This is a genomic window from Solihabitans fulvus, assembly GCF_008386585.1.
GTDB lineage: Bacteria > Actinomycetota > Actinomycetes > Mycobacteriales > Pseudonocardiaceae > Solihabitans > Solihabitans fulvus.
This window is the reverse complement of sequence record NZ_VUOB01000001.1, coordinates 112,944-170,614: the sequence shown is the minus strand read 5'-3', so window position 1 is coordinate 170,614 and position 57,671 is coordinate 112,944. Positions and strand designations below refer to the sequence as shown.

General features: G+C 71.8%; 49 protein-coding genes and 1 pseudogene (2 of these 50 cut by a window edge). 28 read left to right on the top strand and 22 right to left on the bottom strand.

Features of this window, described 5'->3' with window-relative positions; all coding sequences use genetic code 11:
- A protein-coding gene (locus F0L68_RS00785; protein WP_149847409.1) for an epoxide hydrolase family protein crosses the window boundary here: on the bottom strand, nt 1-1,087 show its 5' portion. Its footprint begins 59 nt before the window's first position; 1,087 of the gene's 1,146 nt are visible here — the first part of the coding sequence; its start codon is at nt 1,085-1,087; its stop codon lies off the left edge, out of view.
- Between the two features lie 263 nt (nt 1,088-1,350).
- Here F0L68_RS00785 and F0L68_RS00780 point away from each other — a divergent pair, with 263 nt between their 5' ends.
- The 4 genes from F0L68_RS00780 (at nt 1,351) to F0L68_RS00765 (ending at nt 4,426) form a co-directional block, all read left to right on the top strand.
- Entirely contained in the window at nt 1,351-2,358 is a 1,008-nt protein-coding gene (locus F0L68_RS00780) for a sensor histidine kinase (protein ID WP_149847408.1), read from the top strand.
- The gene (locus F0L68_RS00775; protein ID WP_149847407.1) at nt 2,355-3,515 is read left to right on the top strand and encodes a sensor histidine kinase; all 1,161 of its coding nucleotides are present in this window, start codon (nt 2,355-2,357) and stop codon (nt 3,513-3,515) included. The genes F0L68_RS00780 and F0L68_RS00775 overlap by 4 nt, the downstream gene beginning before the upstream one ends.
- Entirely contained in the window at nt 3,512-4,117 is a 606-nt protein-coding gene (locus F0L68_RS00770) for a response regulator transcription factor (RefSeq protein WP_149847406.1), read from the top strand. Before F0L68_RS00775 ends, F0L68_RS00770 begins: the two co-directional genes overlap by 4 nt.
- Before the next feature lie 90 nt (nt 4,118-4,207).
- Nucleotides 4,208-4,426, top strand: coding sequence for a hypothetical protein (locus F0L68_RS00765; protein WP_149847405.1), 219 nt, complete (start codon nt 4,208-4,210; stop codon nt 4,424-4,426).
- Nucleotides 4,427-4,451: 25 nt separating this feature from the next.
- Here F0L68_RS00765 and F0L68_RS00760 read toward each other — a convergent pair whose 3' ends face one another.
- Together F0L68_RS00760 and pdxR are read right to left on the bottom strand one after the other, a co-directional pair.
- Nucleotides 4,452-5,546: a calcium:cation antiporter gene (locus tag F0L68_RS00760; RefSeq protein ID WP_149847404.1), complete on the bottom strand. Its 1,095-nt coding sequence runs from the start codon at nt 5,544-5,546 to the stop codon at nt 4,452-4,454.
- Nucleotides 5,547-5,768: 222 nt separating this feature from the next.
- Entirely contained in the window at nt 5,769-7,190 is a 1,422-nt protein-coding gene (gene pdxR / locus F0L68_RS00755; RefSeq protein ID WP_149847403.1) for a MocR-like pyridoxine biosynthesis transcription factor PdxR, read from the bottom strand.
- A gap of 47 nt (nt 7,191-7,237) precedes the next feature.
- Between pdxR and F0L68_RS00750 the strand changes: the two genes are divergently transcribed.
- The 3 genes from F0L68_RS00750 to F0L68_RS00740 all read left to right on the top strand — a co-directional run bounded on the left by F0L68_RS00750 (nt 7,238) and on the right by F0L68_RS00740 (nt 9,718).
- The gene (locus tag F0L68_RS00750) at nt 7,238-7,723 is read left to right on the top strand and encodes a carboxymuconolactone decarboxylase family protein (protein ID WP_149847402.1); all 486 of its coding nucleotides are present in this window, start codon (nt 7,238-7,240) and stop codon (nt 7,721-7,723) included.
- Nucleotides 7,724-7,789: 66 nt separating this feature from the next.
- On the top strand, nt 7,790-9,112 hold the full coding sequence (locus tag F0L68_RS00745) for an FAD-binding oxidoreductase (protein ID WP_149847401.1): 1,323 nt from the start codon (nt 7,790-7,792) through the stop codon (nt 9,110-9,112).
- Nucleotides 9,113-9,151: 39 nt separating this feature from the next.
- Nucleotides 9,152-9,718 carry an isochorismatase family protein gene (locus F0L68_RS00740; protein WP_149847400.1) on the top strand — a complete coding sequence of 189 codons (567 nt, stop codon included), beginning with the start codon at nt 9,152-9,154 and terminating at the stop codon, nt 9,716-9,718.
- Between the two features lie 15 nt (nt 9,719-9,733).
- On the opposite strand, the gene F0L68_RS00735 is transcribed toward F0L68_RS00740, so the two are convergent.
- Together F0L68_RS00735 and F0L68_RS00730 are read right to left on the bottom strand one after the other, a co-directional pair.
- The gene (locus F0L68_RS00735) at nt 9,734-10,990 is read right to left on the bottom strand and encodes an RNA polymerase sigma factor (RefSeq protein ID WP_149847399.1); all 1,257 of its coding nucleotides are present in this window, start codon (nt 10,988-10,990) and stop codon (nt 9,734-9,736) included.
- Nucleotides 10,987-11,349 carry a YciI family protein gene (locus F0L68_RS00730; protein ID WP_149847398.1) on the bottom strand — a complete coding sequence of 121 codons (363 nt, stop codon included), beginning with the start codon at nt 11,347-11,349 and terminating at the stop codon, nt 10,987-10,989. Before F0L68_RS00730 ends, F0L68_RS00735 begins: the two co-directional genes overlap by 4 nt.
- Before the next feature lie 210 nt (nt 11,350-11,559).
- Between F0L68_RS00730 and F0L68_RS00725 the strand changes: the two genes are divergently transcribed.
- A complete protein-coding gene (locus F0L68_RS00725) occupies nt 11,560-12,021 on the top strand; it encodes a DUF6069 family protein (protein WP_149847397.1) in 462 nt (153 codons plus the stop codon).
- A gap of 35 nt (nt 12,022-12,056) precedes the next feature.
- Here the strand turns inward: F0L68_RS00725 and F0L68_RS00720 are convergent, their stop codons facing one another.
- On the bottom strand, nt 12,057-12,851 hold the full coding sequence (locus tag F0L68_RS00720) for a GNAT family N-acetyltransferase (RefSeq protein WP_149847396.1): 795 nt from the start codon (nt 12,849-12,851) through the stop codon (nt 12,057-12,059).
- Nucleotides 12,852-12,937: 86 nt separating this feature from the next.
- The gene (locus F0L68_RS00715) at nt 12,938-13,603 is read right to left on the bottom strand and encodes a TetR/AcrR family transcriptional regulator (protein WP_149847395.1); all 666 of its coding nucleotides are present in this window, start codon (nt 13,601-13,603) and stop codon (nt 12,938-12,940) included.
- Nucleotides 13,604-13,830: 227 nt separating this feature from the next.
- Between F0L68_RS00715 and F0L68_RS00710 the strand changes: the two genes are divergently transcribed.
- The 8 genes and pseudogenes from F0L68_RS00710 (at nt 13,831) to ligD (ending at nt 20,843) form a co-directional block, all read left to right on the top strand.
- Nucleotides 13,831-14,817 (top strand): hypothetical protein, encoded by a 987-nt coding sequence (locus tag F0L68_RS00710; RefSeq protein ID WP_149847394.1) that lies wholly within the window; start codon nt 13,831-13,833, stop codon nt 14,815-14,817.
- A gap of 138 nt (nt 14,818-14,955) precedes the next feature.
- Nucleotides 14,956-15,798, top strand: coding sequence for a DegV family protein (locus F0L68_RS00705; RefSeq protein ID WP_149847393.1), 843 nt, complete (start codon nt 14,956-14,958; stop codon nt 15,796-15,798).
- 64 nt (nt 15,799-15,862) lie between these two features.
- Nucleotides 15,863-16,930: a GNAT family N-acetyltransferase gene (locus F0L68_RS00700; RefSeq protein WP_149847392.1), complete on the top strand. Its 1,068-nt coding sequence runs from the start codon at nt 15,863-15,865 to the stop codon at nt 16,928-16,930.
- A gap of 114 nt (nt 16,931-17,044) precedes the next feature.
- Nucleotides 17,045-18,166: an LLM class flavin-dependent oxidoreductase gene (locus tag F0L68_RS00695; RefSeq protein WP_149847391.1), complete on the top strand. Its 1,122-nt coding sequence runs from the start codon at nt 17,045-17,047 to the stop codon at nt 18,164-18,166.
- Between the two features lie 85 nt (nt 18,167-18,251).
- Nucleotides 18,252-18,899 (top strand): FMN reductase, encoded by a 648-nt coding sequence (locus tag F0L68_RS00690; protein ID WP_149847390.1) that lies wholly within the window; start codon nt 18,252-18,254, stop codon nt 18,897-18,899.
- Between the two features lie 83 nt (nt 18,900-18,982).
- Entirely contained in the window at nt 18,983-19,369 is a 387-nt protein-coding gene (locus F0L68_RS00685) for a RidA family protein (RefSeq protein ID WP_149847389.1), read from the top strand.
- Nucleotides 19,370-19,421: 52 nt separating this feature from the next.
- Nucleotides 19,422-19,856 (top strand): annotated as a pseudogene (locus F0L68_RS43205) (DNA polymerase ligase N-terminal domain-containing protein); the annotation flags it as partial.
- Between the two features lie 45 nt (nt 19,857-19,901).
- Nucleotides 19,902-20,843: a non-homologous end-joining DNA ligase gene (gene ligD / locus F0L68_RS00680; RefSeq protein ID WP_223198397.1), complete on the top strand. Its 942-nt coding sequence runs from the start codon at nt 19,902-19,904 to the stop codon at nt 20,841-20,843.
- An 85-nt stretch (nt 20,844-20,928) separates the two neighbouring features.
- Here the strand turns inward: ligD and F0L68_RS00675 are convergent, their stop codons facing one another.
- Nucleotides 20,929-21,273: a histone-like nucleoid-structuring protein Lsr2 gene (locus F0L68_RS00675; protein WP_149847387.1), complete on the bottom strand. Its 345-nt coding sequence runs from the start codon at nt 21,271-21,273 to the stop codon at nt 20,929-20,931.
- Between the two features lie 274 nt (nt 21,274-21,547).
- Nucleotides 21,548-22,555 (bottom strand): NADP-dependent oxidoreductase, encoded by a 1,008-nt coding sequence (locus F0L68_RS00670; protein ID WP_149847386.1) that lies wholly within the window; start codon nt 22,553-22,555, stop codon nt 21,548-21,550.
- Nucleotides 22,556-22,683: 128 nt separating this feature from the next.
- On the opposite strand from F0L68_RS00670, the gene F0L68_RS00665 reads away from it, so the two are divergent.
- Both F0L68_RS00665 and F0L68_RS00660 read left to right on the top strand, forming a co-directional pair.
- The gene (locus F0L68_RS00665; RefSeq protein ID WP_223198378.1) at nt 22,684-23,613 is read left to right on the top strand and encodes a LysR family transcriptional regulator; all 930 of its coding nucleotides are present in this window, start codon (nt 22,684-22,686) and stop codon (nt 23,611-23,613) included.
- A 76-nt stretch (nt 23,614-23,689) separates the two neighbouring features.
- Complete coding sequence (locus F0L68_RS00660) at nt 23,690-24,370, top strand: hypothetical protein (protein WP_149847385.1); 681 nt, start codon at nt 23,690-23,692, stop codon at nt 24,368-24,370.
- A 38-nt stretch (nt 24,371-24,408) separates the two neighbouring features.
- Here the strand turns inward: F0L68_RS00660 and F0L68_RS00655 are convergent, their stop codons facing one another.
- Nucleotides 24,409-24,963, bottom strand: a complete 555-nt coding sequence (locus F0L68_RS00655; RefSeq protein WP_188316314.1) for an RBBP9/YdeN family alpha/beta hydrolase — start codon at nt 24,961-24,963, stop codon at nt 24,409-24,411.
- 181 nt (nt 24,964-25,144) lie between these two features.
- On the bottom strand, nt 25,145-25,864 hold the full coding sequence (locus tag F0L68_RS00650; protein ID WP_149847383.1) for an SDR family oxidoreductase: 720 nt from the start codon (nt 25,862-25,864) through the stop codon (nt 25,145-25,147).
- Between the two features lie 141 nt (nt 25,865-26,005).
- Here F0L68_RS00650 and F0L68_RS00645 point away from each other — a divergent pair, with 141 nt between their 5' ends.
- From F0L68_RS00645 to F0L68_RS00635, 3 genes are read left to right on the top strand one after another with little or no spacing between them, the layout of a single operon-like run.
- Nucleotides 26,006-26,905, top strand: coding sequence for a LysR family transcriptional regulator (locus F0L68_RS00645; RefSeq protein WP_149847515.1), 900 nt, complete (start codon nt 26,006-26,008; stop codon nt 26,903-26,905).
- The gene (locus F0L68_RS00640) at nt 26,902-27,465 is read left to right on the top strand and encodes a hypothetical protein (protein WP_149847382.1); all 564 of its coding nucleotides are present in this window, start codon (nt 26,902-26,904) and stop codon (nt 27,463-27,465) included. Before F0L68_RS00645 ends, F0L68_RS00640 begins: the two co-directional genes overlap by 4 nt.
- Entirely contained in the window at nt 27,462-27,812 is a 351-nt protein-coding gene (locus F0L68_RS00635) for a hypothetical protein (RefSeq protein ID WP_149847381.1), read from the top strand. The genes F0L68_RS00640 and F0L68_RS00635 overlap by 4 nt, the downstream gene beginning before the upstream one ends.
- Nucleotides 27,813-27,817: 5 nt before the next feature.
- On the opposite strand, the gene F0L68_RS45495 is transcribed toward F0L68_RS00635, so the two are convergent.
- Nucleotides 27,818-31,987 (bottom strand): AfsR/SARP family transcriptional regulator, encoded by a 4,170-nt coding sequence (locus tag F0L68_RS45495; RefSeq protein ID WP_438672236.1) that lies wholly within the window; start codon nt 31,985-31,987, stop codon nt 27,818-27,820.
- 235 nt (nt 31,988-32,222) lie between these two features.
- Here F0L68_RS45495 and F0L68_RS45595 point away from each other — a divergent pair, with 235 nt between their 5' ends.
- The 3 genes from F0L68_RS45595 (at nt 32,223) to F0L68_RS00615 (ending at nt 39,133) form a co-directional block, all read left to right on the top strand.
- On the top strand, nt 32,223-35,735 hold the full coding sequence (locus F0L68_RS45595; RefSeq protein WP_149847380.1) for an ATP-binding protein: 3,513 nt from the start codon (nt 32,223-32,225) through the stop codon (nt 35,733-35,735).
- A gap of 62 nt (nt 35,736-35,797) precedes the next feature.
- Nucleotides 35,798-38,284: a DNA gyrase/topoisomerase IV subunit A gene (locus F0L68_RS00620; RefSeq protein WP_149847379.1), complete on the top strand. Its 2,487-nt coding sequence runs from the start codon at nt 35,798-35,800 to the stop codon at nt 38,282-38,284.
- Nucleotides 38,285-38,437: 153 nt separating this feature from the next.
- On the top strand, nt 38,438-39,133 hold the full coding sequence (locus F0L68_RS00615; RefSeq protein WP_149847378.1) for a hypothetical protein: 696 nt from the start codon (nt 38,438-38,440) through the stop codon (nt 39,131-39,133).
- A 13-nt stretch (nt 39,134-39,146) separates the two neighbouring features.
- Here the strand turns inward: F0L68_RS00615 and F0L68_RS00610 are convergent, their stop codons facing one another.
- Nucleotides 39,147-40,055 carry an RluA family pseudouridine synthase gene (locus F0L68_RS00610; protein ID WP_149847377.1) on the bottom strand — a complete coding sequence of 303 codons (909 nt, stop codon included), beginning with the start codon at nt 40,053-40,055 and terminating at the stop codon, nt 39,147-39,149.
- A gap of 469 nt (nt 40,056-40,524) precedes the next feature.
- Here F0L68_RS00610 and F0L68_RS00605 point away from each other — a divergent pair, with 469 nt between their 5' ends.
- Complete coding sequence (locus F0L68_RS00605; RefSeq protein ID WP_149847376.1) at nt 40,525-41,781, top strand: cytochrome P450 family protein; 1,257 nt, start codon at nt 40,525-40,527, stop codon at nt 41,779-41,781.
- A 12-nt stretch (nt 41,782-41,793) separates the two neighbouring features.
- Here the strand turns inward: F0L68_RS00605 and F0L68_RS00600 are convergent, their stop codons facing one another.
- The 3 genes from F0L68_RS00600 to F0L68_RS00590 form a co-directional block, all read right to left on the bottom strand.
- A complete protein-coding gene (locus F0L68_RS00600) occupies nt 41,794-44,169 on the bottom strand; it encodes an ATP-binding protein (protein ID WP_149847375.1) in 2,376 nt (791 codons plus the stop codon).
- A gap of 175 nt (nt 44,170-44,344) precedes the next feature.
- Nucleotides 44,345-45,409: an MsnO8 family LLM class oxidoreductase gene (locus F0L68_RS00595; protein WP_149847374.1), complete on the bottom strand. Its 1,065-nt coding sequence runs from the start codon at nt 45,407-45,409 to the stop codon at nt 44,345-44,347.
- 104 nt (nt 45,410-45,513) lie between these two features.
- On the bottom strand, nt 45,514-46,056 hold the full coding sequence (locus F0L68_RS00590) for a TetR/AcrR family transcriptional regulator C-terminal domain-containing protein (protein ID WP_149847373.1): 543 nt from the start codon (nt 46,054-46,056) through the stop codon (nt 45,514-45,516).
- A 101-nt stretch (nt 46,057-46,157) separates the two neighbouring features.
- Here F0L68_RS00590 and F0L68_RS00585 point away from each other — a divergent pair, with 101 nt between their 5' ends.
- Nucleotides 46,158-47,279, top strand: a complete 1,122-nt coding sequence (locus tag F0L68_RS00585; RefSeq protein ID WP_188316313.1) for an FAD-dependent oxidoreductase — start codon at nt 46,158-46,160, stop codon at nt 47,277-47,279.
- Nucleotides 47,280-47,374: 95 nt separating this feature from the next.
- Nucleotides 47,375-48,142 (top strand): alpha/beta fold hydrolase, encoded by a 768-nt coding sequence (locus F0L68_RS00580; protein ID WP_149847372.1) that lies wholly within the window; start codon nt 47,375-47,377, stop codon nt 48,140-48,142.
- 90 nt (nt 48,143-48,232) lie between these two features.
- Here the strand turns inward: F0L68_RS00580 and F0L68_RS00575 are convergent, their stop codons facing one another.
- The 4 genes from F0L68_RS00575 to F0L68_RS00560 form a co-directional block, all read right to left on the bottom strand.
- Nucleotides 48,233-51,670, bottom strand: coding sequence for a S8 family peptidase (locus F0L68_RS00575; protein WP_149847371.1), 3,438 nt, complete (start codon nt 51,668-51,670; stop codon nt 48,233-48,235).
- Nucleotides 51,671-51,856: 186 nt separating this feature from the next.
- Nucleotides 51,857-52,903: a DUF3558 family protein gene (locus F0L68_RS00570; RefSeq protein ID WP_149847370.1), complete on the bottom strand. Its 1,047-nt coding sequence runs from the start codon at nt 52,901-52,903 to the stop codon at nt 51,857-51,859.
- 123 nt (nt 52,904-53,026) lie between these two features.
- Nucleotides 53,027-54,151, bottom strand: coding sequence for a lysylphosphatidylglycerol synthase transmembrane domain-containing protein (locus tag F0L68_RS00565; RefSeq protein WP_149847369.1), 1,125 nt, complete (start codon nt 54,149-54,151; stop codon nt 53,027-53,029).
- Nucleotides 54,152-54,322: 171 nt separating this feature from the next.
- Nucleotides 54,323-54,685, bottom strand: coding sequence for a hypothetical protein (locus tag F0L68_RS00560; RefSeq protein ID WP_149847368.1), 363 nt, complete (start codon nt 54,683-54,685; stop codon nt 54,323-54,325).
- Nucleotides 54,686-54,695: 10 nt separating this feature from the next.
- On the opposite strand from F0L68_RS00560, the gene F0L68_RS00555 reads away from it, so the two are divergent.
- Entirely contained in the window at nt 54,696-55,088 is a 393-nt protein-coding gene (locus tag F0L68_RS00555) for a hypothetical protein (protein ID WP_149847367.1), read from the top strand.
- Nucleotides 55,089-55,308: 220 nt separating this feature from the next.
- On the opposite strand, the gene F0L68_RS00550 is transcribed toward F0L68_RS00555, so the two are convergent.
- Together F0L68_RS00550 and F0L68_RS00545 are read right to left on the bottom strand one after the other, a co-directional pair.
- A complete protein-coding gene (locus tag F0L68_RS00550; protein WP_149847366.1) occupies nt 55,309-56,919 on the bottom strand; it encodes a S53 family peptidase in 1,611 nt (536 codons plus the stop codon).
- A 161-nt stretch (nt 56,920-57,080) separates the two neighbouring features.
- On the bottom strand, nt 57,081-57,671 hold the final stretch of the coding sequence (locus tag F0L68_RS00545; protein WP_149847365.1) for an AbeC-like domain-containing protein. It continues 1,143 nt past the right edge of the window; the window shows 591 of its 1,734 coding nt (coding positions 1,144-1,734); the start codon falls outside the window, past its right edge; it ends in the stop codon at nt 57,081-57,083.

The following is a 57,671-nucleotide window of genomic DNA, read 5'->3' as shown; positions in this document are numbered from 1 at the left end:
TGGACAGGAACGCGCCGCCGCGCTCCAGTTCGGTCCAGTGCGTGATGTTGTGGTCGCGGTCGGCGAAGCGCCGGACGGTGATGTCGGTCGGCGTGGCCACCGCGACGCCGGTGGGGACGGTGCCGGGATCCTTGGGACCCCAGCCGTTCACGTCGTGGGCGTTCTCGTAGTAGAGGTGGGCGGCGGAGCCCGCGGTGCCGGTGAACCAGTAGAGGCTCACGGTGGTGAGGATGTGGTCGCGGTCCACGGCGTCCTCGGGCAGCTCGGCGCCGGTGTCGGTCCACTCCTTGAACTTCTCCACGATCCAGGCCAGCTGCCCGACGGGGGAGTCGTGCAGGCCGTACGCCACGGTCTGCGGCCGGGTCGACTGGATCTGGGCGAAGCCCATCATGTCGTCGCGGAAGTTCTGGAGCCTGGCCAGGCGCTCCTGCTCGACCTCGGTGAGGCCGGCGAACTCGGCCGGGTCGCCGGAGGGGAAGGCGAGCAGCGCGTTCACGTGGATGCCGAGGACGTGCGCGGTGTCCTGGCGGCCGAGGTCGGCGGCGATGAACGCGCCGCCGCCCGCGCCCTGCACGCCGTAGCTCGCGTACCCGAGCCGCTCCATCAGCGTGGCGAACGCCCCCGCGGTGCGGCCGTAGGTCCAGCCGGCCTCGCGGATCGGGCCGGAGAACGCGATGCCGGGCAGCGACGGCACCACCACGTGGAACGCGTCGGCCGGGTCGGCCGGGTTGGTCAGCGGCTCGATCAGGTCGAGGAACGCCACGACCGACGTCGGCCACTCGTGCAGGAGCAGCAGCGGGGTCGCGTCGGCGTGCGGGGAGCGCACGTGCAGGAAGTGGATGTCCTGGCCGTCGATCTCGGTGGTGAACTGCGGGAACTCGTTGAGCCGCGCCTCGGCCCCGCGCCAGTCGTAGCCGTCGGCCCAGTAGTCGGCCAGCCCCTTCAGGTAGGCCACCGGCACGCCCCGGCTCCAGCCCGCGCCGGGGATGTCGCCGCTCCAGCGGGTGCGGGCGATGCGGTCGCGGAGGTCGTCGAGGTCGGCCTGCGGAATGTCGATCCGGAAGGGACGGATCTCGGGGTTCGTCATGGGTTGAAGTGTTGTCCCGCGACCGGGCCGGCAGACAGATGTCGATGTCCTCGGCCGACGATGACAAACATCATCGTCGATTGTGGACATCCGCATCTACAGCGGACACCTGTGGACATTCGAGAATGGGGGCTCTGCCGGAACGTGATCGCCCGACTACCGGGAAGTGAGGAACGCACCCGTTCATGACCGCGTCGTTTGCCCTGGTCAGCCTGCCGCGAATACCGTCACACGCGTCGACGGCCGACGGGTGTCTTGCACGGGTGAGGGCCACACTGGACGAGCAGCAGCAGTCGAGCCGGGTGTTCGCCCTGGCCCTCGCGTCGGTCGTCACGAGCAGCTCCCTCATCGTCACGATCGGCGTCGCCAGGATCGCGCTGACCGACGCGAGGCACGCGCCGCTCGCCGTCGCCGCCACCGTGGCGTACCTGCCCTTCCACCTCGCGCACGTGCGGCGCGCCGCGCACGGCAGCCGGCCGCGCTCCGCGCCATGGACCCTGGCGGCGATGGCCGTGGTGATCGGCGCGGTCCTGCCGGTCGTCGGCATCCAGTGGGTCACCTCCCTCTACCCGCTGGCCGCGTCCGTCCTGCTCGTGCTGCGCAGGCCATGGGCGGTGCCGTTCTTCGTGCTGCTGGTGGTCACGCCGGTGCCGGTCGCCTACCTGGCCGGCGTGCCGTCGTGGGCGGTGTTCTTCGGCGTCTGGGTGCTGCTCAACGGCATCCTGCTCGCCGTCCCGGTGTGGCTCATGGCGGCGACGCGCGAGCTGCGGGCCGGCCGCGCGCTGCTCGCCGACGAGGCGGTGGCCAGGGAGCGGTTGCGCATCGACGGCGAGCTGCGCGCGACGCTGGGCACCGCGCTGGACACCATTGTCGCCACAGGAGAACAGGCCGGCGCGCTGGTCGACACCGACCCCGACGAGGCGGCCGACCGGCTGCGCGTGGTGGTCGGCGCGGCCAGGACCACGCTGGGCGACGCGCGTCGCATGGTCGCCGGGTTCCAACGCACCCCGCTGCTGGCCGAACTGGACACGGCCGTGACCCTGTTGCGCGCCACCGGAATCGACGCGCGACTCGTGCCGCCGGTCGACGCGTTCCCCGAGCACGTCCGCGAGCCGCTGCTGGCGGACCTGCGGGCCGAGGTGGCCCGGCTGCTCCAGGCGGATTCGGTGCGGCACTGCGTGATCACGGTGACCTGCCGCCCAGGCGGCGTCGACGTGGAGCTCCGTTCCGACGAGGCTGGCCAGCAGGTCCGGCGGGTGATCGCCGCGTGAGGAGCCAACGCCCCGCGCCGGCTGGCCTCGCCACGCCGACCGCGAACCAGGCGCGGTGGCTGCTGATCGCCATCCACCTGCCGATGATCGCCGTGCCGATCTGCTACACGGGCCTGAGCGCCGGTGCCGGTCCCGCGCCGAGCCACCCGGCCGTGCCGATCCTGCTCGGCATTCCGTTGGTGGCGCTGCAACTGCGGCACAGCCTCGCCGCGGCGCGGTCAGCCCGGCCGAGGGGCTGGCCGGGCACGTTGCTCGCCGTTGCGGCCCTGACCTACCTGCCGATGTGGCTGCTCGGCTGGTGGAGCCCGTGGCTGTCCGCGACCTGGTTCGCGCTGGCGTCCGTGTTGATGCTGCTGCGCGGGTGGCCGAGGATCGCGCTGTCCGTTGGAATCCTGGTGTCCGACATCGCGATCCAGCTCGCCGGCGTTCCGCCGGGCTCCGTCTGGAACCTCGTCTACGGCGTCTTCTACGGCGCGTGTTCCGCCGTGCCGCCGATGATCCTGTACTGCGCGGCGCGGCTGGTGCGGGTGCTGACCGAGCTGCACGCGACCAGGGCGGAGCTGGCCGAACTGGCCGTCGGGCGGGAGCGGCTGCGGGTGTCGCGGGACCTGCACGACCTGCTCGGCCAGAGCCTGTCCGCGGTGTCGCTCAAGGGAGATCTCGCGCTGCGCCTGCTGGCCAGGGATCCGCGCGCCGCGCGGGCCGAGGTCGCGGAGCTCACCGCCCTGGCCCGCGACACCCTGCACGGGATGCGCGCCGTCACGCACGACGAGCACGCCGTGTCGCTGTCCGTCGAGGCCGACGGCGCCGTCGCGCTGCTCGCCGCCGCCGGCGTCGACACCACGATCGACGTGCGCCTGCCGGGACTCGCCGAGCCGGGGCAGCGGCTGTTCGCGTGGGCGGTCCGCGAGGGTGTCACCAACATCCTTCGGCACAGCGACGCGACCAGGTGCTCGATCACCGCCACGAGCCGGGATGGCCTGGCACGACTGGACATCGTCAACGACGGGGTGCGGGACGCGGCGGCCACCGGCGACGGCACCGGCCTGCGCGGGCTCGCCGCCCGCGCCGCCGCGCTGTCCGGAACCGCGACGGCACAGCGCACTCCCGACGGCGGCTTCCGGCTAGCCGTCGAGATTCCAGAGGAGCCAACATGATTCGCGTGCTGATCGCCGAGGACATGCACCTGATCCGCACCGCGCTGGCCGCCCTGCTCCGGCTGGAGGACGACATCGAGGTCGTCGCGGAACTCGACCGGGGCGACCAGATCCTGGACACCGCGCTGCGCGTCCGCCCGGATGTCGCCGTCCTGGACATCGACCTGCCCGGCATGGACGGCCTGACCGCCGCCGCGCAGCTGCACGAGCGGCTGCCGGAGTGCCGCGCGCTGATGCTGACCGGCCTCAGCCAGCCGGGCAACCTGTTGCGGGCGCTCAAGGTGCACGTGCGCGGCTTCATCGTCAAGGACGCGCCGGGCGACGCGCTGGCCGCCGGCATCCGCCGCGTCGCGGCCGGCGAGCGGGTCATCGACCCGGAACTGGTCGCCGCCGCGCTGGAGACCGGCAGCAGCCCGTTGACCGCCCGCGAGTCCGATGTGTTGCGCTCGGCCGAGACCGGCATCCCGACGGAGCAGATCGCCAGTCAGCTGTCGCTGTCGCCGGCGACCGTGCGCAACTACCTGTCCAACGCGATCAGCAAGGTCGGCGCGCGCAACCGCATCGACGCGATCCGCATCGCCCGCCAGGCTGGCTGGCTGTGACCGCTGTCGGGGTTGGTGGAGTTAGGTCCACCATGGATTGGGGAGCGAGGGTGATCGTGTTCGCCTCGGCCCGCTCGTAGCGTGTTAGACATGAGCAACCACAACGAAATCAAGCAGTCCCGTCGCGGCGGCGCGGGTGGCGTCGCGCTGTCCGTGCTGCTGTGGACGACACTGGTCGTCAGCGGCGCGGTCAACGCGGCGGGCTCCCTGGCGGGGATCAGCTACTCGATGCGCATGTGGGCGGGCGGCCTGACCTTGCTGTGCATCACGCTGCTGATCGTCTCCTACGTGGGTCGCCGATCCCGCTGACGGCGGCTCACGAGCCGACAGCGGCTCACGGGCTGACGGCAAGCACCAGGAACGCGCCGAGCAGCGAGAGGTGCACGCCCGCCTGCAACAGCGTCGCCCGCCCCGGGACGACGGTGAGCGTGCCGACCACGACCGTCAGCGCGAGCAACACCATGTGGGTCGCGCCGAGGCCGAGCACGAGCGGGCCGGTCAGCCAGATCGACGCGAGCGCGATCGACGGGATGGTGAGCCCGATGCTCGCCATGGCCGACCCGAGCGCGAGGTTCAGGCTGGTCTGCACCCGGTCCCGGCGCGCGGCCCTGCTCGCGGCGAGCGTCTCCGGCAGCAGGACCAGCAACGCGATGACGATGCCGACGACCGAGGCCGGCAGCCCCGCGGCGGCGACGCCAGCCTCGATCGCGGGCGACACGGCCTTCGCGTCGCCGACCACCGCGACCAGGGCGACCAGCAGCAGCACCAGGCTGATCACGGTGGTTCGCTTGCTCGGCGGGGCGGCGTGGTGGTCCTCGGTCAGCGGGCTGCCGTCCTGGGCGACCGGCAGGAAGTAGTCCCGGTGTCGCACGGTCTGCACGGCCACGAACAACCCGTAGAGCGCCAGCGAGGCGATCGCCGCGAACACCAGCTGGGTCGTGGAGAACTCCGGGCCGGGCTTGGTGGTGGTGAAGGTCGGCAGCACCAGGCTCAGCGTCGCCAGGGTGGCCACGGTGGCCAGCGCGGTGCCGGTGCCCTCGGCGTTGAACACCGCGACCCGCCGTCGGATCGCGGCCACCAGCAGCGAGAGCCCGACGATCCCGTTGCAGCTGATCATCACGGCCGCGAACACGGTGTCCCTGGCCAGCGCCGACGCTTTGGGGCCGCCGCCGGACATCATGGTGAGGATCAGCGCGACCTCGATCACGGTCACGGCGACGGCGAGCACCAGCGACCCGAACGGCTCGCCGACGCGGTGCGCGACCACCTCGGCGTGGTGCACGGCGGCGAGCACGGCCGCGCCGAGGCACACCGCGGCCAGCGTGACGAGCGGCCAGGGCAGCGTCCGGCCCCAGGTGAACGCGAGCACGACGATCGCGGCGGCGGGCGCGGCCACCGTCCACTTTGGCAGGGCACTCGATGTGGACACACGCTCACGCTGCCAGACGAATGCGCTCCCCGCTCACTGCGCCGCGCCCCTCGATCGTGCGAGAACGCCAACGCCGAACACACCGCGGTTGCGGAAGCTGGCTCCGCCCCGATGACGCGTGCGCGGAGTATGTCCAGAACCGTGGGTCCGACTGGGCCGGTCGAGGCCCCGGCCGCGTCCGACCCGGTCGGGCCCAGCGGTACTCGGTGACCTGGCCGCCGGTCAGGGCGCGCCCGTGCCGTGCAGCGCCCTGGCGAAGGTGTCGAGCGCGATCGGGTAGGCGCGTTCGGTCGGCGTGGCGTACCCGACGATGACGCCCTGCGGATGGTCGCCCTGCTCGTGCCAGTGCGGACCGAGGTGCCCGACGATCAGGCCGCGCGCCGCCGCCCTCGCCAGCACCTCCCGCTCGGTAGGGCCGCCGTCGGGCAGGCTGATCAGCGCGTGCAGGCCGGCGGCGATGCCGTGCACGGCGAACGACGGCTCCGGCTGCCCCGGCCGGGGCGCGAGGCGGGCCATCAGCAGGTCGCGGCGCTGCCGATAGCGCAGCCGGCAGGCGCGGACGTGCCGGTCGTAGCCGTGGCTGGTGATCAGGTCCGCCAGGGTCAACTGGCCGATGGACTCGGTCTGCGCGTCCAGGTACCGCTTGGCCTCCGCCACCGGCGCGACCAGCCGGGCCGGCAGCACCAGCCAGGCGAGGCGCAGCGCCGGCCCCAGCGTCTTGGAGGCGCTGCCGACGTAGGCCACGTGGTCCGGCGCCATGCCCTGCACCGCGCCGACCGGGCGCCGGTCGTAGCGGAACTCGCCGTCGTAGTCGTCCTCGATGACCAGCCCGCCGCAGGACCTCGCCCACGCGGTCAGCGCGTGCCGGCGCGCCGGATCCAGCGTCACGCCGGTCGGGTACTGGTGGGCCGGGGTCACCACGACCGCCCCGGCCCCGCTGCCCGGCAGCAGGTCGGCGCGCGCGCCGCGCTCGTCGACCGGCAGCGGCACGACGGCGAGCCCGGCCCTGCGGACGACCTCGCGGTGGTCGGCGAGGCCGGGATCCTCCATCGCCATCACGGGTGTCCCCGCAGCGGCGAGGACCCTGGCCAGCAGGCCGAGCGCCTGCACGTAGCCCGAGGTGATCACGATCCGCTCCGGCTCGGCCAGCACGCCCCTGGCGCGGCCGAGGTACTCGGCCAGCGCGGTGCGCAGTTCGAGCCGGCCGCGCGGATCCCCGTAGCCGTGCGCCTCGGCCGGCGCGGCGAGCAGCGCGCGGCGGGTCGACCGCAGCCAGGCCGCCGTCGGGAACGAGCCGAGGTCGGGGCTGCCGGGCAGCAGGTCGTGCCGGGGCCCGGCGGCGCGGTGGGGCGGTGGCGACGCGGTCGGCCGAGGGCAGGCCAGCCGCGCGACCTCGGTGCCCGCGCCGGGGCGGGCGACCAGGTAGCCCTCGGCGGCCAGCTGGCCGTAGGCCGCGCTCACGGTGTTCCTGGACAGGCCGACCTCGGCGGCCAGCCTGCGGGTGGCCGGCAGCAGGGCGCCGGGGGCGAGCCTGCCGTCCTGGACCGCATCGCGCAGGGCGCGTTCGAGACCGGCCTGCCGACCGCCCGACAGGTCGAGTTCCAGGTGCAGGTCGACACCGAAATTGGCCCAAAATTCCGACACGAAATCGGAGCTTACCGTGGGGCCAGTCCACGCCTAACGTCGTCGCCATGAGCACCGAGAACCGCACCGCAGAGACCGTCGTCCCGCCCGTCCGGCTGGCCGTCGGCGAACTCGCCCCGCACATCAACAAGGCCATGGGCACCCTGGACGCCGCCTCCCGCAAGACGACCCTGGAGTCCTCGCTGCTGGAGCTCGTCCGCGCCCGCGCCTCGCAGCTCAACGGCTGCGCCTACTGCGTCGACACGCACTCGAGGGACGCCAGGGAGGCCGGCGAGCACGAGCGCCGCCTGTACGCGCTGCCGGTCTGGCGCGAGACGCCCTTCTTCACCGCCCGCGAGCGCGCCGCGCTGGCGCTGACCGAGGCCGGCACCCGGCTGTCCGACGGACCGGTCAGCGACGAGGTGTTCGACGCGGCGGCCGCGCAGTTCAACGAGAAGGAACTCGCCGAGCTGATCTGGACCATCACCGTGATCAACGCGTGGAACCGCCTCGGCGCCATCGCCCGCCCCTGGCCGCTGGCCGAGCTGGACTGACCACCACCTGTGGCCCGCGCCCTCCCGCGCCACAACCCCGAGCCGTACCAGCAAGGAATGAGCAGCATGAGCATCGCGAACGACCTGCGCCGACACGTCCGGGGGCGGGTGCAGGTGGCCGGGGACGCCGGTTTCGAGCAGGCCGGACGGCCGTGGAACCTGGCCGTCGAGCAGCCGGTGCTCGCGGTGGTCGAGGCCGCCGACACCCACGACGTGGCCGCCCTGGTCCGCTACGCGGGCGGGGCCGGGCTGACGGTGGCCACCCAGCCGAGCGGCCACGGCGCGTCCGGTGACGTGGCCGGCGTGATCCTGCTGCGGACCGGGCGCCTCGACGAGCTGGCCGTGCGGCCGGAGCAGCGCGTGGCCAGGGTCGGCGCTGGCGTGCGCTGGGGCAGGGCGCAGGCCGAGGCCGGTCGGCACGGCCTGACCGGGCTGGCCGGCAGCTCGCCGGAGGTCAGCGTGGTCGGCTACACCCTCGGCGGCGGCCTGAGCTGGTTCGGCCGCAAGCACGGCTTCGCCGCGGGCGGTGTGCGGGCGTTCGAGGTCGTCGACGCGGACGGAACCCAGGCGACGATCACCGAGGAGACCGACCACGAGCTGTTCTGGGCGCTGCGGGGCGGCGGCGGCGACTTCGCCGTGGTGACCGCCCTGGAGTACGACCTGCACCCGGCGCCCCAGCTGTTCGGCGGGCGGATGGTGTGGCCGGCAGAGCGCGCGCCTCAGCTGCTCGAGACGTTCCGGGAGATCACCGCGCGGGCGCCCGACGAGCTCACCGTCTGGCTGAGCCTGCTTCGACCGGCCGACCGACCGCCGGTGGTGACCGTCGACGCGACCTACCTCGGCGACGAGTCCGACGGCCGGTCGCTGCTGCGCGGCTTCGAGCGCGTCGACGGCCTGCTCGTGGACGGTCGCCGCAGGCTGCGGGTGGCCGAGCTGGGCGAGATCACCTCGGACCCGACCGACCCCGGCGCCAGCGTGTTCCGCGCCGAACTCCTCACCGACCTCGACGACACCGCGGCGAAGACGCTGCTCGCCGCGCCCATCGATCCGTTGGTGGGTATGCAGCTCCGGCACCTCGGCGGCAGGCTGGCGCGGCCGTCCGAGACCCCGGCCGGGCACCTGGCCGAGCCCTACCTGCTGTCCATGGTCGGCATTCCAACGACCCCGCCGGTCGAGCTGGCCGTGCGCGCCAGGCAGCGCGAGATCGTCGCCGCGCTCGGCCCGTATGTCAGCGGCCGCAAGCCCTTCACCCAACTGGCGCCGGAGGAACCCGCCGCGCTCGCGTTCCCCGAGGACACCCTGGACGGGCTGCGCGCGATCAAGCAGCGGCGCGACCCGCGCGGGGTGCTCCGGAGCAACCACCCCGTCAACCCGATCGGCCTACCATGACCGGGACTGTGATCCGCCCGTGCCAAGGAAGGTAGCCCCGTGACCACGCTTGTCGATCGACCGAACACCGCCCTGCTCATCGTCGACGTGCAGAACGGCGTGGTGGGGCAGGCGATCAACCGGGACACCGTCGTCGCCAACATCGCCACCCTGGTCGACAAGGCCCGTGCCGAGGGCGTGGACCTCGTGTGGGTGCAGCACAACAGCGACGACCTGCCCAAGGACAGCGAGAGCTGGCAGTACGTTCCCGAACTCGTGCGCGCCGACGCGGAGCCGTTGGTACAGAAGCGATACCCCGACGCCTTCGAGGAGACCGACCTTGAGTCGGTGCTCGCCGAGCGCGGCATCGGTCGACTGTTCGTCGTTGGCGCGCAGACCGACGAGTGCATCCGCTCGACACTGCACGGCGCGATCGTCCGGGGCTACGACGCGACGCTGGTCGGCGACGCCCACACGACCGACGACCTGTCCTCGTTCGGCGCACCGACACCGGACAAGGTCATCGCCCACACGAACCTGTACTGGCGCTACCACCGCGCCCCCGGCCGAACCGCAGGAACGGTCGACACCGCCGAGGTCGACTTCACCGCAAAACCAGACGCCTGACGCGATCAACGCGGGTCACCCAGCACCCTCGCCGCCCAATCGCGCCGCGCGGGCGGCGAGGTGCCGGCGTTCCGGGCCGCTGGTGGCGCGCTGCGCCGCGTCCCGATAGCTGGCAACGGCGGCGGCCACCTCCCCGGACAGCTCCAGCAGGTGCGCGCGGGTCGCGAGCAACCGGTGGTGCCGCGCCATCCGGCCGTCGGACTCCAGCCCGGCGAGCAGAGCCAGCCCCTCGGCGGGCCCGCGCACCATCGCGACCGCAACCGCGCGGTTGAGCGTCACCATCGGATTCGGCGCCAGGGTCTCCAACAACCCGTACAGGGCAAGGATCTGCGGCCAGTCCGTGCTGTCCACGTCCTCGGCCTCGTCGTGCACCGCGGCGATCGCCGCCTGCAACTGGTACGGCCCGATCGCCCCCGTCGGCAGCGTCGCGCTGATCAGCGCGACGCCCTCGGCGATGCGGTCCCGGTCCCACCTGCTCCGGTCCTGTTCGGCCAGCGGCACCAGGCTGCCGTCCGGCAGCGTGCGCGCGGGCCTGCGGGCGTCGGTGAGCAGCATCAGGGCCAACAGCCCGGAGACCTCGGCCTCGCCGGGCAGCAGCCGCGTCAGCCACCTGGCGAGCCGGATCGCCTCGTCGGACAGCGCGGGCGCGGTCAGGTCGGGGCCGCTGGTAGCCGTGTAGCCCTCGTTGAACACCAGATACAGCACGTGCAGGACCGCGCGCAGCCGCTCGGCCCGGTCCGCCTCGGCCGGCATGGCCAGCGGCTGGCCGCTCGACCTGATGCTGGCCTTGGCGCGGCTGATCCGCTGGGCCATGGTCGCTTCCGGGACGAGGAAGGCCGCGGCGATCTGTGCCGTGCTCAGGCCGCCGACCGCGCGCAGCGTCAACGCGATCTGGCTCGGCCCGGACAGCGCGGGGTGGCAGCACAGGAACAGCAGCGCGAGCGAGTCGTCCCGGTCCGTGGCCGGGTCGGCGTCGGCCGGGCGCCCGAGCAGCTCGGCCTGTGGGGTGGCCGCCGCGATGTGGTCCTCCCTGCGCCGCCGCGACTGCTCGCTGCGCAGCTGGTCGAGCAGCTTGCGGGAGGCGACGGTGATCAGCCAGCCCCTCGGGTTGTCCGGCGTGCCCTCGGTCGGCCACTGGAGCGCGGCCGCGAGCAGCGCCTCCTGCGTGGCGTCCTCGCACGAGTCGAACTGGCCGTGCCGGCGGACCAGCGCGCCGAGGACCTGCGGCGCCAGCTCGCGCAGCAGGTCCTCGACGCGCCGATCCGAGGTCACAGGTCTTCCGACGCGTCGTTCAGGATCGGCCACAGCTCGACCGGCTCCACGTCGGCCCACGGCATGTCCGCCGCGATCTGCTTGGCCCGCTCCTCGCTCTCGCAGTCGAGCAGGTAGAAGCTCGCCATGTACTCCTTGGTCTCCAGGTACGGGCCGTCGGTGATCGCGGGGGAGCCGTCCTTGCGGCGCACCAGCATGGCGTTGACGGCGTCGGCGAGGCCGTACGCGCCGATCAGCTCCCCGGTCTCCTGGTACCTCTTGTTGAACGCGTCCTGCTTGGCGATGGCCGCCGGCCACTCCTCGGCGGGGAACGAGTCCCACTTCTCCTGGTTGCCGTAGATCATCATCAGGTACTTCATGGTGGTCATCCTCTCCGGTTCGCGCCCCGACGGCGCGCTGTCCTGGCAAGTCGGAGCGGCCACCACGTCCTCGACATCCGCCCGAGGGAACTTCTCGTCGACTTCTTCCGGACCGAGTGCCCCGTCGATGTAGAGACAGGTCCGGCGGCTCCGACCCATGGGCAGAACGCGTCCGCCGTGGACGCGTCGCGAACCGCGAAGGAGCCCCCCATGAGCACCGAGACGACCACGCAGCGGAAAGCCACCGCGTTCGGCTCCCGCCGGGTCTGGCTGGTCAGCGCGCTCGCCGGCGTGGCGGCCGCAGTCGCGACCGAGGTGTACGGCCTGCTCGCGCGCGCGGTGGGCGTGCCGATGTCCGCAGGCTCTCCCGGCGCGGCCGAGGCCGGGCCGATCACCGTCGGCCTGTTCGCGATGGGCACGGTGATCTGCGTCTTCTGGGGCACCGTGCTCGCCGTGCTGCTGGCCCGCTACGCGGCGAACCCGGCTCGCACCTACCTACGCGCCACGCTGGCGCTCACCGTCGTGTCGCTGGCCAGTCCGCTGGCCGCCGCACACACCGCCGGCTCGACCAAGTTGATGCTGGCGGTCGGCCACCTGATCGCCGCCGCGATCGTCATCCCCGTCGTCACCCGCAGGCTGGCCACCGCCCCCGGCCGCAACGGAAGAGCCTGACACGCCAGATCCTGTCGGGACTGAGCCCAAGAGTCCTAGGCGGGCTGCGCTGGTGCCCACACGTAAGGAGTTGTGGTGGTGATCGCGACGAAACCCAGCCTGGTCAGGATCGGCCTGCTGTCCTCGGACGCGTCGACCTGGAGATAGCGGACCCCGCGCGCCGCGGCGAAGCCGGCTCGCGCGGCGACCAGCGCCCGGTAGATGCCCCGGCCGCGCCACTGCTCGAGCGTGTTGCCGCCCCACAGCCCGGCGAAGTCCGTGCCGGGCTCGAACTCCAGCCTGGCCGAGGACACGACCCGGCCGCCGGCCTCCGCGACCAGCACCACGGTCCGGCCGCGCCGGATCAGACCGGCCAGCTCGTCGGCGAGCCAACTCCGGTCCTCGCCCCAGACCTCGGTGGCCACCGAGGCGATCTGCCGCAGGTCCTCCGCCCCGTCGGCCGGCCGAATCGTCACGCCGTCCGGCGGGGTGGGCGTGGTGCCGGCCAGCTGTTCGGTGGCGCCGATCAGCACGGTCTCGCGTTCCTCCGGCACGAATCCGGCGGCGACGAGCCGATCGGGCAGCTCCGCCGGCAGGTCATGCCCCCTGGTCTTCCACTCGACGGCCTCGCCCCGCGCCGCGAAGAAGTCCCGCTGCCGCGCGATCAGCGCGTCCAGCTCTCCCAGCGACACGCCGAGGTCGCGCGGGCCGGTGAGGAAACCCCGATGCTGCCCGACGACTCGGGTGACGGGCCCGTCCAGCTCGGCCACCACGCCCGGCGACAGATTGCTCGTCTCGGCGGGGCGAAGCTGTTCGTCGTAGGCAGTCAACAGCGATGCGATGTCAGGCACCGCATCACGCTAGCCGCTCACCCTGCGCCGACAGCACCGATTTACCCGGCCACGCAACGGGCGCTCCTGACGCCGTCGTCCCGGCGTCACATCGCATACCTGGCAAGAAACGTGTCGACGCCGGACGCGATCGTCCGGCCCAGCTCCGCATCGCTGATCGCGGCACTGGGCTGAAAGGTCCTGACGAGCTGAAGAACTCCAACGGTGATCGCGACCAACTGTTGCACCGCAAGGGCGGCGTCGGGCACGTTCAGCGCGCCGCGTTCGTGCAGGATCGTGAACGCCTCGACGAGCGGGCGGTTGTTCATGTCGTAAGTGACCTGGTACCACAGGTTGCCCAGCTGCGGGAACCGGTCGATCTCGCCGATGACCAGCCTGCGCAACGTCATGATGTCCTCGCGCAGCAGCAGCCTGGCCCAGTCGCCAGTCAGGGAGACCAACGCGGCACGCAGGTCCGGCGCGTCGGCGATGGTGGAGTTACAGGGCTCCAGGTCGGCGTAGGTGGCCGGGAGGATGCCGCCGATCACCGCGAGAAACAACCGCTCCTTGCTGCCGAAGTGCTTGTAGATGGTGGGCTTGGACACGCCGGCCCTGGTGGCGATCGCGTCGACGGAGGCCGCCGTGTACCCCTCGCGCAGGAACTCGGTCACGGCGGCGTCGATGATCGACTCGCGCTTCTGCTGCGAGACGTTGACGGCCGCCGGGATGATCGGAATGCCGTACTTGTCCACTTGATCAGACTCGGTCTCCATGATCGCGCGGTCTCCGTTCTCGACGCCGGAACACCACCTTAACTAAACCGTGTGGTTTTTGCTCGTCAGACTCACTCTCCGGACCGTCGCCGACACCGTTCGTGATCGTCGCTCGAAGCCCCGAGACACGCCGGGAGCTGCGGGTTCGTCCGCTGGCGGAGTCTGTGACACTGTTCGTCGCCACCGACTTTTCTTGATCATGGCGGCAGCCGAACGGAGCAGCACCGATGGACAGTGGGGCCGACGCGGAGCACGGGGGTCTGCCGACGGATCGGCTGCTGTACCCACACCCGATGCCGGAGGGACTGCCGTACCTGTCGGTGCCGTTCGGAATCGACACCGACGGCCGGCCGGCCTACTGGGACCTGCGCGGCGAGCACACCTCGACCCACCTACTGATCCTCGGCGACCGCCGACCGGAGCTCCTCGGCCTGCTCCGCAGCCTCGTCATCGGCGTCACCAGGCACAGCCTCGCCACCTGCGTGCTCGACACCACCGGGACCGAGCTGCGGGACCTGGACGACTGGGCCGGCACCAGGGTGGCGCACACCGCGACCGAGCTGGCGGCGCTGCTCGCCCTCGTGCGCCGCGAGTTCCTGGCCAGGCTCGCGGCGGTGGCCGGCGAGCGCCTTCAGGTCGGCGACCTGCCGAGGGTGGTCGTGATCGTGGACCAGGCCGAGGAACTCGACGCGCTGCTGGCGGAGCACTGCCGGGACGGGGAACGGCCGGCCGGACAGTCCGTCGAGGCGTTGCGGCAGATCGCGGTGGTGGGCAGCCGAGTCAACATGCACCTGGTCGTGGTGAACCCGCCGGCCGACTGGCTCACCGACCCCCAGCTTCGCCGCGCCCTGCCGGACCGCATCGTCCTCGGGCCGGTCGACCCGCGCCTGGCCACGGCCCTCTGGGACGACCCCACGATCGGCGTCGACCCCGCGTCGCACGCAGACCGAGGGCTGCTGGTGGGGGCCGACCGCGCGCCGAGGAAGGTGCGCTGCTGGTGGACCCCGTGGCTGCGGCCCGACGCGCACGACGACGGAGCGTTCCCGCGCACCTCGGCGGAGATCGAGCGGGTCCGACTGCTGCGGCGAGGGCCGTACAAAGTGAAACTGCTCACCGAGACCAGCCAGCTGCTGGACGCGCTGGAACACACGCGCCAACACCCGATGTCCCTTGACGACGCGTCCACCACGGACGATCCGCCGAACAACGCCTGATCAGACCGGCCCGCGCACAGTGCAATTCCCTTACCTCCGCAGGAAACCGCCGCGATCGCCGCAGGAAAACGCTGCGATCACGGCAGCGCACCCGGTGGTGATCTTGGGTCCGGATCCGATCGGTTAACCTCCACCCTCGTGACTCCACGCGTAGCAGTCGTCACCGACTCCACCGCCTCGCTTTCCCCTGCGCTTGCCAGCAGGTGGAACATCTCGGTCGTGCAGATGCAGATCGGCATCGGCACGACCTTCAACGACGAGTCGTTGGTGACCACCGATCGGCTGCTCAACGCGATGCACGACGGGACGCCGATCGCGCAGGAGCCGCCGACGCCGGACGCGTTCTTCTGGGCCTACCAACAGGCCTGGGGCCAGGGCGCCGACGCCATCCTGTCGCTGCACGTGTCCTCCAGGCTCTCGACCACCGCCGAAGCGGCCAAGGCGGCCGCGGAGAAGCTGCGGATTCCGGTGCAGGTGGTGGACAGCGAATCCTCCGGCCTGACAATGGGTTTCGCCGCGGTGGCCGCCGCGAAGGCCGCTGCGGCAGGCGCCACCGAGGCCGAGGTCAGGGCCGTCGCCGAGCGGCGGATGCGCAACGCGCGGGTGCTGATCTACATCGACACCCTGGAGTACCTGCACCGCAGCGGCCGCATCGGTACGGTGGCGAAGAAGTTCGGCACCGCCCTGTCGGTCAAGCCGCTGCTCACGGTGAACGACGGCGAGGTCGAGCCGTTCAGCAAGGTGTTCGGCGCGGACCGCGCGGTCGGCAAGCTGGTCGACCAGGCCGTGCAGGTGGCGGGGCAGCGTCGGGTCGACATCGGCGTCGAGCACTTCGCCGCGCCGGACCGGGGCGCGGACCTGTTGGCGCAGCTGCGCAGGAGGATCCCCGGCGGCCAGGAGTTCGCGCTCACCCAGGTCAGCGCGGCGATCGGGGTCAACGTGGGCCCCGGCGCGCTCGCCGTCACCATCTCGGTCTGCTGACCCGGCCGCACGGTTCGCCGTCCGATGCGAGATTCGCTGACTCAACTGTCCTAACAGGACGGTCGTGAGTCTGCTCAACACGGCGCGAGAGGGGATACCCATGGAGATCGTGTTGCGCGCGTGGACGCACGCCGACGCGGACTGGTACGTGTCGGCGCGGGACGCGGAGATCCTGCGGTTCACCACCGAGCGCGCCGCGCTGACCGTCGAGGAGCTGCGGCGCGCGATGGACGAGTTGCGCGGCAACGAGGACGCCATCGGTTTCGCGGTCGCCGACGCGGCGACCGGCGCGCTGGTCGCCAACGTCGCCGCCACGCGCCGGGACGCCGTCGCCGAGGTCAGTTACTGGGTCGCGCCGGCCGCGCGTCGCAGGGGCGTGGCGAGCCGGGCGCTGCGCGAGCTGTGCGACCGCGTCGCGGAGGCGTGGACCGTCGACGAGATCCGGCTGTTCGCGCACGCCGACAACCTCGGCTCGCAACGGGCCGCTGAGCGCGCCGGGTTCCACCACCTGGCCGGGCGAGACGAGACGCGCGAGGTCGCGGGCGAGCAGTGGCCCGTTCGCTGGTACGCGAGGCCGGCCGGGGCGCTGGCCGCCCTGCCGGCCGACCTCAGGGCCGTCCTGGCCGGGCCGGTGGTGTGGGAAACGATGACCGCCCGCTTCCGTCCGCGGCCGCCGCGGCCCGAGCTGGTTGGCAACGTGCACATGGTGCCGTTCGTGGGCGCGAACTGCGTGCTGATCCACACCGTCGAGTCGGGCTGGGAGATGCCGGGCGGCACGCTGGACGTGGGGGAGAGCGTGCCGGACGCCCTGCACAGGGAACTCCGCGAGGAGGTGGGCGCCGAGGTCGTCCGGCACGAGCTGTTCGCGTCCTGGGAGTGCCTGTCCAGCCGGGAGACGCCGTACCGGTCGCACCTGCCGCATCCCAGGTTCGCCACGGCGCTCGGCTGGGCGGACGTGCGGCTGGTCGACGCACCGAGCGTCGGCGAGGGCATGGAGACGGTGACCGAGATCGCGCTGCTGCCCGTCGAGCGCGCGGTCGAACGGTTCATCGACCACGGCCGCCCCGAGTTCGCCGCGCTCTACCAGTTGGCCGCGCTGCGGCGCGCGGCCGCCGCGTCGGTCCTTCCGTGAGATAAGCCACGCTGACCTGGGCAAACACGGGCGTGCTGCGGGGAATAGCGGCGGTTACGCTAGGGTTTGAGACAAGTAGTTGAAGCGTTAACTACTTGGAGAGGGGGAGCCGTGGTGCAGTTCGGAATCTTCACCGTCGGCGACGTGACGACGGACCCGACCACCGGTCGGACGCCGACGGAGCACGAGCGGATCAAGGCAATGGTGGCCATCGCCCTCAAGGCCGAAGAGGTCGGCCTCGACGTCTTCGCGACCGGCGAGCACCACAACCCGCCCTTCGTGCCGTCCTCGCCGACCACGATGCTCGGCTACATCGCCGCGCGCACCGAACGCCTCATCCTGTCCACCTCGACGACCCTGATCACCACCAACGACCCGGTGAAGATCGCGGAGGACTTCGCGATGCTCCAGCACCTGGCCGAGGGCCGAGTGGACCTGATGATGGGGCGCGGCAACACCGGGCCGGTCTATCCGTGGTTCGGGCAGGACATCCGCCAGGGCATCCCGCTGGCCATCGAGAACTACGCGCTGCTGCACGAGCTGTGGCGCAAGGACGTCGTGGACTGGGAGGGCCGCTTCCGCACCCCGTTGCAGGGCTTCACTTCCACGCCCCGGCCGCTCGACGGCGTGCCGCCGTTCGTCTGGCACGGCTCCATCCGCAGCCCGGAGATCGCCGAGCAGGCGGCCTTCTACGGCGACGGGTTCTTCGCCAACAACATCTTCTGGCCCAAGAACCACTTCCAGCGCCTGATCAGTCTCTACCGGGAGCGGTACGCGCACTACGGCCACGGCACGCCGGAGCAGGCCATCGTCGGGCTCGGCGGGCAGGTGTTCATGCGGAAGAACTCCCAGGACGCCGTCCGTGAGTTCCGGCCCTACTTCGACAACGCGCCCGTGTACGGCCACGGCCCGTCGCTGGAGGACTTCACCAGCCAGACGCCGTTGACGGTCGGCAGCCCGCAGGAGGTCATCGAGAAGACGCTGGCCTTCCGCGAGTCCTTCGGCGACTACCAGCGGCAGCTGTTCCTGATGGACCACGCCGGACTGCCGCTCAAGACCGTGCTCGAACAGCTGGACCTGCTCGGCGAGGAGGTCGTTCCGGTGCTGCGCAAGGAGTTCGCCGCCGGCCGGCCCGCCGAGGTGCCCGACGGCCCTACGCACGCGGCCCTGCTGGCCCGCCGCGACGTGGCCGAGCTGGACGCGGCAGCGGCCGAGCCCGCAGGCTCCATCGCCTGACAGCGCACTAGGAACAACGGCAAACAGGTACAACAGCAAGTCCCACCACAAGAACAACACGACGAGATCGCGCGGAGTGGCGAAGATGAACACGTTGAGGCTCGTGGTCGTGTCGGCCGGGCTGAGCCAGCCGTCCTCGACCCGCCTGTTGGCCGACCGGCTCGCCGAGGCGACCGGGCGACGGCTGGCCGGTGCGGGCCGCGCGGTCGACGTCGACGTGGTCGAACTGCGCGATCTGGCCGTGGACATCGCCAACAACCTGGTGACCGGGTTTCCCGGTCCCAGGTTGCTCGCGGCGACCGAGGCCGTGACGGCGGCCGACGGCGTCATCGCCGTCAGCCCCATCTTCACGGCCTCCTACAGCGGACTGTTCAAGTCGTTCTTCGACGTCCTCGACAACACCGCGCTGATCGGCAAGCCGGTGCTGATCGCCGCGACCGGCGGCACCGCGCGGCACTCGCTCGCCCTGGAGCACGCGCTGCGCCCCATGTTCGGCTACCTACGCGCGATCGTGCCGCCGACGGCGGTGTACGCCGCGTCCGAGGACTGGGGCGCGGTCGGCGACGCGGGCGCGGGCGGCCTCGCCGACCGGATCGAGCGCGCCGCAGGGGAACTCGCCGGCCTGCTGACGAACCGGCCTTCCGCCGAGGCGACCGTGGCCGAGGCGACCATCGACGAGGTCGTGCCGTTCGCGCAGCAGCTCGCCGCGCTGCGGCCCGGCAAGCCCGCCTGACCGGCGCGGCCCGAGCGCCCGGCCGCAGCTGATCGTCTTCGGATACGGTGCGGGCGCAGGCACTTCGCGCAGAGAGGGCTCCGATGCACCAGCACCACGTTCGCCCCGACGGGCTGCCCCCGGTCAACGGCTACAGCCACGCTGTCACGTTCGGCGGGCGGATGGTCGCCGTGTCCGGCCAGGTCCCGCTCGACGCGGCAGGCAACCTCGTCGGCGAGGGCGACGCGGCGGCCCAGACCAGGCAGGTCTTCGACAACCTCACGACCGCCCTCGCGGCGGCAGGCGCGACCATGGCGGACGTCGTCCGGCTCACCATCTACCTGACCGACCTCGCCGACCTGCCCGCGTTCCGCCGGGTCCGGGACGAGTACCTGTCGCCGGACGCGCCGCCGGCCAGCTCGCTGGTCCAGGTCAGCGGACTGGTGCATCCCGCGTTCCGCGTGGAGGTCGACGCGCTCGCGGCGATCTGAGCGACGGCGGCCGCGCCCAGGTGCGCTGCGAACGCCGGCGCGCCACCGCACAATGGACGTGCGGTGGCCGACCGGTGGGGAGCACGGACGCATGGCCGATCTGACGGAGTACCGGGACCGGCGCGACGCCGACCGGACCCCGGAGCCCGTGCCGGCCGAAGGTCCGCTGCCCACCGGCAACGACGACACGTTCGTCGTGCAGGAACACCACGCCAGGCGGCTGCACTACGACGTGCGCCTCGAACGCGACGGCGTGCTGGTGTCCTGGGCCGTGCCGAAGGGTCTGGTGATGGAGCCGGGCACCGTGCGGCTCGCCGTGCACACCGAGGACCACCCGATGGACTACGCCGCCTTCGAGGGGGAGATCCCCAAGGGGGAGTACGGCGGCGGCACGGTGACCATCTGGGACCGCGGCAGCTACGAGACGCGGAAGTGGTCCCGCGACGAGATCGACGTGGTGCTGCACGGCGACCGCGTCGACGGCAGGTACGTGTTCTTCCGCAGGTCGCGCGGCGGCGAAGGCCGGGACTGGATGGTGCGCAGGAGCGGCACCGCCGTCCCCGAGTCGGGACCGGTGTCCGTGCGGGTGGACGGGCGGCGGCTGCGGGTCACCAACCTGGACAAGGTGCTCTACCCGGCGGACGGCTTCAGCAAGGCCGAGGTGATCGACTACTACACGCGGATCGCCCCCGTGCTGCTGCCGCACCTGGCCGGGCGGCCGGTCACCTTCCGGCGTTATCCCGACGGGGTGGACGGCGGGTCGTTCTTCGAGAAGGACGTGTCGCGGCACGCGCCGGACTGGGTGCGCACGATGCGGCTGCCGACCCCGGGCAGCGGCAAGGGGTCCGAGACCGCGGACTTCGCCATGATCGACGACCTGCCCAGCCTGGTGTGGGCGGCCAACCTCGCCGCGATCGAGCTGCACGTGCCGCAGTGGACCGTCGGCCCGCGCGGCGGCAGGCGCGCCCCGGACCTGGTGGTGTTCGACCTCGACCCCGGCGAGCCCGCCGGCCTCGTGCACTGCTGCCGCGTCGCCGAGCTGATCCGCGAGGTGCTGGCGGAGGACGGGCTCACCGGCTACCCGAAAACCAGTGGTGCCAAAGGACTTCAGCTGTACGTGCCGGTCGCGGTCGCCGACGCGGAACGGACCTCCCGCTATGCAAGGGCGGTCGCGCAGCGGCTGGCCCGCGAGCACCCCGACCACGTCCTCGCGGTGATGGCCAAGGCGCGCCGCGCCGGCAAGGTCCTCATCGACTGGAGCCAGAACAACCCGGCGAAGACCACCGTCGCGCCCTACTCGCTGCGGGCCCGCGACCACCCGACCGTGTCCACCCCGGTGACCTGGCAGGAGGTCGAGTCCTGCCGGAGGCCGGCGGACCTGGTGTGTACCGCGCCGGACGTGCTCGACCGCGTCAATCGCGACGGCGACCTGCTCGCCGGCCTGCACGACAACCCGGGCCGGCTGCCGCGCTGACGACTGCTGGCGCGCGCGGGGCGGCGGGCCGACGACCGGGCCACCCGCCCGAGTGACAACGAACGGGTGGCCCGGCGTCCGAACCTCAGGAACCGTGCGCGGCCTGGAACCGCAGCACGAGCTCCTGCGGGATACGGCCTCGGTCGGAAATCTCGTGACCGTTGCTTCGCGCCCATTCCCGGATGGCCTGGTTCTGCTCCCGGTCGCCGCCCGCCTTCACCGTGCTTGACGTGCCGGCGCCACGTTGCTTGCGGCCACCGGCACGGCGGGCCTTGTCCACATAGGGAGCCAGCGACTTGCGCAGCTTGCCGGCATTCTTGGCCGACAGGTCGATCGAGTACTGGACGCCGTCGAGGCCGAAGGCGACATTTTCCTCGGCCGTTCCACCGTCCAGGTCGTCGATAAGCTCAACAATCGTCTTCTGCGCCATGCTTGTTCCGCCTACTCTGTGCGACTTGCCAGGGTATACCGACTGACCAGGCAATCTTCCTGGTTGGAGCCGAGCAACGACTGACACTCCGAGTTGGAACCGGTCGCTGTGCCGACCGTTATCACCACGAAGGCACTATACATAACCGCGCTGGCCGCAGCCATCCGACGAGGCGGTGACGTCGGATATTTTTGTGCTATCTGCGCGCCCCGGCGGCATCAAGCGCGGCGCGGCCGCGAGTCGACGCAATCCGTCCAATTGAGCCTGTGCGGGATCACTCCGGCGAAGTCCGGACGATCATCTTGCCGACGTTTTCCCCGCGCAGCATTCCGAGGAAGGCGTTCACCACCTCGTCGAAACCGTTGACGATCGTCTCGTCCGGCACGATCAGCCCGGACTCGATGCGCGGTGCGGCGAAGTCCAGCAGTTCGGGCTTCAGATGCTGCCACTCGCTCACCCGAACGCCCTCGACGCGGGCGCCCTTCAGCTGGACCTCGAAAAGATTGCGCGGCGCGGCCGGCGGCTCCGCGGTGTTGTACTGGGCGATCGCGCCGACCCAGGCGACCCGGCCGTGGTCGACCAGCGAGTCGATGGCCGCCTCGAGATGGTCGCCGCCGACGTTGTCCACATACACCTGGATCCCGTCCGGGGCGGCCTCGCGCAGCTGGTCGGTGACCGAACCGTCGTGGTAGTCGAAGGCCGCGTCGAAACCGAGGTCCTCGGTGAGGTGCCGGACCTTCGCGGCCGACCCGGCGCTGCCGATGATCCGGCCGGCGCCGAGCGCCCTGGCCAGCTGCCCTGCCGCCGTCCCGACGCCGCCCGCCGCGGCGGAGATGAACACCGTCTCGCCGGGCTGGAGCCTCGCGATCCTGGTCAGCGCCACGTACGCGGTCAGCCCGGTGCCGCCGAGGATGCTCAGGTGCGCGCTGAGCGACACCCCTGGCAACGCGGGCAGCACCTGCGCGGTAGCCGCGCTGACCAGCGCGTGCGTCCGCCAGGCCTGCCGGTGGAAGACCAGGTCGCCGACCGCGAGACCGGGGTCCTCGCTCGCCACGACCCGGCCGATCGACCGGCCGTCCAGCGGAGTGTGCAGATCCCAGCTGTCCTCGTCGTCGTCCATCAGCTGCCGCATGTACGGGTCAACGGAAAGGTAGATGTTCTCCACCAGCGCGGTGCCGGGCGTGACGGCGGGAATACCGTCCTCGACGAAGGCGAAGTTGTCGGGGGTCGGAAACCCGGTGGGCCTGCCGACCTGGTGCACGTACCGCGCCTTGCTGGACATCGTGTTTCTCCTGTTCGTAGCCGCTCTGGCGATGACAGTAGGAAACGGTGTGGACCCTGGGCAGACGTCGGTGGTGATGGAACCCGCTTTTGCATGAGCGCGGTTCATGGACGGGCTAGATTGCGGCGGTGACCGATCTCGCCGCGCCGTCTCCCGTCGACCTCGCCCCGCACGAGCTGCGCCTGCTGGTCGAGGTCGACCGCACCGGGAGCTTCACGGCGGCGGGCACCGCGCTCGGCATGACGCAGTCGGCCGTCTCGCACGCCGTGCGCACCTGCGAGCGCAAGATCGGCGCGGTGCTGTTCGAGCGCGGCAGGTACGGCGCGCGACCCACCGCCGCCGGTGTCAGGGCCGTCGCGCACGCCAGGCAGATCCTGCGGATGCTGGAGACCCTGCGCGCCGAGGCCAGGGGCGCCGACGCGGACACTGTGGCTGGGCCGCTGCGGATCGCGGCCTTCCGCAGCGCGGCCGCGCACGTGCTGCCGGCCGCGCTGGAACGACTCGTCGCGCGGTATCCGCAGGTCGAGCCGCAGGTGCGGATCGTGCGGGAACTGGGCAGGGGCACGGCGGGCGAGGTCGCGGACGGCCGCGCGGACGTCGGCATCGCGACGATCTCGCCGACCTCGGCGGTGCCGGACGGCCTGCTGGTCCGCGAGCTGTTCGAGGAGCCGTACGTGCTCGCCCACCCGGTCGGGCGCTGCAACCCGCGCGGCCTGCCGCTGATCGACTGGGACGAGAACTGCTCCAGCTACACCAGGCAGTGGTACGCCGAGCAGGACTGGCTGCCGCAGCCGAGCGTCACCGTCGGGGACGACAGTGTCGTGCTGTCCATGGTCGCCCAGGGCCTCGGCATGGCGATCATGCCGAGGCTCACGCTGGTCGGCGCGCCGGCCGGGATCGAGGTCACCGAGCTGGGCGTCCGGCCGCCGACCAGGCACGTCGGGTACGTGGCCGCCCCGGCGATGGCGCACGCCCGCGCCGTCGCCGCGCTGATCGGGGAGCTGCGCGCGACGCCGATCCGCCACCTGCGGACCGTGCCGAGCGCGCTGCCCGCCTGAGGAGCCCTAGCCTGAGGAGCCCTAGTCTGACGCCCGCGTCGACATGCGCCGCGCGGGCCTACTGCCGGGAGCCGCCTTGACGATCCGGAAACCCCGTCGCCCCGCCGGCACCACCGCGTCGGAACCGGCCGTCGAGCGGATCCGGGCCCGCATCACCTTCATGCAGCACGAGTACCTCGCCATCCGCGCCGAACTGCTGGCCGCGCTGTCCAACCAGCAGACGATCCTGGCGTACGGCCTGGCCGCGACGGCCGTGATCTACACCGGCGTGCTGACCAACTGGTCGAACCTCCAGCTGCGCACCGGAATCCTGAGCCTGGCGCCGTTGCTGCTGATGTTCGTCTGGTTCGTGTGGTACGGCGAGGTCCAGCGACTGCTGCGGGCCAGATGGTTCCTGTGGCAGCTGGAGAAGAAGATCAACGCGCAGCTCCGCGTGCCGCGCGCCCCGTCGGGGGAGTCGGAGCTGCCCTCGGCGGACACGCTGCACTGGGAGAGCTGGGTGCGCGGTCGCAACGTCTGGCGGAAGAACCTGCACTCGCGGCCCGCCTACCACCTCGCCACCGGGCTGCTCTGCGGAACGGGCCTCGGCACCACCGCGCTGTCGGTGGTGCTCGGCCTGACCGCGCCCCAGCTGTCCGGCCCGCTGCGGGCGCTGGTCCTGTGCGGCGCGGCCGGATTCCTCGTGCTGCTCGGTTACGCGGCCTTCCTGGTCGGCCACAACGACCTGCTCAAGGGCGCCGGCAAACCGACGCCCTGAGCATCCGCGCACCCGCGCCGGGCCTACGTCGGCCGGGCCTACGTTGACGGCCCGAGCGCCGACACGCCGTCGCCGAGCAGCTCCGCGTGCAGTTCCGCGCCGGCAGGCCACCGGCCGACGCCCTCGCCGACGGTCAGGTGCCCGACCTCGCCCGCGTCGACCAGGCGCGCGCCCCAGTCCCGCGCGAAGGACCTTGCCCGGTCGGGTGTCATCCAGCTGTCGTTGCGGCTGGCGGCCAGGATCGTCGGGAACGGGAACGCGACGCGGGGGATCGGGTCGAAGCCGCGGATCTCCGGTTTCCGGTTGGTCTCCACGTCCGCGGGCGTCGCCAGCAGCGCGGCCCGCACCGGCCACCGCGCGCCGTCGGCCACCCAGTGCGCGAGGGTGACGCAGCCGAGGCTGTGCGCGACGAGCACGGGCGGCTCCGCGCACTGCCGGACCGCCTCGTCCAACCGGGCCATCCACGCGCCGCGTTCCGGCCGCTCCCAGTCGTCCTGCACGACCCGCGCCGACCCCGGCAGCCCGAGCGCCCACAGCTCCTGCCAGTCACCGGGGTCGGGGCCGAACCAGCCGTCGACGAACAACGTAGTCATGCCGGACATTGTCGGTGATCGCTGAGAGCTCCTAACACGATGGCGTTCGACTGGGAGTGGCGTCCAGGTGGTGCGTCGCAAGGCGGAGGAGCCCCTCATGGCGGAGCCATGTGGGGCGACGACAACGCGGCGAGGCGCCGCCTGGGCGTCACTCCGTCGGACAGTCATCGTGTTAGGAGCTCTAGGCGAGCAGCGTGCCGCCGTCCACTCCCAGCACCGTGCCGGTCGCGTGCGGCTGGGTCATCAGGTAGAGGAACGCGCGCGCGACGTCCTCGACCTCGCCGACCCGGCCAAGCGGCAGGGACGCCGCGGTGGCCGCGTACAGCTGCTCGCGGTCCGCCTCGGGGACCGAGTCCCACAGCGGCGAGCGCACCACACCCGGCGAGACGGCGTTGACCCGCAGCGGCGCGAGTTCCACCGCGAGGGCGCGGGTCAACCCGATGATCGCGCCGCAGATGCTCGCCGCGACCGACCAGCCCGCGCTGGGACGTTCGCCCGCGGTGCCCGTGGTCAGCGTGATCGAGCCGCCCGCGCGCACGAGCGGGGCCGCCGCCTTGGCCGCCGACAGCGCGCCGAAGTAGCGCAGCCCGAAGAACTCCCTGGCGTGGTCGAGGTCCATAGTGTCCAGGGGCATCAGCGCCAGCGGCTCGCCCGCCGTGAACACCAGGTGGTCCAGGCCGCCGAGGTCGTCGAGGAACGCCTGCACGCGAGCGGGATCGGTGAGGTCGACGGCCCGGCCGACCGAGCCTTCCGGCAGCTGCGCGAGCGCCCGGTCGACGCTGGCCTGCCGGCTGGACGCGACCACGACGTCGGCCCCGCGCCGCGCGGCCTCGGCCGCGGTGGCCAGCCCGATGCCGGAGGTGCCGCCGAGCACGACGACCCGCTGTCCGTTGAAATCCATGAAGAAGCCTTCCCTGTGCCGAACTGACATGGTCAACTGTGCTGGCCTGCCCGGGCCGGCGTCCAAGACCCATTCCCACGCCTGTAATACCCTCGGGGTATCAGCGACGCGGCGGCGGACGAGCGCGAAGGGGGGCCGGTGATGGACGTGGACCTGCGCAAGCTGCGCTACTTCGTCGCCGTCGCCGAGCGGCTGCACTTCGGCCGGGCCGCCGAGGCGCTGCACATCGCGCAACCGGTGCTGTCCAGGCAGATCAGGGCACTGGAGACCGAGTTGCACGCGCAGCTGTTCCTGCGGGACCGGCGGGCGACCGAGCTGACCCCGGCAGGCGAGCAGCTGCTCGTCGACGCGCGACCGCTGCTCGCCAGCGCCGATGCGTTGCGCCGCAGGGTAAGCAGGGCCGCGCGCGGCCCGGACAGCTTCACCGTCGGCTTCATGCCGGGCCTCATCGTCACCGCCGCGGTCAGGGCGATGGCGAGCAGGCATCCGCAGCTGACCGTCGAGGTGTTCCGCACCGACTGGCACGACTCGGTCGCCGCGATCCACGACGGCCGCGTCGACGTCAGCTACGTGCGGATGCCCGTCGACCCAAGGGGCCTGCAACTCCGGCCGCTGCTGAGCGAGCCGCGAGTGGTCCTGCTGCCTGTCGACCATCGGCTGGCCGGCAGGGAGTCCGTCGCCATCGCGGAGCTCGCCGACGAGCACCTGCTCCAGGACCCGGACGCGGTGCCGGAGTGGCGCGACCTCGCGACCGAGCTGCGCACCGGTCGACGCCCGCCGCTGCCGGCCATGAAGACCGTCGAGGAAAAGCTCGAACACGTCGCGGCGGGCCGGGGCGTCGCGGTGCTTCCGCTGTCCACGGCCACCTTCTACACCCGAAGGGACCTCGTGCACCTCGAAGTCGACGACCTCCCGCCGAACCAGGTGTGCCTGGCGTGGGACAGCAGCCGCCGCAGCCCGCTGATCCACGAGTTCGCCGCCCTGGCCGTCGACCACGACCCGGTCGGCGCCACCCCGCAGGCTGGCGCGGTGCACAGATGAGGGCGACGCTCGCCTGGTTGGTCGCGGTGGCCGCGCTGCTGAGCCTCACCGCCTGCGGCGGCGACGTCAGCAAGGACGAGTTCAACGCGATGGTGCGGGCCAGAGGCGGCGGCATCGCCGTGGAACTGCCGAAACAGGCGACCGCGGCGCTGCTCGCGCGGCTCGGGGTCACCGACGTCATGGTCAGATCCGTGCAGCTCGCCACGCCGGACCCCACCATGACGTTCGAGGTGCGCAGCCCGACCAGGCCAGGCGACCTGGACACCTACCACTACGCGGACCGCGCGCTCGCGGAACCCGCCCCGGTCAAGCTCCGCGCCGGCGACGACCTCGCCGGGCAGACGTTCTCCCTCGCCGGCGTGACCGCGCTGAACCGGATCGAGGACATCGTGGACCTGGCGCGGACGCGGGTGGGGCTGCCGGACTCGTGGGTCGAGGACGTCGACATCCGCAAGGTCGACAACGTCGTGACGGTCACCGCCATCGTGTCCTCCGCCCGTGGGGCCGGCACCGCGACCTTCACCGCCGACGGCACCTACCTGACGAGCGGACGGTCATGACCCTGCGACGCAGGCTGGTGAGATGGGCCAGCACGCTCGGCGCCCTGCTCGTGGCGACCGCAGTCGTCCTCGCGATCGTGTCGATGATCTGGCCCGGCATGCTGAAGGTCGTCGCGCCCCTGCTGTGCGACGCGGACCACCGCACGCCGGTCCTCGTCACGACCTACGTCGGCGAGGGCACCACCGAGACCATGTACTGCATGGGCGAGCGGGGGCAGACCTACCAGGTCGGCGACCTCTGGCCGCTCGTCGTGCTCTGGGCGTGTTTCTCCGCCATCGTCCTCGTGGTGCTCGCGATCGGTCGGTCGCGCAGGCTCCTGACCCGGTCCAGGACCACCACCACCTAAGACTTTCAGCGCGGCAGCAGCTCGGCGGGATCCAGCCCGGCGCCGCGCTCGAACTCGACGGCGAAGGCCGCCGCGCCGAGGGTGTTCCGCGCTGCCGTGCCGATCCGGTCGACGTCCCCGCGCTCGGCGGCCGGTAGCGGCGCTCCCGCTGACTCCCGGAGCGCGGCGGCGGAACCGAGCAGCCGCGCCGCGTCCCCGTGCCGGCCGGCCAGCGCCATCGCCCCGGCAAGGCCCTCGGCCGCCAGGGCGACCGCCCGCACGCTGCCGCTGGCGTGCGCCACCTCGAACGCCTCCGTCTGCCACGCCAACGCCCCGGCCGCGTCGCCGCGCTGCTCCGCGACGAACCCCAGCTCCACCAGCACAAGCGAGTTGCCGGACGGGGCCGTCATCCGGCGATACCAGTCACGCACGCCGCGCAGGTGCGCCTCGGCGTCGTCCAGCCGCCCGGCCCGCCGCGCCCCGAGCCCGAGGCCGATCTCCGCGAAGATCTCGCCGAACGCGAAGCCCTGGTCGACGGCCAGCCGCCGCGCCCGCTCGTGCAGCTCCCGCGCCCGGTCGTGCTCGCCGGCCAGCAGCGCGGCCCTGCCCAGCCCGGACAGCCGGTAGGACACCTCCGGCCACAGCTTCAGCTCCTCGGCCAGCCGCAACCCGTCCCGGTGCAGCCCGGCCGCCCGCTCGTGGTCGCCAGCGACCTCCGCGAGCGCGGCGAGTGAGTTGACGGTCTGCAACTGCCCCCAGCGATCGCCGAGCGCGCCGAACAGCGCCGCGCTCCGCGCGCCGTCCCGCTCGACCGCGCCGAGGTCGCCGCCCACCAGCGCCTGCCTGGCCAGCAGCGCCAGCGCGGCGGCCACACCCCAGTCGTCCCCGACCGCGCCGAAGCCGGCGAGCGCGCCGCGCGCCAGGTCGGCGCTCGCGGCCAGGTCGCCGGTGTCGAACACCGCGAAGCCGAGGAACCACTGCGCCATGGCCCGCGCCGCCGGATCGGGCACCGCCAGAACGGCCAGGTCGATCCGCGCCGCCCGGTCCGTGCTCACGGCGGTATCGCCCGTCAACAACGCGAAACCGAGCCGCCACGCCGAGGCCACCGCCCGGTCCGCGCTCGGCGCGTCGCTGTCCACGGCCAGCGCGAGATCGAGCGACCGCTGTGCTGCACTGAGCCGCCACGCCGAGGCCACCGCCCGGTCCGCGCTCGGCGCGTCGCCGTCCACGGCCAACGCGAGATCGAGCGACCGCCGCGCCGCGCCGAGCCGACCCCGCAGCAGCCAGTACCTGGCCAGCGCGTTGACCAGCCGCAACGCCTCCGCCGGGGCCTGGTCCAGCACCGCGCCGTCCAACGCGGCGCGCAGGTTGCCGGCCTCGGCGTCCAGCCGCTCCAGCCACAGCCGTTGCTCGGCACCGCGCAGCGCAGGCTCGGCGCGCTCGGCGAGCGTCAGGTAGTACCGCCGGTGGCGCCGCCGCAGCTCCGCCGACTCCCCGGACTCGCTCGTCCGCTCCACACAGTACGCGGCCACCGACTCGAGCAGCCGGTACCGGGCGCCAGCCGCGCCGTCGGCCAGCACCACCAGCGAGCGATCCACCAGGCGTGCCAACAGATCCAGCACATCCTCCGGCCGCACCCCGTCGCCGGAGCACACCGCCTCCGCCGCAGCCAACGTGCAGCCGTCCGCGTGCACGGCCAGCCTGCGCAGCACCACGCGTTCGCGCGGCGGCAGCAGCTGCCAGCTCCAGTCGATCATCGCCCGAAGCGTCCGCTGGCGGGCGGGCGCGTCCCGGTGGCCGGCGGTGAGCAGTCGGAACCGGTCGTCCAGCCGGGCCGCCAACTCGTGCACGCCAAGCGCCCGCAACCGCGTCGCCGCCAGCTCCAACGCCAGCGGGATCCCGTCCAGCCGCCGACAGATCGCCGCAACGGCGGCCGCGTTGTCCACGGTGAGCGCGAAGTCCCGCGTCACGGCCAACGCCTCGAACAGCCGCACCGAGCCGAACCGCCGCAGCGTCACGGGATCGAGCGGTGTGGCAGGCTCCGGCACCGCCAACGGTGCGACCGGCCGCAGCCGTTCGCCGGCCAACCCGAGCGGATCCTGACTGGTGGCCAGGACCCGCACCTCGGGCGCCGCCCGCAGCAGCAGCCGCGTCAGCCGGGCGACCGGCCCGACCACGTGCTCGCAGTTGTCCAGCACGAGCAATAAACGCTTGGCACGCAACGCTTCCACGAGCCGCGTGGTGGCAGAGGAGGCCCGTTCCGTCGACCGCTGACCCGGGGGAATGTCCTCGCGAACCCCCAACGCCAACGCGACCGCCTCCGCGACCCGCTCATCCGCACCAAGCGCCTCCCCGTCTCCACCGGGCGGCGGTTCACCCGTGCTCTGCGGCAGTTCGCTCGCGCCTTGCGGCGGGTTGCCCGTGCCGCCCGACGTTCCGCCCACATCGCCGGCCGACCCGTCCGCGGCCCCGGCAATCCTCGCGACCCCGGCAATCCGCGTAGCCGCCGCCACTGACCGCTTCACGCCCGCCAGCTCGACCGGACCGAGCGCCTCCCCGCTCCCACCGCCTGCCAGCTCGCCCGCGCCATGCGATGACTCGCTCGCGTCGTGCGGCGGTTTGCCCGCGCAGGCCGGTGTTCCGCCCGCGTCGTCCGGCAGTTCGCCCGCGCCGCCCAACGTTCCGCCGGCACCGCCGGCCGGCCCACCAACGACCCCAACAATCCCCGCGACCCCGGCAGTCGCCGTAGCCGCCGTAGCCGCCGCCACCGACCGCTCGACGCCCGCCGGCTTGACCGGACCGAGCGCCTCCCCGCCCCCACCACTCGGCAGTTCGCCTGTGCCCTGCGGCGGTTCGCCTGCGCAGCCTGGTGTTCCGCCCGCGTGGTCTGGCAGTTCGCCCGCGTTACGCGACGGTTCGCTCGCGCCGTGCGGCAGTTCGCCCGCGCCGCCCGCCGGCCCGCTCGCACCCCGCGGCGGCTCGCCCGTGCCGCCCGATGTTCCGCCCGCACCGTCGGTCGACCTGCCAGCGACTCCGGCAATCCCCGCGACCCCAGCAATCCCCGTAGCCGTCGCCACTGACCGCTCCGCACCTGCCGGCTCGGCCGGACCGGCGCCCACTGACCGCTCCGCACCTGCCGGCTCGACTGGACCGGTACCCACCGACCGCTCCACGCCCGCCAGCTCGACCAGCCACACCCCGTCCGGGAACGCCTCGACCAGCCCCGCCGCCGTCTCCACCGCCAGCCGGGTCTTGCCGACCCCGCCTGGGCCGGTCAGCGTCACCAGCCGCCGGGAGCCGACCAACTCGCGAACCTCCCGTACCTCGTCCTCGCGGCCGACCAGCTCGGTGAGCTGCGCCGGCAGGTTCGTGCGAGGCCGCGCCGCCCCGGACGACGCCGCCCCAGACGCCGCTCCGGACGCCGCCCCAGACGACGCAGCGAGCGCCGGGTCCTGCGCCAGGATCGCGCCGTGCAAGGCGGCCAGCGCCGGGCTCGGGTCGAGGCCGAGCTCGTCGGCCAGCCGGGAGCGCAGCTCGCCGTAGCTCGCCAGCGCCTCGCTCGGCCGCCCGGCCAGGTACAGGGCGCGCAGCTGGGCTGCCCGCAGCCGTTCGCGCAGCGGATACCTGCTCACCAGGTCGCCCAGCTCACCTACCAGCTCGCCGTGCTCGCCGAGCGCGAGCCGCGCCTCCGCCAGTTCCTCCACCGCGACCAGCCGCTCGTCCTCCAGCCGCGCGATCGCGCCCCTGGCGAACTCCTCGTCGGCGACGTCCGCGAACGCGGGCCCCCGCCACAGCGCCAGCGCGTCCGTCAGCAGCCCAGCGGCCGTCCTCGGCTCCCCGCTCGCTCGCGCCCGCGCCGCCAGCTCCCGGAACCGCCGCGCGTCCACCGCATCCACCGCGTCCGGCTCGATCCGCAGGCGGTAGCCGGGCGACTGGCGCACCACCAGGCCCCGCCCGCCGGGCTCGCCCAGCTCCAGCGCCCGCCGCAGCTGCGACACCTTCGTCTGGAGGGTGTTGCCGGGATTGCCCGGCGGCGACGCGCCCCACAGGTCTTCGGTCAGCCGATCGACCGACACCGGCAGGCCGTCGTGCACCAGCAGGTCGGCCAGCAGCGCGCGCACCTTCACCTCGGGCACTCGCACCGGCCGCCCGTCGCCCGTCCACACGGCCAGCGGACCGAGCACCCCGAAACGCACGAACCCAACGGTAGAGCACCCGATCCGGACGAAACGGCGACGTCGGACCGCCCGCCGCCGCGAAATGATCTACGCCACACACCTCGGCCCCGGATCGGCGCAGGTCGGCCCCTCGGCGCCGAGTTACCCGGACTTGTCGGGGACCGGGGTTACGCTCAAGTACGGTGAGCCGCTGGTGTGACAGCCACACCGCGCACGCCGAAGCCAGCGCGCGACAATCTGGGAGAGCGACCCTGTGACTGCTGAGACCCTTTACGGGGCCGACGACCTCACGCATCTCGAGGGTCTGGAAGCGGTTCGGAAGCGACCCGGCATGTACATCGGGTCCACCGACAGCCGCGGCATCAACCACCTCTTCACCGAGGTCGTGGACAACTCGACCGACGAGGGCATCGCCGGCGAGGCCAGCAGGATCGTCGTCACCCTGCACGCCGACGGCAGCGTCCAGGTCGACGACGACGGCCGAGGCATCCCCACCGGCGTGCACGCCAAGTCCGGCCTCTCCGGCGTCGAGCTGGTGCTGACCAGGCTGCACGCGGGCGGCAAGTTCGGCGGGTCCGGCTACAAGACCTCCGGCGGCCTGCACGGCGTCGGCGCGTCCGCCGTGAACGCCCTGTCCCACCGGTTCGACGTGACCGTGCGGCGCGACGGCAAGGTCCACCAGATGTCCTTCGCGCACGGCGTGCCCGGCGAGTTCGACGGCCCCGGCCCGAAGGCGAAGTTCACCCAGCGGTCCGGCCTGCATGTGACCGGCAAGATGAAGCGCGGCGAGTCGACCGGCACGTCCATCCGCTACTGGCACGACGCGCGCTACTTCGAGAACGGCGCGGCCCTCGACGTCGAGGCCGTCCGCACGAAGCTGCGCAACACCGCGTTCCTGGTGCCCGGCGTCACCTATGTGCTCCGCGCCGCCACCGACGGCCCGATCGGGGAGATCGGGGAAGAGGAGTTCCACTTCCCCAACGGGCTGTCCGACATGGTCGACTTCCTCGCCCCGGCGAGCGAGAAGGCCGTCTCGGGAACGCTACTCGTGCTGGGGCAGGGCACTTACCTGGAGAACGCGGCGGACGAGAACGGCGTCATGCGGTCCAAGGTGGAGCGCGGCGCCGAGGTCGAGGTCGCGCTGCGCTGGGGCACCGGATACGAGCAGCGCATCGAGTGCTTCACCAACACCATCCGCAACGTGCACGGTGGCACGCACCGCAGGGGCTTCGACCGCGCCGCGCTGAAGGCCGTGCAGGACGCCATCTCCAAGACGAGGGGCCTGCTCAAGCCGAAGGAGGACATGCCGACGCTGGACGACGTCCTCGAGGGCATGACCGCCGTGATCCACGTGCGGATCCCCGAGCCGCAGTTCACCTCGCAGACCAAGGACGAGCTGTCCACCGCCGGCATCACCAAGGTCATCCAGGGCGTCGTCGAGCGGCACATCAAGGCGTGGACCGAGGACCGCAAGACCAAGGCGGAGGCCAAGACCATCCTGCAAAAGGTCGTCGACGCCGCCCGCGTCCGGCTGACCCAGAAGCAGCAGAAGGACGCCGCCCGCCGCAAGACCGCGCTCGAGGGCGCGGCCATGCCGCCGAAGCTCGTGGACTGCCGCAGCACCGGCGTTTCCCGCAGTGAGCTGTTTCTCGTGGAGGGCGACAGCGCCCTCGGGTGCTTCACTGGCGACACAATGGTCGCGCTTGCCTCGGGGCAGAGCCGGTCGTTCGCCGATCTGACCGCAGACTGGGCGCAGGGCATCACCCACTTTGGTTACACGACCAATAAAGCTGGGCGGGTCGTCGTTGCCCCCCTTGTGGAACCGAGGCTCACCAAGAGGGCTGCGCCGCTTGTGCGGGTCACTCTCGACAACGGGGAGTCGGTGCGATGCACCCCTGACCACCTCTTCCGCCTCCGCGATGGGTCCTACCGACGGGCCGATGCCCTGTGCGCAGGCGACTCGCTGATGCCGCTGTATCGGTCGGTGTCAGCCAAGGCGGCAGGCGACAAGCTCGAAGGCTACGAGCGCGTGTGGATGAACGATCGCGACGAGTGGGTCTACACGCACTACGTGGCGGACGCCTACAACCTGCGCCACAACCTGGACAGCGCGGACAACGGAAACGTCCGGCACCATGTTGATGTCAACAAGCGCAACAACGACCCTCGTAACCTCCGTCGGATGACCTGGGCGGACCACAGCGCCCTGCACGCCTCGATGATGGGCGACCACGTACACGAGGGCTACCGTGCATGGCTGGTCAACGGCGGACTTGAAATCAAGTCGGCCGCGTTGTCGGCACAGTGGAAGGATCCCGACTTCCGGGAGGCATGCCTCGCGCGACTTGCCGCCCTCAACGACGATCCGGAGTTCCGCGAGCGTCTTGAGCGAGGATTCCAGGATTGGTACGCCTCACTCAGCGACGCGGAGCGGGCTTCCTACGCCGAACGCATGCGGGAGCGTCAGGCGGACTACTGGGCGCACCCGGAACACCGCGCAGCGGCAGCCGAGCGGGTGCGGGCCTTCTTCGCCGATCCTGCGCGCCGGGCTGAGTGGAGCGAGCGATCGCGCGAGCAGTGGCGGGACAAGGAGTTGCTTGCGTGGCGCTCGGCGGCGACGGTCCAGCAGTTCTCCGATCCGGCCGAGCGCGAACGTCAAAGGGCCGCAGTGGTCACCTGGCGCCTGGAGAACCCCGAGTTCGGCGCTCAACACTCGGTGCGCATGAAGGAGCGCATGTCAGATCCCGGCACCGGTCATCTCGCGAAGATCCATGCTGGGCGGGCGCGCTATGTGGCAACCGTGCCGCGTCAGGAACGAGTCGCACGGCAGATCGACGGTCGCCGAGTGGCCGCACTCAAGCGGCTCGCGGCGCTGCTGTCCGTACCCGACGTCGACCTGGCGGACGCCTATGACGCTGAGCGTAAGCGTGTCGCCCGAACAGGATTGAGGTTCGACCGACTGCTGGACCACTACGAGGGTGACTACGGCCGGCTGCGGGAAGCGGCGTCGTTGGTCAACCACAGCGTCGTGTCCGTGCAGGCGCTGGACGAGACTGCCGATGTGTACGACCTGACTGTCGACCAATATCACAACTTCGCGCTCGAAGCCGGTGTGTTCGTGCACAACAGCGCTCGCATGGCGCGGGTCTCGGAGTACCAGGCGCTGCTTCCGTTGCGCGGCAAGATCCTCAACGTACAGAAGGCCGGACTCGCCGACACACTGCGAAACGCGGAGATCGCCTCGATCGTGCAGGTGCTCGGCGCCGGCACCGGGCGGACCTTCGACCTGGCCTCGATGCGGTACGGGCGGGTGATCCTGATGGCCGACGCCGACGTCGACGGATCGCACATCCGGACGCTGCTGATCACGTTGTTCGCCAAGTACATGCGCCCGGTCATCGAGGACGGCAGGCTGTTCGCGGCGATGCCGCCGCTGCACAAGATCGTGACCAAGGGCCGCAACCCGGAGACCCGGTTCACCTTCACCCAGCGGGAGATGGAGACCACGGTCGCCAAGCTGGAGAAGGCCGGCAAGCAGATCGTCACGCCGGTGCCCCGGTTCAAGGGCCTCGGCGAGATGGACGCGGAGGAGTTGTGGGACACCACGATGAACCCCGCGACCCGCTCGGTCCGCCGGATCAACCTCGACGACGCCGACGCCGCCGAGGCGGCGCTGGAGTTGCTGATGGGGGAGAAGGTCGAGCCCCGGCGCAACTGGTTGGTCGAGTCGGCCGCGCGGGTCGACCAGGCCGCGATCGACGTCTGATGCGCAGGCCCGTCATGCACAGGCCCGTGACGCGTAGGCATTTTCAAGGAGAGCGCTGAGCTATGGCACGCCGCAAGGCCACCACGACCAAGGTCGACCCGTCCGCCTTCGACCGGGCGGGGGCGAACGTCTTCGACATCCCGGTGAAGACCGAGATCGAGGACTCGTACCTTGAGTACGCCTACTCGGTCATCCACTCCCGCGCGCTGCCCGACGCCCGCGACGGCCTCAAGCCGGTGCACCGCAGGATCCTGTTCTCCATGCACGAACAGGGTTACCGCCCGACGCACGCCTACGTGAAGTCCTCAAGGGTCGTCGGCGACTGCATGGGTAAGTACCATCCGCACGGCGACACGGCGATCTACGACGCGATGGTCCGCCTGGCGCAGGACTTCTCGATGAACGCGCCGCTCGTCGACGGGCACGGAAACTTCGGCAGCCCGGACGACGGTCCGGCCGCGTCGCGGTACACCGAGGCCAGGATGTCCAACGAGGCCATGCTGTTGGTGGGTGAGCTCGGCGAGGACACCGTCGACTTCCGGCCCAACTACGACGGTTCGCTCCAGGAGCCTTCCGTGCTGCCGGCGGCGTTCCCCAACCTGCTCGTCAACGGCACGTCCGGGATCGCGGTCGGCATGGCCACCAACATGATCCCGCACAACCTCGGCGAGGTGGTCGCGGCCGCGCGGTGGCTGATCACGCACCCGACCGCGACGCTGGACAAGCTGATGGAGTTCGTGCCCGGCCCCGACCTGCCGACCGGCGGGATGCTGTTGGGGCTGGACGAGGTGCGCCGCGCCTACGAAACCGGCCGGGGCGTGGTTCGGATGCGCGCCAAGGTGGAGATCGGTCCGCTGGAGGGCAGCCGAGGCCGGCAGGCCATCACGGTCACCGAGCTGCCCTACGGCGTCGGCCCTGAGAAGATCATCGAGAAGATCACCGACGAGGTCACCAAGTCCAAGCGGCTGTCCGGCATCGCCGACGTCAAGGACCTCACCGACCGGGAGAACGGCACCCGGCTGGTCGTGGAGTGCAAGGTCGGCGTCAACCCGCAGGCGCTGCTGGCCGACCTCTACCGCCTCACCCCGCTCGAACAGTCCTTCGGCATCAACAACCTCGTGCTCGTCGACGGCCAGCCGCAGACGCTTGGGCTGCGCGCCCTGCTCGAGGTCTTCCTCGCGCACCGGTACGAGGTGGTCACCCGCAGGACCCGGTTCCGCCGCCGCAAGCGCGAGGAACGCCTGCACCTGGTCGAGGGCCTGCTCAAGGCGCTGCTCAACATCGACAAGGTCATCAAGCTGATCAGGGGCAGCGAGAACGCCCAGGCGGCCAAGGACGGCCTGATGACGCAGTTCGCGTTGTCGGAGATCCAGGCCACCTACATCCTCGACACGCCGCTGCGCAGGCTCACCCGGTACGACAAGATCGAGCTGGAGTCCGAGCAGGAGCGGCTGCGCGCCGAGATCGCCGAGCTGTCCACGATCCTCGATGACGACGCGGTGCTGAAGAAGGTCGTCTCGACCGAACTCGCGGCCGTGGCGAAGGATCTCGCCGCCGAGCGGCGGACCGCGCTGATCGACGGCGACCTCAAGGAGGTGCTCGCCGCGTCGAGGCCGGCAGGGCCGCTGGAGGTCGCGGACGACCCGTGCCAGGTGATCCTGTCCGCGACCGGCCTGGTGGCCAGGACGGCCGCCGAGTCCGAGGAGGCATCGGAAGCCAGGCGCCGCAAGGGCCGCACCAACAACGACGCCGTGGCGACGGTGGTGCACTCGACGGCGCGCGGTCAGATCCTGTTGGTCACCAACCGGGGGCGCGCGTTCAAGACCGACGTGCTGCCGCTGCCGGTGTTGCCGGAGCAGAGCGGCACGGTGTCGCTGAGCGGCGGCATGGCGGCCACCGAGCTGGCTCCGCTGGAGAAGGGCGAGAAGGTCGTCGGCATCGCGCCGCTTGGCGCGCAGGGCGCCGAGTCGCCGGGGCTCGCGCTGGGCACCAGGCAGGGCGTGGTGAAGGTCTGCGCGCCGGAGTGGCCGGTCCGCTCCGACGAGTTCGAGGTGATCGGCCTCAAGGACGGCGACGAGGTCGTCGGCGCGACGTGGCTGGCCGACGGGACGGAGACGCTCGCGTTCGTGTCCTCGGACGCCTCGCTGTTGCGCTTCGCCGCGACGCTGGTCCGGCCGCAGGGCCTCAAGGGCGGCGGGATGGCCGGGATCAACCTGGCCGGGGAGACCGAGGTGGTGTTCTTCGGCGCGGTCCGCACCGACGACGAGGAGCACGGCGAGCCGATGGTGGTGACCTCGACGGGCACCGCCGTGAAGGTGACGCCGTTCGCCGAGTACCCGGCGAAGGGCCGGGCGACCGGTGGGGTCCGGGCGCAGCGATTCCTTAAGGGGGACAACAGGCTTCGGCTGGCGTGGATCGGTCCGCGCCCGGCAGGCGCGACCGATCGGGGCGTGCCGGTCGAGCTGCCCGAGGTGGACCCGCGCCGGGACGGCTCCGGCTCGGCGCACCCCGGCCCTGACGTCGTTGGGCACCTGATCGAACGCGGCTGACCAGGCAGGACCCCGGCGGCAGGCGTCCCGCCGGGGTCGGTCGCTGCCCGATTTCGCGGTTTCATCGCGATTTCATCGGCCGTGGTTAACGTCTCTCCGCACATCGGCAGAACGATCGCGGAGGCTCGGACGTGACATCGGAGAGCCGCCGCCGTGGGTGAGTGGGGCTGGTTGCAGGCGGCCTCCGGCGGTTCGCGGCAGGACGGCCTCAGGCTGAAGTACCCGTTGCGGCCGTTCGACTCCAGCGCGGACGCCCGCGCGAGCCTGCACCGGCATCTTGAGGCCAACACCGCGACCCATCCCGCCTTCCGCACGGGTGTGTCGCTGCTGCGGGCCGCGCCGCCAGGGCCGCAGACGCTGTGCGCGGGGCCGTACGTGTGGCTGCTCTACGAACTGCCGCCCGATTCGGCACAGACCGAGTACGCGGAGCAGGTCGCGAGCGAGCGGGTGTCGGAGCTGCTCACGTTGCTGCTGCCCGGTTCCTCCCCGGCCGGGGACGGCTGGTCGGCGCGGGGCCGCGCCAGGTTCGGCTGCGGCGCAGCGCTGCTCGCCGCGGTCGCTGTCGTGGGAATCGTGTTGCTGTTGCTGGGCATCCACCAGCTCGACGGCAGCACGCCGACCTGCGACGGCAAGGTGATGGGTGTGGCCGACAGCTGCCGAACCCCGCGCGGCGCCCTCGTCCAGCAGGAGACCTACGACGAGGTGGTGGCCCGCCTGACCGCCGGCGCGCACATCCTGGTCGTCGTCGGCGCGGCGCTGCTCGTGGTTTCGGCGGTGGTGGCGGGCGTGGCGGTCATCCGGTCGGCGCGGGCCCGGCGGACGGAACCCGAGGACTGCCAAGGGTTCTAGCGCTGGACGAGGGTCAGTTCCAGGCGCTGAGCGTGGCGCCGCTCTCGAAGCGGCGCGGCTCGCCGGTGATCGGGTCGGTGAACTCCAGCACCTTGGCCAGCAGTTGCAGGGGATCGGTGAAGTCGTCCAGCGGGCGTTCGGTGAGCACCGGGTAGAAGTCGTCGCCGAGGATCGGCACGCCGAGCCCGCTCATGTGCAGCCGGAGCTGGTGGGTGCGGCCGGTGGTCGGCCGCAGCCGGTACCGGCCGAGCCCGTCGCGGTGCTCGATCAGGTCGACCAGCGTCTCGCTGTTCGGTTCGCCCGGCAGCTCCTGCGCGGTGATGATGCCGCGCTCCTTCACGATCCTGCTGCGCACCACGCACGGCAGGCGCAGCGCGGGATCGTGCGGCGCGATGGCCTCGTACTCCTTGCGCACCAACCGGTCGCGGAACAGCGTCTGGTACGCGCCCCGGCGTTCTGGGCGGATGACGAACATGACCAGCCCCGCGGTGACCCGGTCGAGCCGGTGCGCGGGGATCAAGTGTGGCAGGCCGAGGTCCCTGCGCAGCCGCACGAGCGCGGTCTCGACGATGTGCTTGCCGCGGGGGATGGTCGCGAGGAAGTGCGGCTTGTCCACGACGAGCAGGTCGTCGTCGCGGTGCACCACGGTGATGTCGAACGGCACCGGGACCTCGACGGGCAGGTCGCGGTGGAACCAGACGAACGAGTTGGGTGCGAACGGCGCGTCGGGCGCGATCGGCCCGTGCACGTCCACGATCCGCTCCTCGCGGAGCATCATGTCGATGCGGCCGGGGTCGACCCTGGGCAGCCGGTCGACCAGGTGGTCCCGGATCGTCGCCCACGGCCCCTCGGCGGGCAGCTTCAGGCGCGCGGGGTCCAGTCCGTGCCGCTGCGGCAGGGGCGGGGTGGGCTTTCGTCTCATCGGGACGCAGTCTACCTGCGGTTTCGGGGGAAACCGGCGACCGGGGGCGGCCGGGGCCTCTGTCGGGCACGGACCGTGGTCGCCGTCGTTCGCGGACCGTCACCGGCCGGACGCCGCAGGCTACGTAGTGCCTGATCCGCTACGTACTGTCCGGATGGCCGATTTTGCCGATGCGCCGGTACATGCGCGTGCGCGAGGCTCGTCCGTGACACCCGGAAGGCGTGTTTCGCGGTCACCGCGACGGGGACAGTCCCCCTCCTCACCGCTCACCGCGTCAGCGGTGAGGAGGGGCGACGCCGACGCCACACGGCCACGGTGTCGCAGCCGGTGGGGGTCGGCTGCGCGGCCGGCGGTCGAGAGTTCGTGTTGGGAACTCTGCGGTGGCGGCCTGTGCAGGCCCGACTGGGCGGCGGGCCTGTACAGGCTCACCCCCTCCAGGCGCCCACGGAGCCACGCCGTCGCAGGAAGGATGACCGTGGCGCACATCGGCTCGTCGGGCAACGTCGACCTGTTCACGAGTGCGTACTGGGACAGCGCGGCGGAGGTGGCGACGCTGCTGCGCGCGGAGGGCGCGGTGCACAGGGCGCTGCTGCCGAGTTCCGTGCCGGTGTGGGTGGTCGGCCGCTACGAGGAGGCCCGCGCGGCGCTGGCCGATCCCCGGTTGAGCAAGGACGCCGCCGGGTTGTCGGAGATCATGCTGGCGCGGCTGGCCGAGGCGGGCGAGCTGGTCGAGGTGTCCGGGGTGTTCGCCCCGCACATGCTGTTCTCGGATCCGCCGAGGCACACCCGGCTGCGTCGGCTGCTGGCCAGGGACTTCACCCCGAAACGGGTGGAGCTGCTCCGGCCGAGGATCGAGCGGATGGCCGACGACCTGCTCGACGCGATGCCGGCAGGGGAGGCGGTAGACCTGGTGACGGCCTTCGCGTTTCCGTTGCCGTTCACGGTGATCTGCGAGCTGATCGGCGTGCCGGAGGCGGACCGGTTCGCGTTCCGGGACTGGGTGAGCCAGTTGATGACGGAGGAGCCCGAGACGAGTGTCGCCGCGTCGCACCAGATGGCCGCCTACTTCGCCGAGCTGATCGCGGCCAAGCGCGCCGAACCCGGCCACGACCTGCTGTCCGCGCTGATCTTGCCCGAGGCGTCCGGCGACCGGCTGACCGATCCGGAGCTGGTCGGCACGATGTTCCTGCTGTTGGTCGCCGGCCACGAGACCACGGCGAACCTGATCGGCAACGGGGTTCGCTGGCTGATGGGCGATCCGCAGGCGTGGCGCCGGTTCGGCGCCGAGCCGGGGCTGGTGCCGGCCGCCGTCGAGGAGCTGCTGCGCTTCGACAGCCCGATCCGGATGGCGACGCACCGCTTCACGGCCGAGCCGGTGGTGATCGGCGGGACCGCGATCCCGGCGGGGGAGATCGTGTTGATCTCGCTGGGATCGGCCAACCGGGACGAGCGCAGGTTCGACCGCGCCGACGAGCTGGACCTGCGTCGGCACACCGGCACGCACCTGAGCTTCGGCCACGGCGTCCACCACTGCCTCGGCGCGCCGCTGGCCAGGCTCGAGGGCGAGATCGCGTTACGGCGGTTGGCGACGCGTTTCCCGGACGCTCGGCTCGCCGTGCCGCCGGAGGCGTTGCGGCGCAGGGCGAGCAGCATCATCAACGGCTACGTCGAGCTGCCGGTGGTGCTCAGGTCGGCGGGCTCATCGGCCAGCTGCCGGGCCTCCTGACACAGACGCGGCCTAGCCCGTGTGGCTCGCGCCGTGACCGACGCCGGCGCCGCGTTCGGCGATCCACGCGGCGATCTGCGCGCGGCTGCGGAACTCCAGCTTGTCCAGGATGTTCTGCACGTGCCGGTCCACCGTGCGCGCCGAGATCACCAGCATGGCCGCGATGTTCTTGCTGGTCCTGCCCGCCGCGACGAGCCTGGCGATCTCGTACTCCCGTGCGGTGAGCACGTCGGACGGGGCGCCGGACGGCTCGGCGTCGGGTTGCGGCGTCAACGCGAACTCGACGATCTCGGAGTAGGGCAGCGCCGCGCCGATCGCGTGCTGCACCGCGAACTCCTCCGCGCCGAGGCCGCGCCGCGCCTGCGCCTCCGCGCGCTGCTGGGCCTGCCGGTAGGGGATGAGTCCGGACAGCAGCACGCCGCCGCGTTCCTGTCGCCGCTGCGCCGCGCCGAGCAGCCGCGCGGCGCGTTCGTGCTGGCCGCTGGCGGCCGCTGCCCAGGCGAGGCCGCCGAGGCTCCACGCGGGCCCCCAGGCGTCGCCCATGTTGCCGAGCAGCCCGCGCGCCTCCTCCTCCTGGAACAGCGCGGTCGCGCGGCGCGGGTCACCGTGCCGCAGCTCGGCGACGCCAACCGCCCACAGCGCCCAGCAGACCGACCAGTCCGCGCGCAGCGCCTTGGCCATCCGCAGGCAGTTGTCCGCGTGCGTCATGGCGGCGGCCCGGTCGCCGGTGAAGGCCGCCGCGATGGCCAGCAGCAGCGCGGCCATGAACGTGTCGCCGGGGTTGTCCGGCTTGGTGCTGGCGAACGCCGCGCAGGCGCGTTCCAGGATCCGGATGGACCGCTGGTCGCCCTCGGCGAGCAGCGCGTGCGCGCCCTCCGCGTACAGGGTGGCGCCGAGGACGGTGTGCGTGTCGTAAGCCGAGTCGGCGACCGCGGCGGCCCCGTCGCGGTCCAGTTCGGCCGCGGCGGCCTGGCAGCGCCGCAGCAGGGACGTGGCCTGGTCGGGCTGTCCCTGGCACAGGCTGATCCACATGTCGTTGGCCAGCGCCACCACCTGCGCCGCGCTCGCGGTCGGCGGATGGGCGTCCAGCGCCCGACGGAACCAGCCGCGGCCCTCGCCGAGCAGTCCGCTGAAGAACCAGAAGCGGATGCGGGTCAGGTTGACGATGATCTCGAGCGCGCGCGGGGTCTGCTCCGGCCGCGCGAGGAAGTACTCCAGGGTGGCGCGCAGGTTGGGCAGTTCGTCGCGCAGCCACACCATCCAGTCGGCCTCGCGCGGGCTGCACCAGTCCTGGCTGCCCGTGGCCACCATGGCCCGGTAGTAGTCGGCGTGCCGCTGCCGCAGGGCGGCCGTCTCCTCGCCGTCCGACACCAGCCGCGCGCCGTACTGCCGCACGGTTTCCAGCAGCCGGTAGCGGGTTCGGCCCGAGCGGGCGGTCGTGGTGAGGATGGACTGCCGCACCAGGCTGGTGACCAGCGCCTCGATGTTCTTGCCGACGCAGACGTTCTCCGCGGCGGCGAGGTCGAAACCGCCGACGAACACCGAGAGCTGCCGCCACAGGTCCTGTTCGTCCGGGGTGCACAGCTCGTAGCTCCAGTCCAGCGCGAGCTGGAGCGTCTGGTGGTGCGACTGCTCGTACCGGACGCCGCCGCCGAGCAGTGCGAACCGGTTGTCCATCCGGTCCAGGATCTCCTGCACCGACAGGGGACCGAGATGCACGGCCGCGAGCTCCAGCGCCAGCGGGATCCCGTCCAGCCGTTGACACAGCCGAATCGCGGCGGGCCAGTCGCTGGGGGTCAGCTCGACGCCGACCGCGGCGGCCCGGTCGATCAGCAGGCGCACCGCCTCGTGCACGTGCTGGCCCTCCGGCCCGTCGGTCACGCTCTCGACGCCGCCGACGTAGAGGGGCGGCACGTCCATCAGGTGTTCGCCGGGCACCTCCAGCCGCTGCCGGCTGGTGGCCAGCACCCGCACCTCGGGGGCGGTCTGGAGCAGGGTGCGCACCAGCCTGGCGACGGCGGTCACGAGGTGTTCGCAGTTGTCCAGGATCAGCAGGAGTTGCTTGTCCCGCAACTGGTCTATCAACGTGGCGAGGCCGGCCTGCCCGGACTGGTCCAGTATCCCGAGCGCGACGAGGACGGCGCGGTCGAGCAGTTCGGGCTCGGACAGGGCGGCGAGGTCGACCAGCCAGACGCCGTCGCGGTAGTCGTCCGCGAGGTCGGCGCCGAGCCGCAGCGCCAGCCGCGTCTTGCCGCAGCCGCCCCCGCCGGTCAGTGTGAGCAGCCGCGTCGTGCGCAGCCTGCGCGCGCCTTCGGCGAGCAGCCGCGTCCTGCCGACGAACGTGGTCAACTCCAGCGGCAGGTTGCCGGGCTGCCCAGCGGCGCTCACCGGCGCGCCGCGCGCGCGACAGTGCCACGTCCGACGCTGGACGCCGGATTCGTGCGCGTTGCGGTCAGCAGGGCCCGCTCACCCCCGATAGATCTGGCTCACCTGTTCGACTTGACATCATGTCGCAGCGGTCCGGCACGGCGGAGTGGGTACGACTGGCAATCACCCGGTTGGCCTACGCAATGCGTCGTACCTCCTCGGGTGACCCGGCGCTCGGCGGACCCTCGGCAGTGCCAGGACGTGCCGCGATGCCGGTGAGCTCGGCGAGCCTGCGGTGCGAGTCGAGCAGGCCGGCCCGGTCGAAGGTGCTGGTGGTCACGAGCACCTCGTCGGCCGAGGTGCCCTCGACCAGATGGCGCAGCGCGGCGGCCACCTCCTCGGCCGTGCCGTGCAGGTGGCCGCGCATGGCGTCGTCGAACTGCGCCCGCTCCCGGTCGGTCAGGTCGAGGGCGAGGACGTCCTCGGCAGGCGTCAGCGGCGGGAACACGCCGTGGGCGCGGGAGTAGGCCGTCGACCACGCCTCGGGCACCAGCAGCCGCCTGGCCTGCTCGGTGGTCTCGGCGACGGCGATCGTGCTGGCGATGACGACGTAGGGGCGCGGGGACTGCTCCGACGGGCGGAAGCGGTCGCGGTAGTCGCCGATCGCGTCGAGCAGCCGCTGTTCGCCGTGCACGGGCGCGATGACCAGCGGGAGCCCCAGTTCGGCCGCGGTCGCCGCGCCGGCGCCGGTGGCCAGCACGAACGCCGGCACCCGGAGTCCCTCGGCCGGGCGGGCGTGCACCTGCGGGTGCGCGGCCTGGTCGCCGGTGAAGTAGCCGAGCAGCTCAGTGAGCTGGTCGGCGAAGCGGTCGGCGTCGTCCTTGTCGTGGCCGAGCGCGCGGCGGATGCCGTTGGTGAAGCCGACCGAGCGGCCGAGGCCCATGTCGATGCGGCCGGGGAAGAGCGACTCGAGCACGCCGAACTGCTCGGCGACCACGAGCGGCTGGTGGTTGGGCAGCATCACGCCGCCGGTGCCGACCCGGATCCGGCTGGTCGCGGCCGCGACGGCGGCGGCGAGGACCGTCGGGGCCGAGCCTGCGATGCCGGGCACGCTGTGGTGTTCGGACACCCAGAACCGGTGGTAGCCGAGTTTCTCGACGTCGATCGCGAGTTGGACGGTGTCGCGCAGCGCCTCGGCGTGGGTGTGGCCGTGCCGGGTGCGCGAGCGGTCCAGGATCGAGTAGCGGGTCGCGGGTGTCACCTTCAGTTCAACACGGGTGGCCGCCCAGGATTCCCCCGGACGGGTGGTCGTGGTCACGCGCGTGCGGCGCGCGCGGCCGTCGGCTGAGCAACCTCGCGCGACCGTCAGCCGAGCAGTTCCGCGCGGATGCCGGCCAGGATGATGCGCAGTTCGGCGTGGAAGGCGGCGTCGAGCTGCCTCCTGGACACCGTGCCGACCTTGCGGGCCTGCTCCTCGAGCGTGTAGCCGTTGGTGAAGCTGGTGATCGTGTCGGCCGCGAGCGCCGCGTCCCGCTTCGACGCGCCCGCCGCGCGCAGCACCTCGATCAGGCTTGCCATGTACGCCATGGCCGACGGCGGCGGCGTGCTGAACGAGGACACCAGCCGCGCGCCGTCCCGGTGCGCGAGCATCGACCTGCGCGCCCGCGCCGCCAGCTCGCGCAACTGCTCGGCCCAGTCGCCGGAGGGCGGCGGCTCGGCGACGACCTCGGCGATGATCAGCTCGGTGATCGCGTCCAACAGCGCCGACTTGCTGGGGTAGTGCCAGTACAGCGCGCCCACCCGGACGCCGAGGCGTTCCGCGAGGCGACGGGTGGTCAGCTCGTCGAGGCCGACCTCGTCGAGCAGCTCGATCGCGCCGTGCAGCACATCAACCTGCCGCAGTGGCATGGGCAACCTCCCTGGTCTCCTGTGGCATCTTGCCACTTGAACACTGACCAAGTAAATTGAGCATCGTTCAATTGAGCGCTGTTCAAACTGGGGGTTTCGTCATGCGAGTGCTGATCATCGGGGCGGGCGTCGGCGGTCTGTGCCTCGCCCAGGGGCTGGTGCGGGCGGGCATCGACGTGCGGATCTACGAGCGGGAGTCCGGTGTGAACAGCCGGTACCAGGGCTTCCGCATCGGGATCGGCGGCGCCGGGCTCGACGCGCTGCGCGAGTGCCTGCCGCAGCGCCTGCACGCCGTGCTCGACGCGAGCACCGGAGAGATCTCCGGCGAGCGGCGGATCGTCGACGAACAGCTCAACCTGGTCACCCAGCTCGAACCCGGGTACGGCGGCATGGCGACCGATCGGCACGTGCTGCGGCACCTACTGCTCGCCGGCCTCACCGACCGGATCTCGTTCGGCAAGGCGTTCACGGCGTACGAGGAACTCGCCGACGGCACCGTCCGCGCGACCTTCGCCGACGGCAGCACCGCAACGGGCGACCTGCTGGTCGGCGCGGACGGCGTCGGCTCCCCGGTGCGCCGCCAGCTGCTGCCCGACGCCGAGATCGTGGACGTGCCGGGCAGCGGCGTGCTCGGCCGCACCGAGCTGACCGAGCGTTTCGCCGCGCTGGTGCCCGGGTTCGGCACGATCGTCAAGGGCCCTGGGGTGACGATGCTGCTGGGAAAGATGGCGTTCCGCCGCCCGCCGCACCTGGCCGCCGCCGACCTCGCGCCCGAGGTCGTGCTGCCCAGGACCACCAGCTACCTGCGGTGGTCCATGAGCCTGCCGGCCGGTGCGACGCCGGCCGACTGGACCGTGGCACACGAGCAGGTGTGCGACCTCGTCGAAGGCTGGCACCCCGACCTCGTCGAACTGGTGCGGCAGGCCGACGCGACGAACAGCTCGCCGCTGACGATCCGCTACGCCAAGCCGGTGGCACACTGGGGAACCCGCACGGTGACCCTGCTCGGCGACGCCGTCCACGTGATGCCGCCGTCCAGCGGCAAGGGCGCGAACACCGCGTTCCGGGACGCGGCCCTGCTGTGCCGCAGGCTGATCGAGGTCGACCGTGGCGCCGAGCGGCTCCTGCCGGCGGTGCAGGCGTACGAGTTGGCGATGCTCGACCACGGCTTCGCGGCGGTGGCCGACAGTGTGGCGAGCCTGTCGACCTTCGCCACCCGCTGAGTCGCCTGCCCGCCTCGCCTGGCGGCATCTCCTCCCGGCCACGTCCCGTCCTTGCCACCCGGTCGTGGCGGCCGCGTTGTCCTACGCTCGTGGGCATGACTCTCACCCATGACGTGGCTGGGGCCGGCCCGACCCTGGTGCTGCTGCATTCGTCGGTCTGCGACCGTCGCATGTGGGATCCGCAGTGGGTGGCGCTGCTCGACGCGGGCTATCGCGTGGTGCGGCCGGACTTCCGCGGCTTCGGGGACACACCACCTGGGACCGAGCCATACAGCGACGCGGAGGACGTGCTGGAGCTGTTCGACACTCTCGGCGTCAGTCAGGCGGTGGTGATCGGGGCGTCGTTCGGTGGCCGGATCGCCCAGGAGTTCGCCGCGCGGTGGCCGGACCGCGTCGCCGCGCTCGCGCTGCTGTGCGCCGGCACTCCCGGCCACACGCCGTCGCCGGACCTGTTGGCGTACGCGAAGCGCCAGGAGGTGTTGCTGTCGGCGGGCGACGTCGTCGGAGCGGTCGAGTTCAACGTGGAGACGTGGCTCGGTCCCACCGCCGACGACCGGGCCCGTGACCAGCTGCGCAGGATGCTCGGCCACACGCTCGACGTGCGGCTCACGGCCGGCAACGGGGCCGAGCGGCACACCACCGAGGTCGACGTCGCCTCGATCGCGGTGCCGGCGCTGGTGGTCGGCGCGGCGCACGACGTGGTCGACTTCCGGGACATCGCGCTGGACCTTGCAGAGCGCCTGCCCGGTGCCCGGTATGTGGAGTTGCCCTGGTCGGGTCACCTGCCAGCCCTCGAACGCCCGGCCGAGATCACCGCACTGCTGCTGGACTTTCTCGCCGAGGTCTTGGACCAACAGCCCTAGACCGTCGCCGCCCACTCGTTGACGGCCAACGGCGTCAAGGGGTGCTGACGCGCGAAGAACCGTGCGCCAGCACCCCTTGCCTCTCTCCAGTTATCCGACGCGGTACTCGTAGGGCAGGCCGGCCAGCTCGTTGCCGGACGGCTGCGTGTCAGCCGGGTCCGCGAAGTTCAGCGCGGTCAGCTGCGGGGTGTTGCCGACGACCAACGAGTCGACGTACAGCGTGCCTCGCACCACGGAACCCTTGGGGCCGGTCGGCGTGAACGTCACCGGGATGGTGACGGTCTGGCCCGGCTGAACCGTCAGCAGCGCCAACGAGGTCGACGGGGTGACCGACGTGCGCCACAGGTCGCCGACCGGTGAGGTGGCGGCCTGGTCGAACGCCTCCGTCCACGCCGTCATGGACAGGTCGACCGAGCCGGCAGGCGCGCCGCCGGGCCCGAACGGCCCGATCTCCGCCGGGTCCGCCGCCCACAGGCCGGCGGCCACCGGGTGACCGAGCACCCCGCCGATCGCCGTGGTGCCGTGGATCGCCGCCGGCAGGTCGGGATCGCCGGACTCCGGGCCGAAGTCGAACGTCACCGGCAGCGTCGCCTTCGCCACGACGGCGACTCCGCTGGTCTGCGACGGCACCAGCCAGGAAGGCGAGGCCGCGCCGCCGGGCATCGGCAGCGCGAGCGAGGCCGGCTCGACAGCGGCCAGCTGCACCGGCACCGCGCCGGCCAACCTTGGGTCAACGAACACGTTCTGCGGCGCGGTCCCGGTGTTGTGCACCGTAACCGTTGCCGTTACGGGCTTTCCGGCCGCCAGCGTGCCGCCGGAGGGCAGCCCGGTGACGTGCACGTCGACCTTGTTGAAGCCGATCGTGCCGCGGAACGGCTGGGACAGCGCGTCTCCGACGATCGCGCCGGCGAAGTTGACGATCAGCGTCCACCGGCCGGGCCGGGGGTTGCGCGCGTAGAGATCGGTCTGCGCCACGGGTTGCAGCGTGCCGGCCCTGGTGGTCGGGTTGTAGGCCGTGGTCAGCCGGTTCGTGCCGCGCGCGACCTCCTGACCCTGCGGATCGATCAGGAACAGGACCACGGAGTTGCCGGGATCCTTGCTCAGGGACACGTTCGCGGCGATATCGCGCTGACCCGCCGGCACGTCGAACTGGTAGAAGTTCGTCTGCCCGATGTCGGTCTGCCGGCCGTTTCCGCCGGTGAGCGTCCCGCTGAACGAACCGCCGTGCGCGGTGTCGACCAGCGCCCGCACCGAGATCGGCACGGTGGTTCGGTTGTCGGCGCCCGCGTTCAGCACCAGCGCGCCGCTCGCGTCGCCAGGGCCGGTCGGTGTCGACGCAGAGACGTGCACGGTCCCGGTCTGGCCGGGCGCGAGGGTCAGGCTGGACGGGCTGACCGAGCCGAAACCGGTGGTGTTGTTGGTGGTCGCCTCGAACAGCACCGTGCCGTTGGTGCCGCCACTCGCGGCGACGCGGCCGAAGATGACGGCGGTCCAGGTGCCGGCGGCCGGCGAGTGCACGTCGATGTTGCCGAAGTTGCCGACGCCCTGCGGCAGGGAGTGCGCGGCGTACCGACCCTGCGGATCGATCAGGATCAGCCGCACCCGCGCGTTCAGCGACGCGGTCGGATCGCCGGGATAGGCGATCGACGCGCTGACCCGATCGGTGTTCGGCGGGACCGTGAAGGTGACCTTCTGATAGTTGTTGTTGACCCCGGCCCAGTCGGCGAAGTGCTGGCTGGTGCCGTCATCGAGGGTGACACTGCTCGACTGCTTGTTCTGCGCGGCACCGAAACCGCGCCCGTCCAACCGGACAACCTGTGCTGCGGCACCGGTGTTGGTCACCCGCACCTGCCAGTCCTGTTGGCTCCCAGGCTTTCCGACCCCGTCCAGCTGCGTCTGGTCGACCAGCAACGTCGAACCGGTCGGCGCGGCGGTCTGCACCGACAGCGCGGCCTGCACCGCCTTGTAGGCGTTGAGCCGCCCGGCGCCCTGCTCGTCGGCCGGCACACCGAGGTCGTCGGCGGTGCTGGTGAGGATCCGCTTCACCAGCGCGGGATCGGGGCTGTCCCCGTGGTGGGCGTGCCGATAGGCCTGAATGACCAGCGCCGCTACCCCGGCCGTCAGCGGGGCGGACTCACTGGTGCCACCGCTGCGCTCGACCGGGCTCGGCTGACCACGGAAGTCCGTGCAGCTGGTGAACCTCGTGACGTCCGGCGTGCACAGCGCGAAGCTGCCGTCGCCAGGCGCGACCAGGTCGATCAGGCGGCCGGCCTGGTCGAAGCCGCTGGAGCTGAGCGAGCTGATGTTGTCGTTGAGCCAGCCACCGCCGGCGAACGGCGAGTAGCCGCCATACCCGGTCTGCGCGTTCCACCGGAACGTCGTGGATCCGCCGACCGACACCACCGCGGGGTCGGTGGCAGGCGAGCCCTGGGTGCTGGTGATGCCGGCGTCCCCGCTGGACACCGTGACCGTCACACCAGAGGCGACGGCGGCGTCGTTGAACAGCCGAACCGCGTCCTGCGAACCCTTGTCGGGGAACGGGTTGAAGCCGAACGACTCGTTGAGCACGTCGACGTGCGCGGTGTTGACCGCGTAGTCGATCGACTGGAGCAGCGCGGAGGTCGTCGAAAAGTTGTTGTCGGCGAAGGCCTTCAGCCCGACCAGCTGCGCGCCGGGGGCGGTGCCGAGCACCCGGATGTCGCACGCGGTCGGCAGGCCGATCGCGCTGTAGTTCTGCACGTTGTAGACCTGACGGCCCTGCGCGGCGATCGCGCTCGCGTCGAGGAACGCCTCGCCAGCGCTGGTCGGCGCGGCCGAGCCGTCGCTGCTGAAGTCCTGGTAGTCGACGAAGACGTGGCTGCCGTCGGCCCGGATGAAGTCCGGGTTGTCGATGTCGATGCCCTCGGCGATGTAGGCGACCTTGACGCCGGTGCCGGTGTAGCCGAGGGAGTGCGCGGTCGGCGCGTTCGGGTCGTCCGACGCGGTGTGCGTCACGGGCAGCGCCTCTGGCTCCAACATCACCTTGCCCGGCGCAGGACACACCTCGGCAGCGGGCGAACCCTGCCGTGTCCCGGAAGTGGCGGCAGCGCCGGCAGGGGGCACGCTAGGCCGCGCGCCCCTGATGACCGAGTCCGGCACCACGGACAGCACGTCGGGGTTGTCGGCGAGCCGCTTGGCCTCGTCCTTGGAGACGGTGGCGGCCACCGCGTTGGCGGCGCGGAAGCTCCGAACCTTCTTGGCGTGCACGCGATCGAGCTCGCCGAGCAGCGATGACTGCTTGGCGCCGATCGCGTTGGCCCGCGCGGCCGCCTGCGCGCTGCCCTTGGCCGAGGGCGTCGGCTGGTCGCGCAACAGCACCACGACGGAGGTGTTGACGTCCTGTGAAAGCTGGTCGGCCTGGGCCGCCGACAGTGGCTGGTACCCGGCGGGGTGACCGCCGGCGTCCGCCAGTGCGGCTGTCTGTACCCCGAACACACTCGACGCTGCGGCCACGGCGGCCAACAGCGCGAGCGATCTCCTTGTTCGCATGGCATCCCCTCGTACGCCAGCGGTCGGCCGCGCCGGCCGCTACCAGACCTGATCACGCGTGCGGCGGGACGCTAACAGAACAGTTCCGGGCCGTCGGGCGAGATGATCTGTTGTGGTGGAACGTCCAGTTCGTCCTGCGCGGCCGGACGTTTCGCGGCGTCTCAACGGACCAGAAGGGAGCACTCGCTAGGCGTGCGGCAGCTTCGGCCAGATGACGGCGGCGATCGCGCGGGCCGTCCCGCAGGCGTCGTCGATCGTCTTGCCCGGCAGCGTGGCGGAGATCTCCGCGATCTCGGTCAGCCCGGCGGACGAGTCGCCGAACGGGATGTGCGCGGCCTGGATGTCGCACACCGCCCGGTTGCCCGACGTGCTCTTGGAGATGAGGGAGTGCCGGCCGGCGATGTCCTCCTCGGCGTGCTCGGTTCCGGTCGGCGTCACCTTGCCCGCGTTGAACATCAGGTACGCGTGCGGCTGGGTGGCGCCCGGCACACCCCAGCGGCACATGTGGTGCGCGGGGTAGTCGGTAGGCGCGCCGACCGACATGTTCGGCAGCCCGAGCATCACGTCGCGGGTCATGAAGGTGCACGCGTTGAGCGAGCCGAGCGAGTTCGACGGGAACGAGAAGTGCTTGACCTGGTCCGGCGCGCTGACCGTCCGCGCGACCAGGCCCGTCGCGGCGTCGGCCAGCTCGCACAGCTTCGCCGCGGTGGGGGTGCCCTCGATGGCCTGGGCCTGCACCTGCATCGCCAACTCGCCGGGGAGCACCAACTGCCGCTCACACAGCGACGTGTCCTCGGACAGGTTGAAGGTCTGTAGCGACCCGTACGCCTTTCCCGGTTTCTTGGTCGCCGGGAGCTTGCTCACGAGGCTGAGCTGGCCGTAGTACATCTCGACCTTCACGCCGCCGCCCTGGTCGACGGGGAGCACGCAGTAGTCCAGCGCCTCCACCCGCTTCGGGCCGGGCGTGCCGCCGACGGAGGCGAGGTCGCCGTCGGCGATGAGGCTGCACGGGTCGATCGTGGTTATGTCGCCGAGCAGCGAGTTGGTCGTGTCCGAGGTCGAGCCGCCGGTCGGGTCGGTCGAGCTGGGCGACGGGCTCGGCGACGGGCTCGGAGTGACTCCGTGCGCCGCCATCGGGGTCCCGGCCACCAGGGCGCTGCAACCGGCGAGCATCGCGCCGGCGGCGAGCGCCGCCAGCGCGGCGGCCACGGGCCGGGACATCCGTCGTGTCATGCGCGCACTGTAGGTGGCCCTGCCGGCCTGGGAAGCCGAATCGATCGACCCGTTATGGATGCTGGCGAAGATCGCCGTCACCGGCCGTGCGGACCTCGGTTCGGCGCGGAGCCGGGCGGACGGTCATGGCTCGATCGGGTCCGGTTCGGCACGGCGCGCCCACCGGCGCAGCATCGCCCACGCGAACAGGCCGACCGGGATGATCAGCCAGCAGGAGAAGAGCCGGTAGCCGATCACAGCGGCGGCGGCCGGGGCCTGCCCGGCTCCTGCGGCGAGCAGCGAGGTGAGCAGGCTGGCCTCGATCACGCCCATCCCGCCGGGTGTGACGGGTACTTGCCGCACCAACTGGACGACCACGTACACGGTGCCCAACTCGAAGAAGCTCAACGGCAGGTGAACGGCCTGGGCGACGGCCGCGAGGCAGCACAGGTCGGTGAGCCAGTTGGCCATCGCGAACAGCAGCGCGCCGCGCCGATAGCGCCACGGCAGCGACCCGGCCGCCCGCAGCGCCCCGCGTCCGGTGGCGATCCAACCGAGCACCGCCCGCCGCCACTTCGGCCCGTCGACCTCGGCGTCCCCGACTCCGTCGGCGACCGGGACGTCGGCGGGCCCGTCGTCGGTGCGCGCCGTCCCTGGCTTCCAGGCGGGCAGGACGCGGTGCGGTCGACGTCGGCGTACCGCGCCCCACCCCGCGAGCCCGAGCAGCGCCACCAGCGCGACACCGGCGACGACCGACATGGCGGGATGCGTGTGCCAGGTGTGCGTCGGTTCGGTCGACAGCGTGATCAGAAAGCCGAACAGGAACAGCAGGGCGAGGCCGGCGAACGACAGCAGCCCGGACAGGATCATCACCGTCCCGGCGACCTCGGGGCTCGCGCCCCAGCGCCGAAACGTCTTGTAGGCGAAGCCCGCCGAGACGGCCGACCCGGCCGGCATGGTGATGCTGATGGCCGACCGGCTGTAGGTCACCGCGAGCGCCCGCCAGATCGAGACGGACACCCCGAACCCCCGCAGCAGCCACATCTGCTGGCGAGCGAACATCCGGAGCGAAAACCCCTCCGCGAGCAGCGCCACGACCAGCCACAGCGGGTTGGCCGAGCGCACGGCCGTGATCACGTCACCGGGGTCGGGCAGCTTGTCCCGCAGCACGAGGACGGCCGCGACCAGCACCACCGCGGAGATCAACAGCCTGCGCCACTGCCGTGGCGCGGCCACTCCGCCGTTGACCTGGTTCTCGTCGCTCGTCATCGCAGGGAGGATTGTCACCCCTGCCGGGTGGCCCCGCTGACCCGGGTTCGACGGATGTGACCTGGGACAACCTTTGGTCGGGACGCCACTCGGCGCGACGGGCGTGCCATCGCGCCGAGTGGCGTCAAGCCGAACACAGATCCGCCTCGGCCGACCGCCGGTCGCGACGAACTACTTGACGACGGCCACGGGTGCGGTGACCGAGCCCGCGATGTTGTGCTGCGGCAGGGAGATCGCGTACGCCGCGATGCCGCCCTGACCCGCCGTCATGGTGGCGGCCAGGCTGACCCGGTACTTGAAGGTCAGCGAGGTGCCCTTGGGGAACGCCTGCCCGACCTTCGGCACGCCGGCGAAGTCCATGCCGAGGCCGGCGGCGAAGGGCGAGATGTCCTTCCAGCTGTTGCTGGCCTTGTCGAACAGCTGAAGTGTGCCCTCCGGCGTGGTCGTCGGGTTCGGCGCGCAGGAGCAGTGTCCCATCAGGACCTCGGGCGCCATGCTCTTGTAGTCCACCGGCGAGTTGTTGCACAGGGTCACGGAGAACTCCGTGGGAGCGGCGCCCGGCTTCAACGTGGGGTTCGCCGGCAGGCCGGTGACCTTGATCGACACCGCGTACTGGTCCGGCACGGACTCCAGCTCGGGCACCGCAGGCATCGGCGGCGCGGAGACCGTGGACACGGGGCACGCGGGGTCGCCGGCCGGGGCGGGCTTCGGCGCGGAGGACGGGGTGCTCGCCGTCGAGGCGGTGGCCGAGGTCGACACCGGGACCGACGCCGAGGCCGGCGCGGAGGCCGAGGACGACGCGGAGGCCGAGGTCGGCGCGGCCGACGTGGCATCGCCGTTTCCGCAGCCTGCCAGCGCGAAAACACCGATGGCAGCGAGCGGAATCAGGCGCGGCAGAACCCGACGCTTAATGGCGTTCATTGTTGTCCCCCAGTAGAAGGCGCACCGGCCGGTGTGGACGGTGGCTCCGCGATGTACGAAGCAGAAGACGCCCGCCCCTGGCGCTGGTTGCCCTGTTCCGGGGTGCAGGACCTGATTGAGACCATCCCGAGACATCACCCCGACCGCGTGCGCGTCGCGACCCGGCGTATGCGCCTCGGGCCCTCGGTGCGCTGTGACGCAGCGCACCGAGGGCCCGAGGTGTCGTGTTCGCGTCGTTACTTGATGCCGCCCGCCGCGATCTTCGCCGCGTCCGGGGTGCCGATGCCGGTCACCAGGTCGAAACCGCTCTTCGCGCTGTACGCGCCGTTGCTACCGCTGGTGATGTCGTGGAAGTTGGTCTTCGCCAGCGAGTACAGCTTCGCGTTCGCCGCGCCGAGGCCCGGCTTGCCCTTCGAGGCGGCGTCCTGGTTGTAGACCGCGCCGACGCCGGCCCAGATGGGCGCCGCGCCGCTCGTGCCGTACACCGACGTCCACTGGCCCTGGGTGTAGACCGAGATCCCGGTCGGGCCGCCCTGCGCGGACACGTCCGGCACCTGCCGCTTGCCGCTGGTGCCGATCTTCACGCCGTTCTGGAAGCTCGGCAGCGCGAACACCGAGGAGTAGCCGCCGCCGGAACCGTTCCAGCCGGTCTCCTTGCTCCACGCGTTGCCGGAGGTGACGGTCAGGTTGGTGCCGCCGACGCCGGTCACGTTCGGGTCGCTCGCCGGGTAGTCGACGGACGTGCTGCCGTCGCCGTTGTCGTCGGAGCCGCTGTCGCCGGAGGCGGCGAAGAAGCTCTGCCCCTGCGCGGCGCCCTGCTTGTAGATGTTGGACACCGCCTGGATGTTCGAGGTGGTGCGCCCCTTCTCGGACAGGCCCCAGCTGATCGAGGTCACCGGGATCTTGCTGGCCACGATCGCGTTGACGATGTCGACCTCGCCCTGGTCGGAGTTGGGCGCCTCGAACACGGTGATGTTCGCCTTGGGCGCGATCGCCAGCACCGCCTCGATGTCCAGTTCGACTTCGACCTGGCCGCCGCCGAGCGGCCCGGAGCCGCCGGAGACCTGCTTCGTCACCGGGGTCGGCGAGCCGAGGCCGTAGTGGCTGACGTAGGTGGAGATGTTGGACTGCTGGTACCCGTCGAACTCCAGCAGCGCCACCTTCTGGCCCTTGCCGTCGAAGCCCGCGCTGGCCAGCGGGCCGACGTCGTAGCCGCCCTTGAGCTGCGCGGGGGTGTAGCCGCCGCCGGGGCCGTTGTGCGGGTCGACCTGCGCGTGGTGCACCCGCGCGGTCCGGTTGCTCAGCCCGGCGATGTCGAGCACCGAGGACGCGATCTCGCTGGGCAGCGTCGGCGCGCTCGTGTTGGCGTAGAAGGACTTGTTCGTCCGTCCGTCCCGATAGTTCGCCAGCGTCGTGCCGAACGCCTTGGCCACCGCGGCGGCCGGTCCGGTCGCGTCCACGACGAGCCGGTTCGCGCTCACCGAGTCGACCGAAAGGCCCTGGCCGCGCAGGTAGTCGCTGACGCGCTGCACCTGGTCGGTGGTCGGCGCGTACCGCTCGGTGAACTGCTCCGGCGTCAGGAACTGGCCGTACTGCGCCGAATTCGGGTCGTTGACCTCGGCGACGAACCGATCGAGGCCGGCGCTGTCGCGCAGGTTCAGGCTGACCGCGACCGACACGCGCTGGTCGCCGGCGACGGCCCCGGTGCTGGTGGCGGAGTTCAGGTCGGCGACCACGTCACTGGCCAGGGCGACACGGTCCGGGCTGGCCAGGGCGATCGGCGCGGCCACGGCGGCGACGACGACCGGCGCGACCAGCGCGCCGACAATCCGCAGGGTTTTCTTCACTGGTGCAACTCCTGTCGCAGGGGGAGCAGGACGCACCCAACGTTAGGGACCGATGACACTCCGTGCTAGGGCAGAAAGTCGCGGACTCACCATGTGGACGTTCCGGTATGGAGGCACGGGAAACCTGCTGGTACGCGGCCCGGTCCTGCGGAGTGTGCCCGTCAGGCGGCGGGCGGTGGCTGCTGCGTGGTGATGCCGCCCGCGATGCTCGTGGCCTGGATGATGTTGCCGAGCACCGGGCCACCGATGTAGTTGAGGGTCGTGCTCGTCGCGGCGGCCTGTGCCATGAACTCCGTCACCGAGATGCCCTTGCGCTCCAGGAACCTGCCGATCGCGCGGTTGAGCCGCCCCTCGAGGATGCCGAGGTAGCGGTCGACGTCGGCGCGCTGGAAGTAGCTGTGCACCGCCTCGTCGGCGCCGAGCTCACGCAGGTTGCGCCTGCCGCCGTACTTCGCCGGCACCAGCGCGCCAGCGTGCTGCGGCATCGGCCGGAGCCGGACCACCGTGTGCCAGAACCGGCCGGGAATCGTCACGGGCAGCCTGACCAGCCGCATGATGCCCTGGCCGACGGCCCGCCACGGGTTCGCCACCAGCGTGTCCAGCTCCTGGTACTCGCGGCGCACCGGCAGCAGCACGCACGGCGTCCACTCGACGTAGAGGGTTCGGTCGTCCGCGCCGACGTGCAGGTACGCCGAGATGACCAGGTCGCGGTCCCAGGTCTCGACGCGGAAACCGCGGTAGTAGCGCATCCA

Excerpts from the sequence above, each read along its gene's own strand:
- F0L68_RS00670 (WP_149847386.1), bottom strand. The coding sequence starts at position 22,555 with ATGTCCAGCAAGGCGCGGTACGTGCACCAGGTCGGCAGGCCCACCGGG.
- F0L68_RS00645 (WP_149847515.1), top strand. The coding sequence starts at position 26,006 with ATGGACGTGGACCTGCGCAAGCTGCGCTACTTCGTCGCCGTCGCCGAG.
- F0L68_RS00575 (WP_149847371.1), bottom strand. The coding sequence starts at position 51,670 with ATGCGAACAAGGAGATCGCTCGCGCTGTTGGCCGCCGTGGCCGCAGCG.
- F0L68_RS00690 (WP_149847390.1), top strand. The coding sequence starts at position 18,252 with ATGAACACGTTGAGGCTCGTGGTCGTGTCGGCCGGGCTGAGCCAGCCG.
- F0L68_RS00585 (WP_188316313.1), top strand. The coding sequence starts at position 46,158 with ATGCGAGTGCTGATCATCGGGGCGGGCGTCGGCGGTCTGTGCCTCGCC.
- F0L68_RS00745 (WP_149847401.1), top strand. The coding sequence starts at position 7,790 with ATGAGCATCGCGAACGACCTGCGCCGACACGTCCGGGGGCGGGTGCAG.
- F0L68_RS00580 (WP_149847372.1), top strand. The coding sequence starts at position 47,375 with ATGACTCTCACCCATGACGTGGCTGGGGCCGGCCCGACCCTGGTGCTG.
- F0L68_RS00715 (WP_149847395.1), bottom strand. The coding sequence starts at position 13,603 with ATGGAGACCGAGTCTGATCAAGTGGACAAGTACGGCATTCCGATCATC.
- F0L68_RS00605 (WP_149847376.1), top strand. The coding sequence starts at position 40,525 with ATGACCGTGGCGCACATCGGCTCGTCGGGCAACGTCGACCTGTTCACG.
- F0L68_RS00765 (WP_149847405.1), top strand. The coding sequence starts at position 4,208 with ATGAGCAACCACAACGAAATCAAGCAGTCCCGTCGCGGCGGCGCGGGT.
- F0L68_RS00590 (WP_149847373.1), bottom strand. The coding sequence starts at position 46,056 with ATGCCACTGCGGCAGGTTGATGTGCTGCACGGCGCGATCGAGCTGCTC.
- F0L68_RS00685 (WP_149847389.1), top strand. The coding sequence starts at position 18,983 with ATGCACCAGCACCACGTTCGCCCCGACGGGCTGCCCCCGGTCAACGGC.
- F0L68_RS00770 (WP_149847406.1), top strand. The coding sequence starts at position 3,512 with ATGATTCGCGTGCTGATCGCCGAGGACATGCACCTGATCCGCACCGCG.
- F0L68_RS00635 (WP_149847381.1), top strand. The coding sequence starts at position 27,462 with ATGACCCTGCGACGCAGGCTGGTGAGATGGGCCAGCACGCTCGGCGCC.
- F0L68_RS00610 (WP_149847377.1), bottom strand. The coding sequence starts at position 40,055 with ATGAGACGAAAGCCCACCCCGCCCCTGCCGCAGCGGCACGGACTGGAC.
- F0L68_RS00565 (WP_149847369.1), bottom strand. The coding sequence starts at position 54,151 with ATGACGAGCGACGAGAACCAGGTCAACGGCGGAGTGGCCGCGCCACGG.
- F0L68_RS00675 (WP_149847387.1), bottom strand. The coding sequence starts at position 21,273 with ATGGCGCAGAAGACGATTGTTGAGCTTATCGACGACCTGGACGGTGGA.
- F0L68_RS00570 (WP_149847370.1), bottom strand. The coding sequence starts at position 52,903 with ATGACACGACGGATGTCCCGGCCCGTGGCCGCCGCGCTGGCGGCGCTC.
- F0L68_RS00620 (WP_149847379.1), top strand. The coding sequence starts at position 35,798 with ATGGCACGCCGCAAGGCCACCACGACCAAGGTCGACCCGTCCGCCTTC.
- F0L68_RS00650 (WP_149847383.1), bottom strand. The coding sequence starts at position 25,864 with ATGGATTTCAACGGACAGCGGGTCGTCGTGCTCGGCGGCACCTCCGGC.
- F0L68_RS00640 (WP_149847382.1), top strand. The coding sequence starts at position 26,902 with ATGAGGGCGACGCTCGCCTGGTTGGTCGCGGTGGCCGCGCTGCTGAGC.
- F0L68_RS00725 (WP_149847397.1), top strand. The coding sequence starts at position 11,560 with ATGAGCACCGAGACGACCACGCAGCGGAAAGCCACCGCGTTCGGCTCC.
- F0L68_RS00750 (WP_149847402.1), top strand. The coding sequence starts at position 7,238 with ATGAGCACCGAGAACCGCACCGCAGAGACCGTCGTCCCGCCCGTCCGG.
- ligD (WP_223198397.1), top strand. The coding sequence starts at position 19,902 with ATGGTGCGCAGGAGCGGCACCGCCGTCCCCGAGTCGGGACCGGTGTCC.
- F0L68_RS00655 (WP_188316314.1), bottom strand. The coding sequence starts at position 24,963 with ATGACTACGTTGTTCGTCGACGGCTGGTTCGGCCCCGACCCCGGTGAC.
- F0L68_RS00730 (WP_149847398.1), bottom strand. The coding sequence starts at position 11,349 with ATGAAGTACCTGATGATGATCTACGGCAACCAGGAGAAGTGGGACTCG.
- F0L68_RS00710 (WP_149847394.1), top strand. The coding sequence starts at position 13,831 with ATGGACAGTGGGGCCGACGCGGAGCACGGGGGTCTGCCGACGGATCGG.